General features: G+C 74.0%; 50 protein-coding genes and 1 tRNA gene (2 of these 51 running past the window's edge). 21 read left to right on the top strand and 30 right to left on the bottom strand.

The genetic code is table 11. The features are described 5' to 3' along the window. Both ACGFXC_RS11170 and ACGFXC_RS11165 read right to left on the bottom strand, forming a co-directional pair. Window positions 1–411, bottom strand: the 5' end (the start) of a protein-coding gene (locus tag ACGFXC_RS11170) for a hypothetical protein (RefSeq protein ID WP_393711704.1). 762 nt of this gene lie to the left of the window's left edge; the window shows 411 of its 1,173 coding nt (coding positions 1–411); it begins with the start codon at window positions 409–411; its stop codon lies off the left edge, out of view. Continuing rightward, window positions 350–1,291, bottom strand: coding sequence for a phosphatase PAP2 family protein (locus ACGFXC_RS11165; protein ID WP_393711703.1), 942 nt, complete (start codon window positions 1,289–1,291; stop codon window positions 350–352). Before ACGFXC_RS11165 ends, ACGFXC_RS11170 begins: the two co-directional genes overlap by 62 nt. Before the next feature lie 117 nt (window positions 1,292–1,408). On the opposite strand from ACGFXC_RS11165, the gene ACGFXC_RS11160 reads away from it, so the two are divergent. Continuing rightward, on the top strand, window positions 1,409–2,005 hold the full coding sequence (locus ACGFXC_RS11160; protein ID WP_393711701.1) for a histidine phosphatase family protein: 597 nt from the start codon (window positions 1,409–1,411) through the stop codon (window positions 2,003–2,005). Window positions 2,006–2,093: 88 nt separating this feature from the next. Here ACGFXC_RS11160 and ACGFXC_RS11155 read toward each other — a convergent pair whose 3' ends face one another. Further along, entirely contained in the window at window positions 2,094–3,422 is a 1,329-nt protein-coding gene (locus ACGFXC_RS11155) for a tetratricopeptide repeat protein (protein ID WP_393711699.1), read from the bottom strand. 218 nt (window positions 3,423–3,640) lie between these two features. Between ACGFXC_RS11155 and ACGFXC_RS11150 the strand changes: the two genes are divergently transcribed. Beyond that, window positions 3,641–4,138 carry a hypothetical protein gene (locus tag ACGFXC_RS11150; RefSeq protein WP_393711697.1) on the top strand — a complete coding sequence of 166 codons (498 nt, stop codon included), beginning with the start codon at window positions 3,641–3,643 and terminating at the stop codon, window positions 4,136–4,138. 25 nt (window positions 4,139–4,163) lie between these two features. Continuing rightward, window positions 4,164–5,084: a spermidine synthase gene (locus ACGFXC_RS11145; protein ID WP_393711696.1), complete on the top strand. Its 921-nt coding sequence runs from the start codon at window positions 4,164–4,166 to the stop codon at window positions 5,082–5,084. 21 nt (window positions 5,085–5,105) lie between these two features. Here the strand turns inward: ACGFXC_RS11145 and ACGFXC_RS11140 are convergent, their stop codons facing one another. Further along, window positions 5,106–5,672: a hypothetical protein gene (locus ACGFXC_RS11140; RefSeq protein ID WP_393711694.1), complete on the bottom strand. Its 567-nt coding sequence runs from the start codon at window positions 5,670–5,672 to the stop codon at window positions 5,106–5,108. Between the two features lie 78 nt (window positions 5,673–5,750). On the opposite strand from ACGFXC_RS11140, the gene ACGFXC_RS11135 reads away from it, so the two are divergent. The 3 genes from ACGFXC_RS11135 (at window position 5,751) to ACGFXC_RS11125 (ending at window position 9,025) form a co-directional block, all read left to right on the top strand. Next, window positions 5,751–6,437 carry a response regulator transcription factor gene (locus ACGFXC_RS11135; RefSeq protein WP_393711693.1) on the top strand — a complete coding sequence of 229 codons (687 nt, stop codon included), beginning with the start codon at window positions 5,751–5,753 and terminating at the stop codon, window positions 6,435–6,437. Further along, entirely contained in the window at window positions 6,434–7,813 is a 1,380-nt protein-coding gene (locus tag ACGFXC_RS11130) for a sensor histidine kinase (RefSeq protein WP_393711691.1), read from the top strand. The genes ACGFXC_RS11135 and ACGFXC_RS11130 overlap by 4 nt, the downstream gene beginning before the upstream one ends. A gap of 549 nt (window positions 7,814–8,362) precedes the next feature. Beyond that, a complete protein-coding gene (locus tag ACGFXC_RS11125) occupies window positions 8,363–9,025 on the top strand; it encodes an NADPH-dependent F420 reductase (protein ID WP_393711689.1) in 663 nt (220 codons plus the stop codon). Window positions 9,026–9,052: 27 nt separating this feature from the next. Here the strand turns inward: ACGFXC_RS11125 and ACGFXC_RS11120 are convergent, their stop codons facing one another. Next, window positions 9,053–10,309 carry an MFS transporter gene (locus tag ACGFXC_RS11120; protein WP_393711687.1) on the bottom strand — a complete coding sequence of 419 codons (1,257 nt, stop codon included), beginning with the start codon at window positions 10,307–10,309 and terminating at the stop codon, window positions 9,053–9,055. A 138-nt stretch (window positions 10,310–10,447) separates the two neighbouring features. Beyond that, the gene (locus tag ACGFXC_RS11115) at window positions 10,448–10,945 is read right to left on the bottom strand and encodes a MarR family winged helix-turn-helix transcriptional regulator (RefSeq protein WP_393711685.1); all 498 of its coding nucleotides are present in this window, start codon (window positions 10,943–10,945) and stop codon (window positions 10,448–10,450) included. 158 nt (window positions 10,946–11,103) lie between these two features. On the opposite strand from ACGFXC_RS11115, the gene ACGFXC_RS11110 reads away from it, so the two are divergent. Both ACGFXC_RS11110 and ACGFXC_RS11105 read left to right on the top strand, forming a co-directional pair. Beyond that, window positions 11,104–11,925, top strand: coding sequence for an NAD(P)H-binding protein (locus ACGFXC_RS11110; protein WP_393711683.1), 822 nt, complete (start codon window positions 11,104–11,106; stop codon window positions 11,923–11,925). A gap of 71 nt (window positions 11,926–11,996) precedes the next feature. Continuing rightward, a complete protein-coding gene (locus ACGFXC_RS11105; RefSeq protein ID WP_393711681.1) occupies window positions 11,997–13,052 on the top strand; it encodes a LacI family DNA-binding transcriptional regulator in 1,056 nt (351 codons plus the stop codon). Window positions 13,053–13,132: 80 nt separating this feature from the next. On the opposite strand, the gene ACGFXC_RS11100 is transcribed toward ACGFXC_RS11105, so the two are convergent. The 4 genes from ACGFXC_RS11100 to ACGFXC_RS11085 form a co-directional block, all read right to left on the bottom strand. Then, window positions 13,133–13,205: transfer RNA gene (locus ACGFXC_RS11100), tRNA-His, on the bottom strand. 95 nt (window positions 13,206–13,300) lie between these two features. Next, the gene (gene orn, locus ACGFXC_RS11095) at window positions 13,301–13,903 is read right to left on the bottom strand and encodes an oligoribonuclease (protein ID WP_393711679.1); all 603 of its coding nucleotides are present in this window, start codon (window positions 13,901–13,903) and stop codon (window positions 13,301–13,303) included. An 82-nt stretch (window positions 13,904–13,985) separates the two neighbouring features. Further along, window positions 13,986–15,161 carry a helix-turn-helix domain-containing protein gene (locus ACGFXC_RS11090; RefSeq protein ID WP_393711677.1) on the bottom strand — a complete coding sequence of 392 codons (1,176 nt, stop codon included), beginning with the start codon at window positions 15,159–15,161 and terminating at the stop codon, window positions 13,986–13,988. Window positions 15,162–15,537: 376 nt separating this feature from the next. Then, the gene (locus ACGFXC_RS11085; RefSeq protein WP_393711676.1) at window positions 15,538–15,858 is read right to left on the bottom strand and encodes a hypothetical protein; all 321 of its coding nucleotides are present in this window, start codon (window positions 15,856–15,858) and stop codon (window positions 15,538–15,540) included. 448 nt (window positions 15,859–16,306) lie between these two features. Between ACGFXC_RS11085 and ACGFXC_RS11080 the strand changes: the two genes are divergently transcribed. Both ACGFXC_RS11080 and ACGFXC_RS11075 read left to right on the top strand, forming a co-directional pair. Beyond that, window positions 16,307–16,837, top strand: a complete 531-nt coding sequence (locus ACGFXC_RS11080; protein ID WP_393711674.1) for a universal stress protein — start codon at window positions 16,307–16,309, stop codon at window positions 16,835–16,837. 99 nt (window positions 16,838–16,936) lie between these two features. Beyond that, a complete protein-coding gene (locus ACGFXC_RS11075; RefSeq protein ID WP_393711672.1) occupies window positions 16,937–17,506 on the top strand; it encodes an acetate uptake transporter in 570 nt (189 codons plus the stop codon). Between the two features lie 144 nt (window positions 17,507–17,650). On the opposite strand, the gene glmS is transcribed toward ACGFXC_RS11075, so the two are convergent. The 3 genes from glmS to ACGFXC_RS11060 form a co-directional block, all read right to left on the bottom strand. Then, entirely contained in the window at window positions 17,651–19,468 is a 1,818-nt protein-coding gene (glmS, locus tag ACGFXC_RS11070; protein ID WP_393711670.1) for a glutamine--fructose-6-phosphate transaminase (isomerizing), read from the bottom strand. A gap of 52 nt (window positions 19,469–19,520) precedes the next feature. Further along, a complete protein-coding gene (locus ACGFXC_RS11065; protein WP_030008735.1) occupies window positions 19,521–19,796 on the bottom strand; it encodes a hypothetical protein in 276 nt (91 codons plus the stop codon). 106 nt (window positions 19,797–19,902) lie between these two features. Next, window positions 19,903–20,811, bottom strand: a complete 909-nt coding sequence (locus ACGFXC_RS11060) for a DUF4429 domain-containing protein (protein ID WP_393711668.1) — start codon at window positions 20,809–20,811, stop codon at window positions 19,903–19,905. Window positions 20,812–20,863: 52 nt separating this feature from the next. Here ACGFXC_RS11060 and ACGFXC_RS11055 point away from each other — a divergent pair, with 52 nt between their 5' ends. After that, entirely contained in the window at window positions 20,864–22,444 is a 1,581-nt protein-coding gene (locus tag ACGFXC_RS11055) for a beta-N-acetylhexosaminidase (RefSeq protein WP_393711666.1), read from the top strand. A gap of 22 nt (window positions 22,445–22,466) precedes the next feature. Here the strand turns inward: ACGFXC_RS11055 and ACGFXC_RS11050 are convergent, their stop codons facing one another. The 5 genes from ACGFXC_RS11050 to ACGFXC_RS11030 form a co-directional block, all read right to left on the bottom strand. Then, window positions 22,467–23,519 carry an ABC transporter substrate-binding protein gene (locus ACGFXC_RS11050; protein WP_393711664.1) on the bottom strand — a complete coding sequence of 351 codons (1,053 nt, stop codon included), beginning with the start codon at window positions 23,517–23,519 and terminating at the stop codon, window positions 22,467–22,469. Window positions 23,520–23,672: 153 nt separating this feature from the next. Further along, entirely contained in the window at window positions 23,673–24,833 is a 1,161-nt protein-coding gene (locus ACGFXC_RS11045) for an acyl-CoA dehydrogenase family protein (protein ID WP_393711662.1), read from the bottom strand. A gap of 8 nt (window positions 24,834–24,841) precedes the next feature. Beyond that, the gene (locus ACGFXC_RS11040; protein WP_393712203.1) at window positions 24,842–25,759 is read right to left on the bottom strand and encodes a hydroxymethylglutaryl-CoA lyase; all 918 of its coding nucleotides are present in this window, start codon (window positions 25,757–25,759) and stop codon (window positions 24,842–24,844) included. An 11-nt stretch (window positions 25,760–25,770) separates the two neighbouring features. Continuing rightward, window positions 25,771–27,843 carry an acetyl/propionyl/methylcrotonyl-CoA carboxylase subunit alpha gene (locus ACGFXC_RS11035; protein WP_393711660.1) on the bottom strand — a complete coding sequence of 691 codons (2,073 nt, stop codon included), beginning with the start codon at window positions 27,841–27,843 and terminating at the stop codon, window positions 25,771–25,773. Between the two features lie 23 nt (window positions 27,844–27,866). Then, window positions 27,867–29,498: a carboxyl transferase domain-containing protein gene (locus tag ACGFXC_RS11030; protein ID WP_393711659.1), complete on the bottom strand. Its 1,632-nt coding sequence runs from the start codon at window positions 29,496–29,498 to the stop codon at window positions 27,867–27,869. A gap of 100 nt (window positions 29,499–29,598) precedes the next feature. Here ACGFXC_RS11030 and ACGFXC_RS11025 point away from each other — a divergent pair, with 100 nt between their 5' ends. Together ACGFXC_RS11025 and ACGFXC_RS11020 are read left to right on the top strand one after the other, a co-directional pair. Next, window positions 29,599–30,177, top strand: a complete 579-nt coding sequence (locus ACGFXC_RS11025) for a TetR/AcrR family transcriptional regulator (RefSeq protein ID WP_393711657.1) — start codon at window positions 29,599–29,601, stop codon at window positions 30,175–30,177. Between the two features lie 56 nt (window positions 30,178–30,233). Next, the gene (locus tag ACGFXC_RS11020) at window positions 30,234–31,037 is read left to right on the top strand and encodes a phosphatase (protein WP_393711655.1); all 804 of its coding nucleotides are present in this window, start codon (window positions 30,234–30,236) and stop codon (window positions 31,035–31,037) included. A gap of 23 nt (window positions 31,038–31,060) precedes the next feature. Here ACGFXC_RS11020 and ACGFXC_RS11015 read toward each other — a convergent pair whose 3' ends face one another. The 6 genes from ACGFXC_RS11015 to ACGFXC_RS10990 all read right to left on the bottom strand — a co-directional run bounded on the left by ACGFXC_RS11015 (window position 31,061) and on the right by ACGFXC_RS10990 (window position 38,446). Continuing rightward, a complete protein-coding gene (locus ACGFXC_RS11015) occupies window positions 31,061–31,987 on the bottom strand; it encodes a cation diffusion facilitator family transporter (RefSeq protein ID WP_393711653.1) in 927 nt (308 codons plus the stop codon). Window positions 31,988–32,060: 73 nt separating this feature from the next. Then, a complete protein-coding gene (locus ACGFXC_RS11010) occupies window positions 32,061–32,936 on the bottom strand; it encodes an acyl-CoA thioesterase (protein WP_393711651.1) in 876 nt (291 codons plus the stop codon). A gap of 29 nt (window positions 32,937–32,965) precedes the next feature. After that, window positions 32,966–34,123 carry an acyl-CoA dehydrogenase family protein gene (locus tag ACGFXC_RS11005; protein ID WP_351823494.1) on the bottom strand — a complete coding sequence of 386 codons (1,158 nt, stop codon included), beginning with the start codon at window positions 34,121–34,123 and terminating at the stop codon, window positions 32,966–32,968. A 165-nt stretch (window positions 34,124–34,288) separates the two neighbouring features. Beyond that, the gene (locus ACGFXC_RS11000) at window positions 34,289–35,797 is read right to left on the bottom strand and encodes a cytochrome ubiquinol oxidase subunit I (RefSeq protein WP_393711649.1); all 1,509 of its coding nucleotides are present in this window, start codon (window positions 35,795–35,797) and stop codon (window positions 34,289–34,291) included. A gap of 147 nt (window positions 35,798–35,944) precedes the next feature. Beyond that, window positions 35,945–36,988 (bottom strand): FUSC family protein, encoded by a 1,044-nt coding sequence (locus tag ACGFXC_RS10995; protein WP_393711647.1) that lies wholly within the window; start codon window positions 36,986–36,988, stop codon window positions 35,945–35,947. Window positions 36,989–37,027: 39 nt separating this feature from the next. After that, the gene (locus tag ACGFXC_RS10990; protein WP_393711645.1) at window positions 37,028–38,446 is read right to left on the bottom strand and encodes a helix-turn-helix domain-containing protein; all 1,419 of its coding nucleotides are present in this window, start codon (window positions 38,444–38,446) and stop codon (window positions 37,028–37,030) included. Window positions 38,447–38,562: 116 nt separating this feature from the next. On the opposite strand from ACGFXC_RS10990, the gene speB reads away from it, so the two are divergent. Then, window positions 38,563–39,531, top strand: coding sequence for an agmatinase (gene speB / locus ACGFXC_RS10985; protein WP_351823484.1), 969 nt, complete (start codon window positions 38,563–38,565; stop codon window positions 39,529–39,531). Window positions 39,532–39,536: 5 nt separating this feature from the next. After that, on the top strand, window positions 39,537–41,204 hold the full coding sequence (locus tag ACGFXC_RS10980; protein ID WP_393711643.1) for a thiamine pyrophosphate-binding protein: 1,668 nt from the start codon (window positions 39,537–39,539) through the stop codon (window positions 41,202–41,204). Here ACGFXC_RS10980 and ACGFXC_RS10975 read toward each other — a convergent pair. Beyond that, a complete protein-coding gene (locus ACGFXC_RS10975) occupies window positions 41,176–41,448 on the bottom strand; it encodes a helix-turn-helix domain-containing protein (protein WP_393711641.1) in 273 nt (90 codons plus the stop codon). The genes ACGFXC_RS10980 and ACGFXC_RS10975 overlap by 29 nt on opposite strands. Continuing rightward, window positions 41,442–41,870, bottom strand: coding sequence for an ATP-binding protein (locus ACGFXC_RS10970; protein WP_393711639.1), 429 nt, complete (start codon window positions 41,868–41,870; stop codon window positions 41,442–41,444). Before ACGFXC_RS10970 ends, ACGFXC_RS10975 begins: the two co-directional genes overlap by 7 nt. A gap of 154 nt (window positions 41,871–42,024) precedes the next feature. On the opposite strand from ACGFXC_RS10970, the gene ACGFXC_RS10965 reads away from it, so the two are divergent. Then, the gene (locus ACGFXC_RS10965) at window positions 42,025–42,792 is read left to right on the top strand and encodes a GntR family transcriptional regulator (protein ID WP_393711637.1); all 768 of its coding nucleotides are present in this window, start codon (window positions 42,025–42,027) and stop codon (window positions 42,790–42,792) included. A gap of 70 nt (window positions 42,793–42,862) precedes the next feature. Next, window positions 42,863–46,702, top strand: a complete 3,840-nt coding sequence (locus tag ACGFXC_RS10960) for an ABC transporter ATP-binding protein (RefSeq protein WP_393711635.1) — start codon at window positions 42,863–42,865, stop codon at window positions 46,700–46,702. A gap of 10 nt (window positions 46,703–46,712) precedes the next feature. On the opposite strand, the gene ACGFXC_RS10955 is transcribed toward ACGFXC_RS10960, so the two are convergent. Beyond that, window positions 46,713–47,267 (bottom strand): EF-hand domain-containing protein, encoded by a 555-nt coding sequence (locus ACGFXC_RS10955; protein WP_393711633.1) that lies wholly within the window; start codon window positions 47,265–47,267, stop codon window positions 46,713–46,715. 297 nt (window positions 47,268–47,564) lie between these two features. Here ACGFXC_RS10955 and ACGFXC_RS10950 point away from each other — a divergent pair, with 297 nt between their 5' ends. Together ACGFXC_RS10950 and ACGFXC_RS10945 are read left to right on the top strand one after the other, a co-directional pair. After that, window positions 47,565–47,918: a hypothetical protein gene (locus tag ACGFXC_RS10950; RefSeq protein WP_393711631.1), complete on the top strand. Its 354-nt coding sequence runs from the start codon at window positions 47,565–47,567 to the stop codon at window positions 47,916–47,918. A gap of 84 nt (window positions 47,919–48,002) precedes the next feature. Further along, window positions 48,003–49,439, top strand: a complete 1,437-nt coding sequence (locus ACGFXC_RS10945; protein ID WP_393711630.1) for an aminopeptidase — start codon at window positions 48,003–48,005, stop codon at window positions 49,437–49,439. A 43-nt stretch (window positions 49,440–49,482) separates the two neighbouring features. Here ACGFXC_RS10945 and ACGFXC_RS10940 read toward each other — a convergent pair whose 3' ends face one another. Continuing rightward, window positions 49,483–51,264 (bottom strand): glycoside hydrolase family 3 protein, encoded by a 1,782-nt coding sequence (locus ACGFXC_RS10940; protein ID WP_393712202.1) that lies wholly within the window; start codon window positions 51,262–51,264, stop codon window positions 49,483–49,485. A gap of 55 nt (window positions 51,265–51,319) precedes the next feature. Continuing rightward, the gene (locus ACGFXC_RS10935; protein WP_393711628.1) at window positions 51,320–52,276 is read right to left on the bottom strand and encodes a LysR substrate-binding domain-containing protein; all 957 of its coding nucleotides are present in this window, start codon (window positions 52,274–52,276) and stop codon (window positions 51,320–51,322) included. Window positions 52,277–52,383: 107 nt separating this feature from the next. On the opposite strand from ACGFXC_RS10935, the gene ACGFXC_RS10930 reads away from it, so the two are divergent. Beyond that, on the top strand, window positions 52,384–53,316 hold the full coding sequence (locus tag ACGFXC_RS10930; protein WP_393711626.1) for an EamA family transporter: 933 nt from the start codon (window positions 52,384–52,386) through the stop codon (window positions 53,314–53,316). Between the two features lie 9 nt (window positions 53,317–53,325). On the opposite strand, the gene ACGFXC_RS10925 is transcribed toward ACGFXC_RS10930, so the two are convergent. Next, window positions 53,326–53,871, bottom strand: a complete 546-nt coding sequence (locus ACGFXC_RS10925) for a DUF937 domain-containing protein (RefSeq protein WP_393711624.1) — start codon at window positions 53,869–53,871, stop codon at window positions 53,326–53,328. A 303-nt stretch (window positions 53,872–54,174) separates the two neighbouring features. Between ACGFXC_RS10925 and ACGFXC_RS10920 the strand changes: the two genes are divergently transcribed. Beyond that, window positions 54,175–55,133, top strand: partial view of an ATP-dependent RecD-like DNA helicase gene (locus ACGFXC_RS10920; protein WP_393711622.1) — the 5' portion only. The gene runs 1,288 nt beyond the window's last position; only the first 959 of its 2,247 coding nucleotides appear in the window; the start codon lies at window positions 54,175–54,177; its stop codon lies beyond the right edge, outside the window.

Raw genomic sequence — 55,133 nt, 5'->3', positions numbered from 1 at the left:
CAGGGCCATCGCGGTCCGGGCGGCGCGGCCCTCGGGTCCGGCGGCGGTCAGGTCGGGGACCCGGGCGTCGGGCCCGGGCGGCTCGGCCGCACCGCCCAGGCGGGCGTGCGCGAGCCGCAGCAGCTCGGCCCCGCCGTCGCCCTTGACCTTGGCCTCGAAGGAGTTGCCGCGGACGATGGCGAACTGCGACTGCCCGAAGGCGGCCGGGGATCCGAGGGCCGTCGCGAGCGCGCCCTTGTCCACCCCGGCGCCGTCGAGCAGCGCCCGTCTGCCGCAGCCGGGGTTGGCCGCGAGGGCGGCGAGGGACCGGGCGTCGAGCGGCCGGGGCGGCACGGTGGGGCCGCGCAGGTCAGCGAGGCGCTGCCGCAGGGTCGTCTTCCGCGGGGGAGCGGCGGGCGGGTAGGAGCTCACGGGCGGAAGTGTCCCATCCGCCACTGACAATCGGGGACGTACCGCGAAAACGGGCCGGTTGGGCTCCGGACGGACCGGCCGGCTCCGCCCCCGCGGAGGAGAGGGCTTCCCGCACGGAGCCGCCGCCGGACCGCCGTGCCGCCACGGAGCCGCCGCCCGGCCACCGTGCCGCGAGGCCGCGGGCGATCAGCAGCCCGGCGCCCATCACCGCGGCCCCGGCGACCGCGTCGAGGAAGTAGTGGTTCGCCGTGCCCATGACCACGACCGCGGTGAGCGCCGGGTAGGCCAGCCCCAGCGCCCGCACCAGCGGCCGCCGCGCGCAGCGCCAGACCAGCAGCCCGCACCACAGCGCCCAGCCGACGTGCAGGCTCGGCATGGCCGCGTACTGGTTGGTCAGCGCGCCGAGCCCGCGCGGGGCGCTCGCCTCGCCGCCCCACCAGCCGTAGGCGCTGTACCGCGCCATCGTGTCCGTGAACCCGTACGAGGCGTCCAACAGCCGGGGCGGACAGGTGGGCAGCAGCGCGAAGCCGGCCAGGGCGAGCAGGGTGGAGGCCACCAGCCAGGTGCGGGCGGAGCGGTAGTGCGCGGGGCGCCGGCGGTAGAGCCACACCAGCACGGCCGGGGTGATGAGGTAGTGCAGCGAGGCGTAGGCGAAGTCGGCGGGTATGCCGAGCACGCCGGTCCCGGAGAACAGCCGGTTGAGGGGTCTCTCGAAGTCGATGCGCAGCAGCTCCTCGACGCGCAGGATCGCCAGTCCGTGGTCCACGGCGAGATCCGCGTCCCCCCGGGCGAGGAGCCTGCCGCCCGAGTAGGCGCCGTAGAGGAGTCCCAGGAGCAGCAGTTCCGCCCACCAGCGCGTGGGCCCAGGCCGTTTGGTCATGCGGGGTATGACGCTCGGCGGAGGGGCCGAGTTGCCCTGTGTTCACGTCGTGGATGATGGACGGACGACGGAACCGCCTCATCGCGGACGAAACCCCACGTACCGGGAGAAGAAGATATGGCCCCCCGCATCCTGCTCGCCCGCCACGGACAGACGGCGTGGTCCCGGCTGGGCAAGCACACCGGGCGCACCGACGTGCCGCTGCTGGAGGAGGGCCGGCGGGGCGCGAAGCTGCTGGGCGAGCGCCTCGCCCGCGAGCCCTGGGCGGGTCTGCGCGGCCTGGAGGTGCGCACCAGCCCGCTGGTCCGGGCCAGCGAGAGCTGCGACCTGGCGGGCTTCGGAGTCCGGGCGGAGCCCTGGGACGCCCTCATGGAGTGGGACTACGGCGACTACGAGGGCATGACCCCGGCCGAGATCCAGGCGGTCCGGCCGGGCTGGCTGATCTGGCGCGACGGGGTCCCCGGCGGCGAGTCCGTCGCGGACGTCGCGGCGCGCGCGGACGAGGTCGTCGGGTGGGCCCGGTCGGCGGAGCGCGACGTCCTGGTCTTCGCCCACGGCCACGTCCTGCGCACCCTCGCCGCCCGCTGGCTCGGCTTCGAGGCCTCCTTCGGCGCCCGGATCCGGCTGGATCCCACCTCGCTGTCCGTCCTGGGCTGGGCGTACGGGTCCCCGGCCCTGGAGCGCTGGAACGACACGGGCCACCTCGACGCCTGACCGCCCCCGGCCGCCGTGCCCGGCCGCCGTGCCCGGCCGCCGCGCCCGGCCGCCGCGCCCGCCGGTGGCGGCGGCCGGGGACGGTCCGTCAGGCCTCGGCGTGACGGGTCAGGAAGGCGCCCACGCGCGGGGAGCGCTGGTGCGGGACCAGGGTGCGGGCCGTACCCGCGAGCATCGACCGGATCCGGGTGGAGCGCACCTCGGTGAGCAGGTCCAGCACCCGGCCCCCCGCCCACGAGGCCTCGTCGGGGGCGCCCGCGCGGGCCAGGTCCTGCGCCAGCTCGGCGGTGTAGAGGGCCACGTTGCGCGCGAAGTGCGGGTCCTGGAGGTCCGCCGCGCGCCGGGCGTGCCGGGCCGCGCGGGCGTGCTCCCCGAGCGCCGCCCAGCAGCGGGACTCCAGCGACTCCAGCTCGGCCTCGCCGAAGAACGACATCCACTCGGGGTCGGCCGCCGACGCGCCCCGCGCGAACTCGGTGTGCGCCCGCCCCAGGGCGTCCTCGCAGGCCCTGCGGTCGTCCAGCCCCGACCAGCCGCCCGCCTCCCGCAGCGCCAGCAGCGACAGCAGCCGGGGGGAGCCGAGCGAGCGGGCCGCGAGCCGGCCCGCCTGGGCGGCCCGTACCGATTCGCGCGGGCGCCCGCAGTCCCGCGCCAGGAAGGCCATGTTGCTGAAGGCGTGCGCCTCCAGGGCGGCGTCCCCCGACACCCGGGCCGTGGCCAGCGCCTCCGCGTAGTGCGAGCGGGCGTCCTCGAAGCGGCCCGAGTCGTGGGCCAGCCAGCCCACCGAGACGGCCAGTTCCCCGGCCCCGGCGTGCAGCCGGTCCTCGGTGGACTGGCGGGTGGCCCCCGCGTCGAGCAGGGCGTAGGCGGTGCGCAGCGGCTGGGCCGCGCGCCGGTAGAGGGCATCGGCCCCGTGCCGGTCGTCCAGCAGCCGGATCTGGCGCACCGCGTCCTCGACGGCGGCGGCCTCGGCCTCGCCGGCGCGGGAGGGGAGCCGGCGGGTGTCGCCGAGCAGGGTGAGGCTGAGCGTCGCGGCCGCCACGGTCGCGGAGCCGCCCGCCATGAACGCGCGACGCAGCACGTCGCTCTCCTTGGAACGGTGGGTGGGGTGGGGCAGGGGGGACAAGGCGGTTGCGGACAGGGCGCGTTGGGCGGACCGTCCGCGTACCGTCTCGCGCGGGGAGAAGCCCAGATCGGCCAGGGTGCGGCCGGGGAACATGTGGAGGAAGACCCGCTCGTACGCGTAGTTGGGACAGCGGATCTCCCCCGACTCGACCCGGCCGATGTAACGGGCGTCGCAGGAAACCGTTTCGCCGATCTCCCGTGCGGCCCGCCGCACCAGGGCCGCGAACTCGGCGGGGGAGTGCTGCGCGCGCAGCCGCCGGAAGGAGGAGTTGGGTGAGTGGGGGGACGCCGCCATGGACGTGGCCTCTCTGGACAATCTCAGGTGGTCCCGGTTGACCCCTGTCGATCTCGCCCCGGAGCGCGGCTCCGGCGCGCACGAACGTACCGCCGACGAAGGCCGGTTCACGCACTGTTTGGCTACAAAACGGATATCTCACCCGCGATCCGCCATGAACTGCCATCCTTTGCGGCGTCTTGCCGCCGCACCCGTTGACGCCCCCGTGCGTTGAACCCATGCGGATACGGATCGAGGAGGGGTTCCCCTTGGTGGAGACCGGCATGGACAGCAGTGGTACGAGCACCGCGCCCGGATCCGGCGCGTCCACCGCGCCGGCCGCGGTCGCGGTCGCGTTTCCGGCTCCGGTTCCGGTTCCGGCTCCGGACCTGGTGACGGTTCCCGCCCGGCAGGGGCTGGAGGCCGTGGACATCATCCGGCGCGGCGCCGGTCTCGCCGCCCCCGGTGTGGGCCCCGTGCTCCACGACGGCTCCGGCGGCACCCTCGGCTTCCTCGTCCCGCCCGGCACCGCCGATGCCTGGGACCTGCCCGGCAGCGCCTGTACGCAGACCAACGGGCGCGGCGTCCGGTTCGGCGACGCCACCTCCCCGACCGCGGGCGGTACCGGCTGGCTGCTGCCCCCCGAGACCGTGGGGCCGGTCACCGACCCGGAGGTGCTGCGTGCGGCGCTCGGCGAGGCGGCCCGGCTGATCGAGGCGGCCGACAACTGCCGGTGAGTCGCTGACCAGCCATAATGGGGGCGTGGCAGGCAAGGGCAAGAGCAGGGGCAAGCACCGGGACGCGGGCGGCCGGGACGACGGCCGGGGCGGCGGCCAGGGCGGCGGGAGCGCCGCCGGGCCGGCCGCCGGGCAGGTGGACGGCGGCCTGGCCGAGCTGGTCCCCGACCGGGAGCGGGCCCGGGCCTGGACCCTGCTGATCGACGGGGCCCCGCAGTCCCACGTCGACCTCGACGACCCCGGGCACCTGGACTTCTCGTACCAGCGCCGGATCGGCCACCTCATCGACCTGATCGCGCCCGCCCGCCAGCCCCTGAACGTGGTCCACCTGGGCGGCGGCGCCTTCACCCTGGCCCGCTACACCGCAGCCTCGCGCCCCCGCTCCACCCAGCAGATCGTGGAGATCGACGCCGCGCTGGTGGCCTTCGTACGGGAACACCTGCCGCTGGACCCGCAGGCGCGGGTCCGCGTCCGCGCGGTGGACGCGCGGGCCGGACTGGCCAAGGTGGCGGACGGCTGGGCCGACCTGGTCGTCGCGGACGTCTTCGGCGGGGCGCGCACCCCGGCCCACCTGACCAGCGCGGAGTTCCTGGACGACGTACGCCGGGTCCTGAAGCCCGGCGGCTGGTACGTGGCCAACCTCGCCGACGGGCCGCCGCTCGCCCACCTGCGCGGCCAGATCGCCACCGCCGCCTCCCGGTTCACGGAACTGGCCCTCGCGGCGGACCCGGTGGTGTGGCGGGGGAAACGCTTCGGCAACGCGGTGCTCGTCGCCGCCGACCGCCAGCTGCCCGTCGCGGAGTTCACCCGCAGGGTGGCGAGCGACCCGCATCCCGGCCGCGTCGAACACGGCCGCGCCCTCGCGGACTTCACCGGCGGGGCGGCCCCCGTCGCGGACGCCTCGGCGGTGGCCTCGCCGGAGCCGCCGCCGTCGGTCTTCCGGTAGCCACCGCTCCCGCCGGGCGGGTCAGGGGTCGACGATCTCCACCGCCGGGGGGTGGTCGTGCCAGGTGCAGAACACCGACACCTCGCGGCCGTCCCGGGTGAAGGTGACCCGGATCCAGAACTCCTGCTTCCACACCTGCATCCGCCAGCCCGCGTCCGGCGTCGCCGAGACCAGGGCGGCCGAGGCGGCCCCGAGGTCGAAGACGACCCGGCCGCCCGACACCGAGTAGCCCTTCACGGTCCCCGTCCCGCCGTCGGAACCGCCGTCGCTCCCCCCGTACGGGCCGCGGCCCGCCGGGGGCGCCGGCTTCGGCTTCGCGGGCGGGGAGGGGGCCGGGGGCGGGGACGGGGGCGCGGTGGCCGGACCGGGCGCGGAGGGCGACGGGGACGGCGACGGCGCGGGCGAACCGGACCCGTGCGTGGAGGAGGCCACCGGCGGCGCCGTCACGGGGCGCAACGCCAGCGGTACCGCGAGCGGCGGATCGTAGGCCGTACCGGACATGACCGTGCGCACGCCCCACCACGACAGGGCCACGGCGGCGCAGGTCGCCAGCAGCCAGGCCATGGCATGTACAAGTCCTCGTCGCATCAGGGGACATACTGCACCACCCGTCACAGAGGTGGCCCAGCGCCTCCCGGCGTCCCCCGAATGGACTACGGTGCCGCCATGGCAAGTGTGCTCGTGGTCGAGGACGACCAGTTCGTACGTTCCGCCCTGATCCGGCACCTGACCGAGGCCTCCCACACCGTGCGGAGCGTCGGCACCGCCCTGGAGGCCCTCCGCGAAGTCGCCCACCACCGCTTCGACGTGGTCATCCTCGACCTCGGCCTGCCCGACCTCGACGGCTCCGAGGCGCTGAAGATGCTGCGCGGCATCACCGACGTCCCCGTCATCATCGCCACCGCCCGCGACGACGAGGCCGAGATCGTCCGGCTCCTCAACGACGGCGCCGACGACTACCTGACGAAACCGTTCTCCGTCGAACACCTCTCCGCCCGCATGGCCGCCGTCCTGCGCCGCTCCCAGGCCGTCGCCGCCGAACCGCCCTCCCGCGTCCTGCGCGTCGGCGGACTCGCCATCGACCCGCTGCGCCGCCAGGCGGAGCTGGACGGCCGCGTGCTCGACCTCACCCGCCGCGAGTTCGACCTGCTCGCCTTCCTCGCCGGCCGGCCCGGCGTGGTCGTGGCCCGGCGGGAACTGCTCGCCGAGGTCTGGCAGCAGTCCTACGGGGACGACCAGACCATCGACGTCCACCTGTCCTGGCTGCGCCGCAAGCTCGGCGAGACCGCCGCCAGCCCCCGCTACCTGCACACGCTGCGGGGGGTCGGGGTCAAGCTGGAGCCGCCGCTGTGAGGTGGGCCCTGGTCAAGGTGTGCCTCGCCGTCACCACCATGGTCGTCCTGGCCTTCGCCGTACCCCTGGGACTGGTGGTCCGGGAGATGGCCAGCGACCGGGCCTTCTCCAACGCCGAACGGCAGGCCGCCACCATGGGCCCGACCCTGTCCATCACCACCGACCCCGTCCAGCTGCGCAAGGCCGTCGAGTCCACGCAGATGGGCGCCGCCCGCCGGATGGCCGTCCACGTCCCCGCCGTCGGCGGCGCCGCGCCCGTGGACATCGGCGACGGCTGGGCGGGCGCCCGCGCCGTCACCGAGACCCGCAGGCTCGGCCGGGCCACGACCGCCCGGGTCGCCGACGGGGGCTCGGCGCTGCTCCAGCCGACCGCCCTGGGCTCCGGGGACATCGCCGTCATCGAGATCCTGGTCCCGGAGAGCGAGGTCAGCAACGGCGTCACCACCGCCTGGCTGGTCCTCGCCGGTGTCGGCCTCGCACTCGTCATCGGCTCCGTCGCGGTCGCCGACCGGCTCGGCGCCCGCCTGGTGCGGCCCGCCGAACGGCTCGCGGACGCCGCCCACCAGCTCGGGGAGGGCCGGCTCGGGGCCCGCGTCCCCGAGGCCGGCCCGAAGGAACTCCGCTCGGCGGCCGCCGCGTTCAACGCCATGGCCGACCAGGTCGTGGAACTCCTCGCCAACGAACGCGAGCTCGCCGCCGACCTCTCGCACCGGCTGCGCACCCCGCTGACCGTGCTGCGGCTCAACGCCGCCTCGCTCGGCGACGGCCCGGCCGCCGAACACACCCGGGCGGCGGTGGAGCAGCTGGAACGGGAGGTCGACACGATCATCCGTACCGCCCGCGAACAGCGCCCCGCGACCCAGGGGTTCGCGGGCGCCGGCTGCGACGCCTCCGAGGTGATCCGCGACCGGATGGCCTTCTGGTCGGCGCTCGCCGAGGACGAGGGCCGCGAGGTCCGGCTCGCGGGAGTGGCCCGCCCCGTACGGGTCCCCGTACCGCGCCCCGAGCTCGCGGCCGCCCTCGACGCCATGCTCGGCAACGTCTTCCGGCACACCCCCGAGGCCACGCCCTTCGCGGTGGACGTGCACGACGCGGGCGACGCCGTCATCGTCCTCGTCTCCGACGCGGGCCCCGGCATCACCGACCCGGACGCCGCCCTGCGGCGCGGCAACGACGGCGGCCGGGACGGCTCCACGGGCCTCGGCCTCGACATCGTGCGCCGGGTCGCGGAATCCACCGGCGGCGACGTCCGGCTGGGGCGCTCCGTACTCGGCGGCACCGAGGTCCGGGTGTGGATCGCCCTCGACGACCGGGCCCGCGCCGCCGGCCGCGGCCCGTCCGTCCGCCACGGCCGCCGCAAACGCCGCTCCCCCTGACCGCGGCCCCCCTCCCCGACCGCCGTCCCGGCCGTCTGCCGTACCGGCCGTCTGCCGTACCGGCCGTCTGCCGTACCGGCCGTCTGCCGTACCGGCCGTCTGCCGTCCCGGCTGCCTGCCGTGCCGGCCGACCGCCGTACCGGCCGCCTGCCGTACTGGCCGTCTGCGGTGCCGGCCGAGCGCGGTACCGGCTGCCTGCCGTACCGGCCGACCCGTCAGCCCAGCAGGCCACCAGCCCGGCAGGTCGGCCGACTGGGCCGACCGCCGGGCTGCCGGGCCGGGCCGACCGCCGGGCTGCCGGGCCGGGCCGACCGCCGGGCTGCCGGGCCGGGCCGACCGCCGGGCTGCCGGACCGGGCCGACCGCCGGGCCGCCGGGCCGGGCCGACCGTCTGACCGGCGGGCCGCCGACGGGCTCACCGGCGGCGGCCCGACCGCGATCCCGCACCCCGGTGCCCGGCTCGGCGCGCGTGGAATACCGGGTGCCCCGGGCGAGTTGGGGCGGGGGCCCGTTTCCGCACGTGCCGAACCCATCTCCGATCGGACTCCGCATGCGTTACGCCATCCTCGGCACCGGCGTCGTCGGCCGCACCGTCGCCGCCCGTCTCGACTCCCTCGGCCACGACGTGGTCATCGGCACCCGCGACCCCGACGCCACCCTCGCCCGCGAGGACTACGCCGCCTGGCGGACCGCCCACCCGGCGGTCGGCCTCGCCGCCTTCCCCGACGCGGCCCGCGAGGGCGAGGTCCTCGTCAACGCCACCGGGGGACGCGTCAGCATCGCCGCGCTCACCGAGGCCGACGCCGCGCACCTGGACGGCAAGATCCTGATCGACATCGCGAACCCGCTGGACTTCTCCCGGGGCTTCCCGCCGAGCCTGGACCCCGTGGACACCGACAGCCTGGGCGAGCTGATCCAGCGGACGTTCCCGCAGCTGAGGGTGGTCAAGACGCTGAACACCATGCACTGTTCGATCATGGTCGATCCGGCCCGGGTGCCCGGGGAGCACCACGTCTTCCTCTCCGGCGAGGACGCCGACGCGAAGAAGGCCGTACACGGCCTCCTCGCCTCCTTCGGCTGGCCGGACCGCGCCATCCTCGACCTCGGCGGCATCGAGACGGCCCGCGGCACCGAGATGCTGCTGCCGGTCTGGCTGCGCCTGATGGGGTCCCTGGGCCACGCGGACTTCAACTTCCACATCCAGGGGGCCTGAGCAGCCCGCCCCCGCGCCCCGTCCGGTTCAGCGCCCGGGACCGGACGGACGCAGCCGGCCCGCACCGGCCAGGGCCACCACCGCCGAAGCGGTGGCCGCCGCGCACGCCACGGCGAACGCCGCCCGGTACCCGTGGGCGGCGGCCAGCGGCCCGGCCGCCGCGGCGGCGAGCGCCTGTCCGGCGATCAGCCCGCTGCCCGTCACGCTCATGGCCTCGCCCATCCGCCGCGCCGGGCCGGTCCGCTCCACCAGCGCGAACAGCGCGATCAGGTGCGGGGCCACGGCCAGCCCGATCGCGGCGACCGCGCACGCCGCACCCCACAGCCCCGAGACGGCCAGCAGCGGCAGGGTCAGCGCCGCCTGGATCGCGATCGTCCACCGCAGCCGCGCGTCCGGACGGGCCGTGCCGGGCCGGGCCACCGTCGCGAAGCCGGCGAGCGAGCTGGTCACGGCCATGGCGGCCCACACCGCCCCGGCCGCCCCCGGTTCGCCCAGCGACTCGGCCAGGGCGTTGACCCCGGTATTGGCCCCGCCCCACGCGGCCCCCTGGAGCACGGCCATCGCGAACAGCACGGCCGACCCCCGCGACCACAGCCGTACGTCGGCCCGCGGGCCCGTTGCTGGGAACGGCCCGGGCGCGCTGGGGTGCAGGGCGAACAGGGTCCCCGACACCAGGATCAGGAGTGCCGCCAGGACCAGCGCCGAGGCGGGGTGCACCGTCACCGCGAGCAGGCCGGCCAGCGCGGGCCCCACCATGAACCCGGCTTCGTCCAGGGCGGTGTCGAAGGACAGCGCGGCCCCCAGCAGGGCCTTGTCCCCCTCGGCCAGCCGCGCCCAGCGGGCCCGCGCCAGCGGCCCGATCTGGGGGACGGTCAGCCCGGCCGCGAGGGCGAGGCCCATCCGGGCGGCGGGCGGCAGCCCGCCGAGCACGGCCGCGACCAGGGCGGCCAGCGCGAGGGCGTTCGCGGCGCAGGCGAACAGCAGCACCGGCCGGTGGCCGAGCCGGTCGGCGAGCCGTCCGATCACCGGGCCGCCGAGGGCCTGGCCCAGCCAGAGCGCCGCCGCGACGAGACCGGCCTCGCCAATGCCGTCGCGCTCGGTGACGAGCAGGAGCGTGCCGATGGGGCAGAGCGCGGCGGGCAGCCGGGCGAGGAACGCGTGGACGGGCAGCGCGCGGCCGCCCAGGGCGAACACCGCACGGAAGCCGGGCGGGGGAGCGGCGGGCGCGGTGGTGGGTGCGGGCGGGGCGGACGACGCGGGCGGGTCGGTCGGTGTGGCGGACATGCGGGCAGCCTCCAGCCGCCCGCCGACCCTCCCGTGTCTCCGGCGCGCGTCGTTGCCCGTCGGCCAGGACGGTAGCCGCCGGACGGCGGCCGGGGAAGCCCTGCCCGGGGCCCGGCCCGGCCCTGCCCCGGGGGCGGGTCAGGGGCGGCCCTCGGCGTGCAGCCGCCGGGCCTGGGCCCGCCCGACCTCGGCGGCGCGGTGGAGGTAGTCGCCGATGACGGCCAGTTCGGCGTCGGAGTAGCCGTCGAGGACGGCGCCGAAGGCCCGGCCGGGCACGTCCCAGGCGGCGCCGATCCGCTCGCGGGCGGCGGGCGCGAGGACGACGAGCGAGCGGCGCCGGTCGTCCGGGTCGGCCCGGCGCTCGACGACGCCCGCCTTCACCAGCCGGTCGACGAGCCGGGTGGCGGAGCCGGAGGTGAGCCCGGTGAGACGGGCGATGTCCCCCGTCGACACGGGCCCGGGCTCCATGTCGAGGAGGGACACGCACTGCATGTCGGTGGGGTGCAGGCCCACGTGGTCGGCCATGGCCTGGGTGAACAGCGAGTAGTCGGCGTAGTGCCGCTGGCTCTCGGTGACGATGCGCGCGAGCAGCTCGGCACGGCTCCACTCACCCGGACGAGGGGAATCGGTTGACATCGGCTTCTCCATGCCTGAAATTTATCTGTGTAACGCAGAATCTTCGAGACGCAGAATCTGCACCACGTAACGCACTGAGCCTACCGGCCCGCCCGCGGACACCGAGCCGCGAAACAGAGCCGCGAATCAGAGCCGCGAATCAGAGCAGGAGCACCACGATGTCGATCCTCGTCACCGGCGCCCGCGGCGCCGTCGCCCGCACCCTCACCGGCCTCCTCACCGCCCGCGGCACCCCATTCCGCCTCGGATCCCGTGAGCGGGGCACTCCCGGGGCGGTCCACTGCGACCTCTCCGATCCCGCCACCTTCCGTACCGCGCTGGCCGGAGTCCGCTCCGTCTTCCTCTACGCCGAGGCCTCCGCCGCCGAAGCCTTCGTGCAGGAGGCCGTCACCGCGGGCGTGGAGCATGTGGTGCTGCTGTCCTCCTCGTCGGTGCTCGGCCCGGAGCCGGCCGGGAGCCCGCTCTCCGCCGGACACCTCGCGGTGGAGCAGGCCCTCCTGGCCTCCCCGCTGCGCACCACCCTGCTGAGGCCCGGCTCCTTCGCGAGCAACGCCCTGGGCTGGTCCTGGGCGCTGAAGTCCGGCCGCCCCGTCCACCTGCCCCACCCGGACTCCCACTGCGACCCGGTTCACGAGGCCGACATCGCCGAGGCCGCCCTCGCCGTGCTCACCGACCCGGCCCCCGCCGGGGGCGCGCACACCCTGACCGGCCCGCAGTCGCTGACCTTCGCGACACAGCTGGAGATAATCGGCCGCGTCCTCGGCCGGCCCGTGCCCTTCGCCGCCGTCACTGCCGAGGAGTGGAAGGCCGAGGTGGCGGACTACATACCCGGCCCGTACGCCGACGCCCTCCTCGACTTCTGGGCCGCCGGTGACGGCGTGCCCGTCCCGGTCACCGATGCCGTCGAGCGGCTCACCGGGCACCCCGCCCGCTCCTTCGAGACCTGGATCCGGGACCACGCCGGGGCCTTCGGGGGCTGACGGTAAAGGCTGCCTTCCGCGAGGCGCCCCGGCCCCTTGCGGGGAGTAGATTCGGCAGCCGGGAGGCAGCCATGAACGGTCACGGGCGCGGCGGGGGTCGGCCGACGTTGGAGGAGGTCGCCCTGAGGGCCGGAGTGGGCCGGGGCACCGCCTCCCGCGTGGTCAACGGCTCGCCCGGGGTGAGCGCGCGCACCCGGGCCGCCGTCGAGGCCGCCGTCGCCGAGCTGGGGTACGTGCCCAACCGGGCCGCCCGGGCGCTGGCCGCCAACCGCACCGACGCCGTCGCCCTGATCGTTCCCGACCCCGAGGCGCTCCTCTTTCCCGGGACTTCCTTCGCCGAGGTGGTGCGCGGGATCGGCGCGGCCCTGGCCGATGTCGACGTCCAGCTGGTGCTCGCCCTGGCCGGCAGTGAGCGGGAGCGCCGCCGCCTGGAGGGGTACCTGGCCGGACACCGGGTCGACGGGGTGCTGCTGCTGGCGGTGCGTGCCGGGGATCCGCTGCCGGAACTGCCGGTCAGGCTGGGCATCCCGGCGGTGATCGGCGGGCGCCGCTCGGCCACCGAGGAGCTGCCGAGCGTGGACTGCGACGACCGGGCGGGTGCGGCGGAGGCCGTACGCCACCTCCTGAAGCGGGGGCGCCGGGCGATAGCCGTCATCACGGGCCCCCTCGACCTGTACGGGGCCCAGTGCCGGCTGGAGGGGTACCGGGAGGCGCTCGCCGCCGCCGGGCGGCCCGTGGACGAGTCGCTGATCGCGGTCGGGGACCTCTCCGAGGAGGCGGGCCGGCGGGCCGTGGCCGGGCTGCTGGAGCGCCGCCCGGCGCTGGACGCTGTCTTCGCCGCCTCGGACGTGCTGGCGGCCGGGGCCCTGCGGGGGCTGCGCGCGGCCGGGCGCCGGATACCGCAGGACGTGGCGCTGGTCGGCTTCGGCGACTCGGCGCTGGCCCGCCACCTGGATCCGCCGCTGACCAGCGTGCGGCAGCCTGTCGAGGAGATGGGCCGGGCCATGGCGCGGCTGCTGCTCCGGCGGATCGCCGGAAAGCCGGCGCAGAGGGAGGGGGAGGGTGCGGGGGAGGGGAAGGGTTCGGTGGTCCTGCCGGCGCAGCTCGTGGTCCGCGCGTCCTCGTAGCGCCGCGGCAGGGGCAGGGGCAGGGGTGTGGGAATGCGAATGGCCCCGGTGCGCTTTCGCGTACCGGGGCCATTTCGCAGGGTGAGTGACGGGACTTGAACCCGCGGCCACCTGGACCACAACCAGGTGCTCTACCAACTGAGCTACACCCACCATGTCCGGTCGCAGAACGACCGGCCGAAGAAAAGCGTACAGGGTCCGGGAGGGTGTTCGCTCCACCCTTTTCCCGCGCCCGTCTCCGGAAGGTGCTAGTCGCCCGCCACGACGTGCTTGGCGGCGATCGTCCGGGCGGTGTCCGAGTCGGGCCCCGGCTGCGGTACGAAGACCGCCTCGCGGTAGTAGCGCAGCTCGGCGATGGACTCCTTGATGTCCGCCAGCGCCCGGTGGTTGCCGTTCTTCGGCGGGCTGTTGAAGTACGCCCGGGGGTACCAGCGGCGCGCCAGCTCCTTGACCGAGGACACGTCCACGATCCGGTAGTGCAGGTAGCCCTCCAGCGCGGCCATGTCCCGCAGCAGGAACCCGCGGTCGGTGCCGACCGAGTTGCCGCACAGCGGCGCCTTGCGGGGCTCCTTGACGTGTTCCCGCACGTACGCCAGGACCTGGGCCTCGGCGTCGGCCAGCGTCGTTCCGCCGGCCAGCTCGTCGAGCAGGCCGGAGGAGGTGTGCATCTCGCGCACCACGTCCGGCATGGTCTCCAGGGCCGCGTCCGGCGGGCGGATCACGATGTCCACGCCTTCGCCGAGCACGTTGAGCTCCGAGTCGGTGACCAGTGCGGCCACCTCGATAAGTGCGTCGTCCGTCAACGAGAGCCCGGTCATCTCGCAGTCGATCCACACCATGCGATCGTTCATGCGCCCCACCTTATGCCGAAGGTCCCCCGCCGTGGTGCTCGACCACTGCGGGGGACCTTCGACGAACGGCGCCCGGGGGCGGTTACGCGTGCTCGCGCAGCACCCGGCCCGGGGAGTACAGCTCCGTCACGCTGGAACCGGAGGCGGCCAGGGCCGCCGCCGCGCGCTGGGGCTGCGGCGTCCGCTGGTGTGGGAGCGGGCCTCCCGGCATCTCGTTCACCTGGGACACGTCGGTCTGCGGCCGGCGCGCCCGGTAGGCGGAGCGGTAGGCGGCCGGGGAGGACCCCAGCTGCCGCCGGAAGTGGCCGCGCAGGGCGACCGGCGAGCGGAACCCGCAGCGTCCGGCGACCTCGTCGACCGAGTAGTCGGAGGTCTCCAGCAGCCGCTGTGCCTGGAGCACCCGCTGGGTGATCAGCCACTGGAGCGGCGCGCTGCCGGTGAGCGAGCGGAACCGCCGGTCGAAGGTGCGCCGGCTCATGTAGGCGCGGGCGGCCAGCGTTTCCACGTCGAACTGCTCGTGGAGGTGTTCCAGTGCCCAGGCGACGACCTCGGCGAGCGGGTCGGCGCCGATCTCCTCGGGCAGCGACCGGTCGAGGTAGCGCTCCTGGCCCCCGGTGCGGCGCGGCGGCACGACGAGCCTGCGGGCCAGGGCCCCGGCCGCCTCGCTGCCGTGGTCCGTGCGCACGATGTGCAGGCACAGGTCGATTCCGGCCGCGGTGCCCGCGGACGTCAGCACGTCGCCGTCGTCGACGAACAGCTCGCGCGGGTCGACGTGGACGGACGGGTAGCGCTTGGCGAGCGTCGGCGCGTACATCCAGTGCGTCGTCGCGGGCCGGCCGTCCAGCAGCCCGGCGGCGGCGAGCACGAAGGCTCCCGTGCACAGGCCGACGATCCGGGCCCCCTCCTCGTGCGCCAGACGCAGTGCGTCCAGGGCCTCGGGCGGCGGCGGCGAAGTGATGGAGCGCCAGGCGGGAACGACGACCGTGCCTGCCCGGGCGATCGCCTCCAGCCCGTACGGCGCGGTCAGTTCGAGTCCGCCGGTGGTCCGCAGCGGACCGTCCTCCCCGGCGCACACGAGCAATCGGTAGCGTGGCACTCCCGCGTCCTGCCGGTCGATGCCGAACACGGAAAGTGGAATGGAACTCTCGAAGATCGGTCCGCCGCTGAACAGCAGCACCGCGACGATCTCCCTGCGGCGACGCCCCGCGAGCTTCCGGCCCGCGTCTGCGACGACAGCGGCGGTGGAATCCTGGCTCATGGCGCTAAGCCCCCCTTGGGTGTCGCGACTCCTTGGTCTGGTCGCACCTGCACGTTTCCCCTCGGCCTTGCACGTGGATCCCCCGCCGTAAATACATGATCGAATCTACTGCGTCCCGTGGTGTCGGCGTGACAAGTTCAGCACGCAGCGCTATGTCGACTTGGCAACTTGGCGAAAAGCATTCGATCAGGAAGCGTTCCACTCCGCTAGCCGGGTGGGAAGCTTCCTGTCCGGCCATGGCCAGTACCCGTAGGGTAGTAGGGCCCCCTGGCCCGTGTCGTCGCTGGTGGTAGGGGGGTTGGGGGGACATTCCGGCAAGGGGGGCACCGGGTCGGGAAGTTGGCTGAAAACAACCGGGTGTGTACGTGCGAACCGGTCAGTCGTGAGGGGACATGCCGCCGGAACCGTGGCAACCGCGGTGCGAACCGGCCCCGCTGCGCGAGTGCCGGCCACGGTGTCCGGACGGAAGCGGATCCTCCGCGAGCACGCGCGCGGCGGCCCGTTCCGTCCGCTCCGAGTGCCTCAGCAGCACCCGGCAGGCGGCGGTCACGGCGGCCAGCCCCAGGGTCGCGACGGCGGCCCCGCCGTAGGAGGTCCCGTAGACGACCAGGACCACCGGGACGAGCAGGCAGCTGAAGGCGGCCCAGCGGACCACGTCACCCGCCGGGTCGTCATGGGGCCGTCCGGCGGGTGGCACGGACGGGTGAAGTACGGAGGGCGCGTGCGACGCGTGAGAGGGGGCCGGCGCGGCGGGCCGCGTCGGCTGAGCGGGCTGGACGGGCTGGACGGGGTGAACCGGATGGCCGGGCACGGCGTACTCCCTGCGGGCTCTTCCTGGACGGTCGGACGCCTGTCCAACGCCCCGGTGCGCGGCTCGGTCACTGCGCGCACGGGTGGCACGCGGGCCGTTCGTCACTGGCTGTAGGGGACAGCGGCCATTGCCAAGGCGTCCGCGCTCCGGCATGCTCCCTGGGACGCTCTCCAAGGGCGGCATGCCCTGTGCAGGACAGGAGTGTCGCCGTACCCTGGGGGGTAAGGGCTTGGGAAGATGCTTCCCGGACAGAGCTCCGTCACACTGCGTCGTCAAACCTGCGTCGCCGAAATGCCCCTGTCGCCTCCTCCGAGGACCCTTCGCCGAGACACCCATGGCCGGTCACGAATTTTCCGAACCCGCGGACCGCAAGCGCAAACCCCTCGCCGATTCCGTATCGAGCGACCTGCGCGCGGTGGAACAGACACGTCTTCCCTGCGACCCGGCCTTCCGGCACGGTGTGGTGGTGGGCTTCGACGGCTCCACTTCCAGTGAGAGAGCCCTCGCGTACGCGATCGGCATGGCCCGGCGCTCGGGCTCCGGTCTGATCATCGTGCACGTGGCGAACCGGCTGCCCACGACGGTGTGGGCCGGGTGCGAACCCCCGGTCTTCGTGGACGTGCCGGACCACCGCACCGAAGTGCTGGGCCTGGAACTGGCCTGCGCCGACTACCTGGCCGAGGTGCCGTGGATCCTGGTCGAGCGGGGCGGGGACATCTGCCACGAGCTGGAGGAGGTCGGCCGGGAGTATTCGGCGGACGCCATCGTGGTCGGTTCCACGCAGGGGCTCGTGGGCCGGATCTTCGGTTCGGTGGCGGGCCGGCTGGCCAAGCGCGCCCAGCGACCCGTTGTTGTCATTCCGTAACCCGCTGTACGTCGGTCGTGCGGTTGTGAACCCCCTTGTAAAGGGTAGATAAATGCTGCTGGGACGCAGCAAACAACTGCAGATCGAAGGGAGCCCGCCGTGGACAATGGTGTCTCTGCGGGAAGCACGGCCTCGACTTCGACCCTGGGGAACATCGCCCTGGGTCTCACCCTTCTCGCATTCGGTATCGGCCACACGGGCATCGTCAGCGGTGTGACCGCGGCCGACTCCGTGTCGCTCGCGATGTTCGTCGGCGGTCTCGCCCTGTTCGTCCTCGGACTCCTGGAGTTCCGCGGCGGCAACGGCTTCAACGGCACGGCGTTCGCGGGCCTCGGCGCCTTCTGGTTCACCTGGGCCAACGGCGCCGACGGAAAGGTCTCGGCGCACGCCGCCGGGCTGTTCCTCGTCCTGTTCGCCCTGCTCGCGCTGACCCTCGCGGTGAGCGCGGCGAGCGGACTGTTCGGACAGGGCGTGTACGGCCTCCTCACCCTCTCCCTGGTGCTCCTCGCGATAGGCGTCTTCGCCGACAGCGGCGGGCTCACCAAGGCCGCCGGCTGGGTCGCCGCGGTCTGCGGGCTGCTGGCCTGGTACGGGGCCACCGCGGCGCTGGCGCACTGGCCGATGGCCATGGGCAAGGCCTCCGGCCGCGGCGCGGTCGCCGCGGGCTGAGGGCGCGGCCGCGGGACGTGCGCAGCGGCGTACGGGAGCGGACGCAGCGGCGTACGGGAAAACGGCGGCCCCCGGGGAGACTTCCCCGGGGGCCGCCGCGTGCGTGCCGTGACGGTGGTCCGGCCCGCGCCGTCGGCTGCTCGACTACTCGACGGTGACGGACTTCGCCAGGTTGCGCGGCTTGTCGATGTCCCGGCCCAGCGCCAGGGCGGTGTGGTACGCCAGCAGCTGGAGCGGGATGCCCATCAGGATCGGGTCCAGCTCGTCCTCGTTCTTGGGCACGAGGAGGGTGTGGTCGGCCTTCTCCTGCTCCCGGTGGGCGACCGCGAGGATCCGGCCGCTGCGTGCCTTGATCTCCTCCAGCGCCGCGCGGTTCTTCTCCAGCAGGTCGTCGTCGGGGACGATCGCGACCGTCGGCATCGCCGGCTCGATGAGCGCGAGCGGGCCGTGCTTGAGCTCGGAGGCCGGGTAGGCCTCGGCGTGGATGTAGGAGATCTCCTTGAGCTTCAGGGAGGCCTCCAGCGCCACCGGGTAGCCGCGCACCCGGCCGATGAACATCATCGACTTGGCCTCGGCGTACTCGGCCGCGAGCCGCTTGATCTCGTCCTCGCCGTCGAGGATCTCCTGGATCTGCGCGGGCAGCTTGCGCAGGCCCTCGATGATCCGCTTGCCGTCGGTGACCGACAGGTCCCGGATCCGGCCGAGGTGCACGGCGAGCAGCGCGAAGGCCACCACCGTGTTGGTGAAGCACTTGGTGGAGACGACGCAGACCTCCGGGCCGGCGTGCACGTACACGCCGCCGTCGGCCTCGCGGGCGATGGCGGAGCCGACCACGTTGACCACGCCGAGGACGCGGGCGCCCTTGCGCTTGAGCTCCTGGACGGCCGCGAGCACGTCGTAGGTCTCACCGGACTGGGAGACGGCGATGTAGAGCGTGTCGGGGTCCACGACCGGGTTGCGGTAGCGGAACTCGGAGGCCGGCTCGGCGTCGGCCGGGATCCGGGCCATGCCCTCGATCAGGCCCGCGCCGATGAGGCCCGCGTGGTACGAGGTGCCGCAGCCCAGGATCTTGACCCGGCGGATGCCGCGCGCCTCGCGCGGGTCCAGGTTCAGGCCGCCCAGGTGCACCGTGTTGAAGCGGTCGTCGATCCGGCCGCGCAGCACGCGGTCGACCGCGTCGGGCTGCTCGGAGATCTCCTTGTGCATGTACGTGTCGTGGCCGCCCATGTCGTAGGAGGCGGCCTCCCACTCCACGGTCTCGGGCGTGGCGGTGGTCGTCGTACCGCTGGTGGTGTAGGTGCGGAAGTCGTCGGCCTTCAGGGTGGCCATCTCGCCGTCGTTGAGGGTGACGACCTGGCGGGTGTGGGCGACGAGGGCGGCGACGTCCGAGGCGACGAGCATCTCCTTCTCGCCGATGCCGAGGATGACGGGGGAGCCGTTGCGGGCGACGACGATGCGGTCGGCGAAGTCGGCGTGCATGACGGCGATGCCGTAGGTGCCCTCGATGACCTTGAGCGCCTCGCGGACCTTCTCCTCCAGGGAGTCGGCCTGGGAGCGGGCGATCAGGTGGGTGATCACCTCGGTGTCGGTCTCGGAGACGAAGACGACGCCGTCCGCCGTCAGTTTGGCGCGCAGCTCGTCGGCGTTGTCGACGATCCCGTTGTGGACGACGGCGACCCTGTTCTCGGGGTCGAGGTGCGGGTGCGAGTTGATGTCGCTCGGGGCGCCGTGGGTGGCCCAGCGGGTGTGCGCGATGCCCGTGGTGCCGGCGAAGCGCTTGGGGACGCGGGACTCCAGCTCGCGGACCCGGCCCTTGGCCTTGACGACCTTCAGGGCCGCGGACTTCGGGCTGTTGACGACGATGCCCGCCGAGTCGTAGCCCCGGTACTCCAGCCGCTGGAGACCCTCCAGCAGTAGCGGTGCCACGTCGCGCTTGCCGATGTAACCCACGATTCCGCACATACGGTTTTGCCCCTCCTGAAGTTCGGTGTCGTGCCCGGCCGCTCCGGCCGTCTCAGCCGTAGACGATGCGGCGCAGCTGCCGGAGCGAGAGCTCCGGGGGCGCCACGGCGCGGTGCGGCAGTTCGGCGGCGATCCGTTCGAAGATCTCCGCGTTCACCGCGCCGCCGGACTGCAGCTCGCGGTGGCGGCGGCGGACGAACTCCTCGGTCGTCTCGTCGAAGTACGCGAGCACGTCGAGCACCACCCGGGCGGCCTCCCCGCGCTGCAGCGCGGTGCTGCGCACCAGGTGGTCGACGAGGTCGTCATGCGACGGGCGGCGGTCGAGCACCTGTAGATATTGACGTCCCATGAGCCGGAACGCAAAGATCCTGCCCGAAATCGGGCAGGATCCCGCTGGTCTGGACCAGGGAATGGGGAATTCCGGCCTGGGTCGGTCAGAAACGACCCAAAATGGCGGCCTTCGCCGCACTGAACTCCTCGGCGGTCAGGACGCCCGTCTGGTGGAGTTCGCCCAGCTCGCGCAGCCGGCGCAGCAGGGTGTCCTGGTCGGCGGGCTCCCCCGCCAGGGCCGCGCCCGCGTCCGCCAGTGCCAGTGCGGCGGGCGCGGCCGCTTGGGCCGGCGCGGGCTCGTGGGCGCGGGAGGCCGCCGGATGCGGCATCCGGACCGCCACGGCCGCCGCGACCAGCGCCATCAGGGGGTCCTTCTTGAAGCCGAACAGCTCCACCGTGTGCGGGTCGTACTTGGGCGCGGCGGCCGCGGTGGCACCCGTGAGGGTGAACCGGAGCCAGCCGTTCTCCAGCCCCCTCGACGGCGCCCACTCCACCGTCCGCACGTCCCCGACGCGGAACTCCCGCGCTCCGCCGGAACGCTTCGCCTCCTCCGTCGTCCAGTTCCAGTCCAGCAGGACCCGGTCGCCGTCGAAGGCCGCCGAGCCGTCGCCCGCCCCGACCGAGATCGGCACGGCCGGGCCCGGCAGCAGGTACGCGTCCGAGGGGCCGGGATCGACCTGGTCCAGCAGCAGCGCGCGCCGGACCTCGTCCACGAAGTACTCCGCGACCCCGGTGCGGTCCGCCTCCACGCTCAGCCGGTAGGGGTCCGAGGACTCCGGCAGCCGGCCGCCCGTGACCTGGAGCAGCGGGTCCGCCCCGTCGCGCAGCCGCAGGCGCAGCCGGCCCGCCTTGCGTCCCGGCTCGTGGCTGATGCCCGCGAGGGCGCGCAGCGGCACCGCCACCTCGCCGAGGTGCTGCCGCAGCAGCCCCACCCCCTTGTCGCGGCCCGGTACGACGCGCACCGTGTCCCCGTCGAAGGTCCAGGTGCCGTCCTTCTGGATGATTTCCGCCATGCGGTGATTCTCCCATCGGCAATACGGGGCCGGCTGGCCTATACCTGGGCGCATGAGAGTCCTGCGACGCACGCTCGGCACCCTCCTCGCCCTCGGGGCGGCCGTCTCCTGTACCGCGGCCCAGGGTGTCGACGCCAAAGCCCACGCCGGGCGTTCCGCCGCCCCCGCCCCCTACGAACGGCTCCTGCCCCGGCCGGCCTCCGCCCGGGCCGAAGGCGCCCCGTACGTCTTCGGGGCCGGCACGGTGATCCGTACGGACGGGTCCGCGCCGGAAGGGGTCCGGCGGGTCGGCGAGCTCCTCGCGGAGCAGCTGCGGGGGTCCAGCGGGCTGCCGCTGCCGGTGGTCGAGGGGGCGGAGGGGGGCGGGATCCGGCTGCGGCTGGAGCGCGGGGCCGGGGAACTGGGCGCGGAGGGCTACCGGCTGACCACCACTCCGGCCGGGGTGACGCTGACCGCGCGGACCCCGGCCGGGCTCTTCCACGCCGGGCAGACGCTGCGTCAGCTGCTGCCGGTGCGCGGGCCGGGCAGCGTGCCCGGCGGCACGGTCACGGACGTCCCGCGCTTCGCCTACCGGGGGGCGATGGTCGACGTCGCCCGGCACTTCTTCCCGGTGGAGGAGGTGAAGCGGTACGTCGACCAGCTGGCCCAGTACAAGATCAACACCCTGCACGTGCACCTGACCGACGACCAGGGCTGGCGGCTCGCGGTCGACTCCTGGCCCCGGCTCGCCGAGTACGGCGGCGGCAGTGAGGTGGGCGGCGGCCCCGGCGGCCACTGGACCAAGGAGGAGTACCGGGACCTGGTGTCCTACGCCGCCGAGCGGTACGTGGACGTGGTCCCGGAGATCGACATGCCCGGGCACGTCAACGCCGCCCTCGCCTCCTACGGGGAACTGGCCTGCGACGGCAGGGCGCCGGAGCGCTACACCGGGATCAAGGTCGGCTTCAGCTCGCTCTGCGTCGGCAAGGAGCGCACGTACGAGTTCATCGACCAGGTCCTCGGCGAGCTCGCGGAGCTCACGCCGGGCCGCTACCTCCACATCGGCGGCGACGAGGCCCACTCCACCCCGGCGGCGGACTACGCGGCCTTCATGGACCGGGCCCAGCAGGTGGTGGCCCGGCACGGCAAGACGGTGGTGGCCTGGCACCAGCTCGCGTCGGCCCGGCCGGCGCCGGGCGCGGTCCTCCAGTACTGGGGCCACGACCGGACGGCCGCCGCCGAGAAGGCCGCGGTCGTGGCGGCGGGCAAGGCCGGGCACCCGGTGATCCTCTCCCCGGCCGACCGCGCCTACCTGGACATGAAGTACGACCCGGCGACGAAGCCGGGCCTGGCCTGGGCCGGCTACGTCCCGGTCCAGCGCTCCTACTCCTGGGACCCGGGCTCCTACCTCCCCGGCCTCCCGGAGTCCGCCGTCCTCGGGGTCGAGGCCCCGCTGTGGACGGAGACCGTCGCGACCCGCGCCGACTGGGAGCTCCTGGCCTTCCCCCGCGTCCTCGGCCTCGCGGAACTCGGCTGGTCCCCGGCGGCCTCCCTCGACTGGCCGGCGTACCGCACCCGCCTGGCCGCCCAGGCCCCGCGCCTCACCGCCCAGCACATCCCCTTCTACCGCGCCCCGGACGTCCCCTGGGAGTGAGGGGCGGATCCCCGGCCGGGGGTCAGGCGGTCTTCTTGGCGTTCTGGATGGTCTTCGCGAGGTCTTCCAGGATCGGCGCGCACTTCTCGTACGAGTAGATCGGCTCCGTCACGCGCGGCGCGATCTGGCCGGCCTTGACGGCGGGGAGCGCGGCCCAGGTGGGCTTCTCCTTGGTCAGCTGCTCGTTCTGCAGGGTGCCGGTGCGGTTGTCGAGGAGGATGACGTCCGCCCGGTACTTGCCGGCGTTCTCCCAGCTCAGGCTCTCGAAGAAGACGCTGCCCTTGTCGAGGTTGTCCGGGGTGACGAACTCCACGCCCAGGGACTCGAAGTACTTCAGGTCGGCCGAGGTCTTCGGGGTGGAGACGTAGAAGTGGTCCGGGTCGCCGGAGCCGACGAGCACCTTGATGCCCGGGTTGGCCTTGGTGGCCTCGCGGACCTTGGCGGCGGCGGCCTCGAAGCGGGCCTTCGCGTCGGCGGCCTTCTGGCTGTTCAGGTCGGCGCCGAGGGACTTGGCCAGGTCGGCCGTGCGGCCGAGGGAGCGGTCCATGGAGGCGTCGCTGCCGACGCCGATGGCGGCGGCCGGGGCCAGCTTGAGGATCTTGTCCTTGGAGGACTCGGGGACGTACCAGTACGAGCCGTCCCAGGTGTTGGTGACCAGCAGATCGGGCCGCAGGGACGCGTACTTCTCGACGTTGAACTCGTCGTAGACGTTGCCGAGGATCTCCACCTTGGAGATGTCCATCGTGCCGGCCTGCGGGTCGGGCTTGCCGTCGGCGAGCTTGGTCGGGCCGAAGACGCCCTTGACCTGGATGCCGTAGTCGGACAGGGCGGCGGCCGTGCCGGTGAAGGCGACGATGTTCTTCGGGGTGGACTTGGTGGTGACGTCCTTGCCGAGGTCGTCCTTGAAGCTCCACGGACCCGAGGCGGCCGTGCCGGCGCCCGCGCCGCCGGTGCCGTCCTTCGCCGCGTCCTTGTCACCACCGCCGCAGGCGCTGAGCGCCGCGACGAGGCCGAGGGCGCCGCCCGCCGCGATGATGCCGCGGCGCGAGAGGAAGGGGGTTCGGGGCTTGGCCATGGGTATGTCCGCTTTCGTACGTGCTGGGGCGGCCGCCGGGGGAGGGGACGGCCTACCAGGGAAGGTTAGCCTAACCTTGGCTGAAAGCGGCAAGGGGCCCCGATGGCCCGGGCCCCCTCCGCTTCCGCCCCCGCGCCCCGCGGGGGGCCCGGCCTAGCCGCCGAAGCCCAGCTCGCGCGCGATGAGCATGCGCTGCACCTCGCTCGTGCCCTCGCCGATCTCCAGGATCTTGGAGTCCCGCCACATGCGGGCCACCGGGTACTCGTTCATGAAGCCGTAGCCGCCGTGGATCTGCGTGGCGTCACGGGCGTTGTCCACGGCGACGGTCGACGAGTAGAGCTTCGCGATGGCCGCCTCCTTCTTGAACGGCTCCCCGGCCACCAGCCGCGAGGCCGCGTCCCGCCAGCCGATCCGGGCCATGTGCGCGCGCGTCTCCATGTCGGCGAGCTTGAACTGGATGGCCTGGTTGTCGCCGATCGCCCGCCCGAAGGCGTGCCGCTCCTTGGCGTACTTCACCGACTCGTCGACGCAGCCCTGTGCGAGGCCCGTGGCCAGCGCCGAGATCGCGATCCGGCCCTCGTCCAGGATCCGTAGGAACTGCGCGTACCCGCGGCCCTCGGCGCCGACCAGGTTGGCCAGCGGGACGCGTACGTCCGAGAAGGACAGCTCGCGGGTGTCGGAGGAGTTCCAGCCGACCTTGGAGTAGGGGGCGGCCACCGTGAAGCCGGGGGTGCCCGACGGGACGATGATCGAGGAGATCTCGGGACGCCCGTCGGCCTTGCGCCCGGTGACGGCGGTGACGGTGACCAGGCCGGTGATGTCCGTGCCGGAGTTGGTGATGAAGCACTTGGAGCCGTTGATGACCCACTCGTCGCCGTCCTTGACGGCCGTGGTCCGGGTGCCGCCGGCGTCGCTGCCCGCGCCGGGCTCGGTCAGGCCGAAGGCGCCGAGGATCTCCCCGGAGCACATCTTCGGCAGCCACTCCCGCTTCTGCTCCTCGGAGCCGAACAGGTGGATCGGCATGGCGCCCAGCGAGACGCCCGCCTCCAGGGTGATGGCGACGGAGGAGTCGACGCGGGCCAGCTCCTCCAGGGCGATGCCGAGGGCGAGGTAGTCCCCGCCCATGCCGCCGTACTCCTCGGGGAAGGGCAGCCCGAACAGGCCCATGCGGCCCATCTCGCGGACGATCTCGTACGGGAACTCGTGCCGCTCGTACAGGTCGCCGATCTTGGGGGCCACCACGTCGTGGGCGAACGCCTCGACGGTGCGGCGGAGTTCCTCGTGCTCGGGGGTGAGCCGGTGGTCGAGGGCCATGGTCTTCGTTACTCCTTGTGGGAGAGGGCGCGGACGGTACGGGAGGGGCTCGGGCGCCCCAGCCGCTCGGCCATCCACACGCTCGTGGCGGTGAGGGCGGCCAGATCGACCCCGGTCTCGATGCCGAGGCCGTCGAGCATCCACACGAGGTCCTCGGTGGCGAGGTTCCCGGTGGCGCTCTTCGCGTACGGGCAGCCGCCGAGGCCGCCCGCGGAGGCGTCGACGGTGCCCACGCCGTGCTGGAGCGCGGCGAGGGTGTTGGACAGGGCCTGCCCGTAGGTGTCGTGGAAGTGCACGCCGATCCGGCCGGTGGCCACGCCCCGCGCGTTCAGCGCGGACAGCAGGGCCCGGACGTGGCCCGGGGTGGCCACGCCGATGGTGTCGCCGAGGCTCAGCTCGTCACAGCCGAGGTCGAGCAGGGCCTTGGCGACGCGGACCACCTGGGGGACCGGGACGGCCCCTTCCCAGGGGTCGCCGAAGCACATGGAGAGGTAGCCGCGGACGTGCGCGCCGCCCTCCTTGGCGCGGGCCACGACGGGCTCGAACATGGCGAGGGACTCGTCGACGGTCCGGTTGAGGTTGCGGGCGGCGAAGGTCTCGGTGGCCGATCCGAACACCGCGATGCGGGTGGCCCCGAGGGCGAGCGCCCGGTCGAGGCCCCGCTCGTTGGGCACGAGCACGGGCAGCTCCGCGGCGACGTCGGCGAGCAGCGGGAACAGCTCCTCGGCGTCCGCCAGCTGCGGCACCCACGTGGGGTGCACGAAGCTCGTGGCCTCGATGGTCGTCAGCCCGGCGGCGGCGAGCCGGTGCACGAACTCGGCCTTCACCGCGGTGGGCACGGCCGTCTTCTCGTTCTGGAGCCCGTCCCGGGCGCCGACCTCGTGGATCCGCACCCGGGCCGGCAGCCCGGGCTCCGGGACGGTCATGGGCAGGGCGCTCACGCGGCCTCCTCCCCGGCCTCGGCGGTGACCACGGCCAGGACCTGGTCCATGGCGACGGTGCTGCCCGGGGTGACGTCGAGTTCGGTGACGGTCCCGGCGTGCGGGGCGGAGATGACGTGCTCCATCTTCATCGCCTCGACGACCAGCAGGCTCTGCCCCGCGACGACCCTGTCCCCGACGGCCACCTTGACGACGGTGACGGTGCCGGGCATCGGGGCGGCGAGCGTGTCGGCGCCCGTGCCCGCCGAGCCCCCGGCGGCCACCGGGTCGTGGTCCTGCACGTGCCAGCTGTCGCCGTCGCGGCCGAGCCAGACCCCCTCCGGGGAGGCGGCGTGGCTGAACCGGTGGGTGACGCCGTCGAGTTCCACGGTGACGACGTCCCCGCTCCGGTCGACGATCCGCGCCCGGACCGGGTGCCGTCCGGCGCCGTCGCCCCCGTCCCCTGCGTCCCCGGCGCCCTCGGCGGGCGCGAGGAGCAGTTCCGTACCGGAGCCGTGGGGGCGGGCGCGGACCGTGACGGGGTCCTGGCCGGGGAGGCGGAAGTGGCGGACCGTCCAGGCGGGAGTGCCGCCCAGCCGCCAGCCGTCGGCGGCCCCGAACGGGTCGGTCCAGGCGGCCGCGCCGCCGGGGGCGCGCACGGGGGCCGCGCTCTCGGCCGCGCTCGCGGCGGCCAGCAGCGCGGCCGCCGCGTACACCTCGCCCGGCACGCCCTCCGGGAGCAGGGCCGGCAGGTCGCGCTCGACCAGGCCCGTGTCCAGGTTCCCGGACACCACGTCCGGGTGGGCCAGCAGCCGCCGCAGGAAGCCGGCGTTGGTCTGGACGCCCAGGATCACGGTGTCGGCCAGCGCGCCCCGCAGCAGCCGCAGCGCGCTCGCCCGGTCCGGTCCGTACGCGATGACCTTGGACAGCATCGGGTCGTACGCGGAGCCCACCGGGACGCCCGCCGTCAGCCCGGAGTCGGTGCGCACCGCCCCGCCCGAGGGCTCGGACAGGGCCAGCACCGTGCCGCCGGACGGCAGGAAGCCGCGCGCCGGGTCCTCGGCGCAGACGCGGGCCTCGACGGCGTGCCCGGTCAGCCGGACGTCGTCCTGCCCGAATCCGAGCGGGGCCCCGGCCGCGACCCGCAGCTGCTGCTCCACCAGGTCCAGGCCGGTGATCAGTTCGGTCACCGGGTGCTCGACCTGGAGGCGGGTGTTCATCTCCATGAAGTAGTACGAGGACGGGTCCCCGCCCGGGACGATGAACTCCACGGTGCCCGCGCCGACGTACCCGCACGAACGGGCCGCCTCCACGGCCGCGGCGCCCATCGCGGCCCGGGTCTTCTCGTCGAGCAGGACCGAGGGGGCCTCCTCGATCACCTTCTGGTGGCGCCGCTGGAGGGAGCACTCGCGCTCGCCCAGGTGCACCACGTTGCCGTGGGCGTCCGCCAGCACCTGGATCTCGATGTGCCGGGGCCGGTCCACCCACCGCTCCACGAGCAGGGTGTCGTCGCCGAAGGAGGACTTCGCCTCGCGCCGGGCCGCCGCGATCTCCTCGGCGAGCACGGCCGCGTCCCGGACCAGGCGCATGCCCTTGCCGCCGCCGCCCGCCGAGGGCTTGAGCAGCACCGGCGTACCGATCTGCGCGGCGGCCGCCGCCAGTTCGGCGTCGGTCAGGCCGCTGCCGGAGGAGCCGGGGACCACGGGTACGCCCGCCGCCTTGACCGTCTCCTTGGCCCGGATCTTGTCGCCCATCAGGGAGATGGCCGCGGCGGGGGGCCCGATGAAGGCCAGTCCGGCGTCCGCGCAGGCCTGCGCGAAGACGGCGTTCTCCGCGAGGAAGCCGTAGCCCGGGTGGACGGCCTCGGCGCCGGTGCGGCGGGCGGCGTCCAGGAGCCGCTCCACCGACAGGTAGCTCTCGGCCGCCGCCTCGGGGCCGATCCGGACGGCCGTGTCGGCCTCGCGCACGTGCCGGGCGTCGGCGTCGGCGTCGCTGAAGACGGCCACCGAGCGGATGCCGAGCTCGCGCAGGGTCCGGATGACGCGGACCGCGATCTCGCCCCGGTTGGCGACCAGAACAGTGCTGAACATCGAAGAGGTCCTCACGTCACACGTCACATACGGAAGATGCCGAAGCCCGGCTGTGCTCGATCCTTCTGGTCCAGGGGGGCGTTCGCGCACGCCGTCAGGGCCAGGCCCAGCACCTGCCGGGTCTCCATCGGGTCGATGACCCCGTCGTCCCACAGCCGGGCGGTGGCGTAGTACGCGTTGCCCTGCTCCTCGTACTGGGCGCGGACCGGGGCCTTGAAGGCCTCCTCGTCCTCGGCGGGCCAGTCCTGGCCCGCGCCCTCGATCTGGTCGCGCTTGACGGTGGCCAGTACCGAGGCGGCCTGTTCGCCGCCCATGACGGAGATCTTGGCGTTGGGCCACATCCACAGGAAGCGCGGCGAGTACGCCCGCCCGCACATGGAGTAGTTGCCCGCCCCGTAGCTGCCGCCGACGACCACCGTGAGCTTGGGGACCCGGGTGCAGGCCACGGCGGTGACCATCTTGGCGCCGTGCTTGGCGATGCCGCCCGCCTCGTAGTCCCGGCCGACCATGAAGCCGGAGATGTTCTGGAGGAAGAGGAGCGGGATGCCGCGCTGGTCGCACAGCTCGATGAAGTGGGCGCCCTTCTGCGCGGATTCGGAGAAGAGGATGCCGTTGTTGGCGATGATGCCGACCGGGTGGCCGTGGATCCGGGCGAAGCCGGTGACCAGGGTCTGGCCGAACTCGGCCTTGAACTCCTGGAAGCGGGAGCCGTCCACGATCCGGGCGATGACCTCGCGGGCGTCGTAGGGGGTCCGGGAGTCGACCGGGACCGCGCCGTACAGCCCGTCCGGGTCCACCTTGGGCTCCTCGGGCGCCTCGACGGACCAGGGCAGGGGCCCGCGCTCCGGCAGGGTCGCCACGATGTTCCGTACGATCCGCAGCGCGTGCGCGTCGTCCTCCGCGAGGTGGTCGGTGACCCCGGAGGTACGGGAGTGGACCTCGCCGCCGCCCAGTTCCTCGGCCGTGACCACCTCGCCGGTGGCGGCCTTCACCAGCGGCGGGCCGCCCAGGAAGATGGTGCCCTGGCCGCGCACGATGACGGCCTCGTCGCTCATGGCCGGGACGTACGCGCCGCCCGCCGTGCAGGAGCCGAGGACGGCGGCGATCTGCGGGATGCCGGCGCCGGACATGCGGGCCTGGTTGTAGAAGATGCGGCCGAAGTGCTCCCGGTCGGGGAAGACCTCGTCCTGCATGGGGAGGAAGGCGCCGCCCGAGTCGACCAGGTAGAGGCAGGGGAGGCGGTTCTCCAGTGCCACCTCCTGGGCCCGCAGGTGCTTCTTGACGGTCATCGGGTAGTACGTGCCGCCCTTGACGGTGGCGTCGTTCGCGACGATCACGCACTCGCGGCCGCTGACCCGCCCGATGCCCGCGATCACCCCGGCGGCCGGCGCCGCGCCCCCGTACATGCCCTCGGCGGCCAGCGGGGCCAGCTCCAGGAAGGGGGATCCCGGGTCGAGGAGGGTGTCCACGCGGTCGCGGGGAAGCAGCTTCCCGCGCGCGGTGTGGCGGGCGCGGGCCTTCTCGCCGCCGCCGAGGCGGGCCGCGCCCAGCCGGGCGCGCAGGCCCTCGGCGAGCTCGCGGTGGGCGGCCTCATTGGTCCGCCAGGCCTCGGACGCCGGGTCCGCGGCGCTCGTCAGCACTGGTGCCTGCTGCATCGGTCGAGCTCCCTTGCTCGGTGCACGCTTTGTTAATGACCGTTAACGCGTATGCGCTCAGGTTAACGAGCGCTAACGGCCCTGTCTAGAATGGATTCCCATGAGCACCAGAGCCGCCGCCCCCACCCGTCGCGAGCAGATCCTCAGCCAGGCCGCTCGGCTCTTCGCGGAGCGCGGCTTCCACGGGGTGGGCGTGGACGAGATAGGGGCCGCGGTCGGCATCAGCGGCCCCGGCCTGTACCGGCATTTCGCCGGCAAGGACGCCATGCTCGCCGAGCTGCTGGTCGGGATCAGCGAGCGGCTGCTGACGGGCGGCCGCAGGCGGGTCGAGGAGGGCGGCGGCGACCCGCACGAGGTGCTGGCCTCGCTGGTCGAGGGCCACATCGACTTCGCGCTCGACGACCGGGCGCTGATCACCCTCCACGACCGCGAACTGGACCGGCTGCGCGAGGCCGACCGCAAGCTCGTGCGCCAGCTCCAGCGGCAGTACGTGGAGCTGTGGGTGGCCGTCGTACGGGAACTGCACCCCGCGGTCGGCGAGACCGAGGTACGGGTCTGCGTGCACGCGGTCTTCGGCCTGCTGAACTCCACCCCCCACCTGGCCGTACTCGGCCGGGACGCGACCGAGGCCCTGCTGCGGCGGCTCGCCAACGGCGCCTTCGGGGCGCTGTCGGGGTGAGGCCGCGCCTGTGGGGCCGGGGACGGAACGCACGGCTCCGGCCGGGCGGCGGCAGAATGGGCCGCATGCCGATAGAGACGCCCGTACCCAGCCGCGCCGAACTCGTCGAACACCTGGTCCGTACGCGGATCGCGGGGGAGGTGGCCACCCCGCGCGAGAACAACCTGAGCCACTACCGCCGCCTCGCCAACGGCGACCGCCACTACTGGCTGGGCCTGGAGCTCGGCGAGCGCTGGACGGACGAGCAGGACGTGCTCGCCGTCATGGCGGAGCGCTGCGGGGTCGTGGACGACCCCGGGCACCGCCAGGGCCAGGACACCATCGACCCCGAGCTGACCGTCGCCGCCCTGGACCGGCTGGCGGCCAGGCTGCGCAAGGCCGCCGCGGACCGGCAGAGCGTGCTGCTGGCCACCGGGCACCCGGGCGGCCTCCTGGACGTCCACCGCGCCACGGCCGACGCCCTGCGCGCGGCGGGCTGCGAGATCGTCCGGATCCCCGCCGGGCTCACCGCCGACGAGGGCTCGGTGTGGCAGTTCGCCGACATCGCGGTCCAGGAGCGCGGGGCGACCCTGTGGCACACCCACTCCCCGGCCCCGATGGCCGCGATCCTGGACGGCCTCGCGGCGCAGGGCCGGCCGCAGCCGGACCTGGTCGTCGCCGACCACGGCTGGGCGGGCTGCGCGGCCCAGCGCGGACTCGACGCCGTCGGGTACGCGGACTGCAACGACCCGGCGCTCTTCCTCGCCGAGGCGGAGGGCACCCTCCAGGTGGCGGTTCCCCTGGACGACCACGTCCGCGACCCCCGCTTCTACGACCCGATGGTCGCCTACCTGCTCGACACGGCCGGCCTGGCCGGCTGACCGCCGGGGCCCGGCCCGGCCCCTCAGGGGGCGGGCGGGCCCGGGGTGGGGTCCAGGTAGACGCGGCGGATCGCCGGGAAGCGCTCGCGCAGCTGGGCCTCCGCGTCCTCGCAGGCGCCTTCCACCTGGCGGGCCGACGCCAGGTCGTGGAAGTCGATCTTGGCCGCGATCAGCACCTCGTCCGGGCCCTGGACGAGGGTGGTCAGCTCCAGCACCCCCTCGATGTGCGGCACCGACAGCAGCTCCTCCCGGACCTGCGCCCGCACCCGGGCGGGCAGGGGCCGGCCGATCAGGTACTGGGCGTTCGAGCGCCCGAGCTCCCACGCCACCGCCACCAGCAGCAGCCCGATCAGCAGCGACGCCACCCCGTCGTAGACCCCCGAGCCGGTCAGCTGCGCCCCCAGCAGACCGCCCGCGGCCAGCGCGAGGCCGATCAGCGCGGCGACGTTCTCCAGCAGGACGGCCTTCACCGCCGTGTCCGGGGTGTGCTTCACGTACAGCCCCAGCGGCGCCCGCATCCGCAGCGCCTCGGCCCGCACCTGCCGCCAGGCCACGAGCAGCGAGTAGCCCTCCAGCAGGAACGCCACGCCGAGGATGACGTACGAGAGCGCCGGGTCGCCCGGGTCCTCCCCGTGCACCAGGGTGTGGATGCCGTCGTACACGGCGAAGACCGCGCCCCCGACGAACGTCGCGACGGAGGCGAGCAGCGCCCAGATGTACCGCTCGGGCCCGTACCCCAGGGGATGCGCCTCGTCGGCCGGCCGGGCGCTGCGCTTGAGCGCGGCCAGCAGCAGCACCTCGGTCACCGTGTCGGCCACCGAGTGGGCGGCCTCCGACAGCATCGCGCTGGACCCGCTGACCACGCCGCCGACCGCCTTGGCCGCCGCGATCCCCAGATTGGTGACGGTGGCGACGACGACGGTGGCGACGCTCTCGGATTCTCCGGACATGCCGCGACGGTACGTCCCGGTACGGGGCCCGGTCAGGCAGCGACACCCGCCGTCCCGGGCCGGAAGAGACGCCCTAGCGCGGGACGCGGACGACGCCCTCCTGGATGACCGTGACCGCGAGGCGGCCGTCCTGGGTCCAGATGCGGGCCTGGCCCAGGCCCCGGCCGGCGGCGGCCGAGGGGGACTCCTGGTCGTACAGGAGCCATTCGTCGGCGCGGAAGGGCCGGTGGAACCACATGGCGTGGTCCAGCGAGGCGCCGACCACGTCGCCGACGGCCCAGCCGCCCCGGCCGTGCGCGAGCAGCACCGAGTCCAGCAGGGTCATGTCCGAGACGTAGGTGGCCAGGCAGGTGTGCAGCAGCGGGTCGTCGCCCTCCAGCTTGCCCGCGGTGCGGAACCACACCTGGGAGCGCGGCTCGACCGGTTCGCCGACGCTGCCCCACGGCGGGGTCGTGGCGTAGCGCAGGTCCACGGCGGCCCGCGCGTCGATCAGCCGTTCCACCGTGCCGGGGTCCCGGAAGGTCTCCCGGTACGCGGGCAGGGACTCGGCGGCCGTCGGCAGGGTCTCGGGGTCCGGCGCGTCGGGCATGGCGCTCTGGTGGTCCAGGCCCTCCTCGTACGTCTGGAACGACGCCGAGAGGTGGAAGATCGGCTGTCCGTGCTGGACGGCGACGACCCGGCGGGTGGTGAAGGAGCGTCCGTCGCGGATCCGGTCCACGGAGTAGACGATGGGCGCGCCGGGGTCCCCGGCGCGCAGGAAGTACGAGTGCAGCGAGTGCGCCGTACGGTCCCCGGGCACGGTCCGGCCGGCCGCGACCAGCGCCTGGGCCGCGACCTGGCCGCCGAAGACCCGCGGTACCAGCGCCGAACGGCTGGTACCGCGGAAGATGTCCTCCTCGATCTGCTCCAGGTCGAGCAGGTCGAGGAGCGTCGTCAGTGCCTCGTTCATGGAGGTGTCGGTAAGTGCCCCGCAGGGACTTACAGGCCCATGGACTTCGCGATGATGGACTTCATGACCTCGCTGGTGCCGCCGTAGATGCGGTTCACGCGGTTGTCGGCGTACAGCCGGGCGATCGGGTACTCGTTCATGTAGCCGTAGCCGCCGTGCAGCTGGAGGCACTTGTCGATGACGCGGTGCGCGACCTCGGTGCAGAAGAGCTTCGCGGAGGCGGCCTCGGCGGCGGTCAGCTCGCCCGCGTCCAGGGCCTCCAGGGCGCGGTCGGCGACGGCCTCGGCGGCGTCCACCTCGGCCTGGCAGGAGGCCAGCTCGAACTTGGTGTTCTGGAAGTGCGCGACCGGCTTGCCGAAGACCGTGCGGTCGGTCACGTACTGCTGGGCGAACCGGACGGCGGCCTTGGCCTGCGCGTACGCGCCGAAGGCGATGCCCCAGCGCTCGGAGGGCAGGTTCGCGCCGAGGTAGTAGAAGCCCTTGTTCTCCTCGCCCATCAGGTCCTCGACCGGCACCTTCACGTCGACGAACGCCAGCTCGGCGGTGTCGGAGGTGCGCAGGCCCAGCTTGTCGAGCTTGCGGCCGATCGAGTAGCCCTCGGACTTGGTGTCCACGGCGAACAGGGAGATGCCGAAGCGGCGGTCCTGCTCGCCCGGGGCCGAGGTGCGGGCGCAGACGATCACGCGGTCGGCGTGGACGCCACCGGTGATGAAGGTCTTGGAGCCGTTGAGGACGTAGTGCGTGCCGTCCTCGGAGAGCTTGGCGGTGGTCTTCATGCCCGCGACGTCGGAGCCGGTGCCCGGCTCGGTCATCGCGAGGGCCCACATCTCCTCGCCGGAGACGAACTTCGGCAGGTAGCGCTTCTTCTGCTCGTCGGTGGCGAGCATCTTGATGTACGGCAGGGCGAGCAGTACGTGGACGCCGGAGCCGCCGAAGTTCACGCCGGCGCGGGAGGTCTCCTCGTAGAGGACGGCCTCGAACTTGTGGGTGTCCAGGCCCGCGCCGCCGAACTCCTCGGGGACGTTGATCCCGAAGACGCCCAGCTCGCCGAGCTTGTAGTAGAAGTCGCGCGGAGCCTGGCCCGCCGCGAACCACTCGTCGTAGACGGGGACGACCTCGGCCTCGATGAAGGCGCGGATGGTCTCGCGGAACGCCTCGTGGTCCTCGTCGAAAACGGTACGGCGCACGGCCGGCCTCCCTCTGCGCGGCCGGGCCGCCGCCGCTGTCGCGGAAGTGGCTGCGCGCCGTCGTGGTTTCTCGGTGTCGTCGCGAACGCCTAAGCGCTTGCTCAGATTAAGTTACCGGCGGGTTGTTCCCCGTGTCCAGAGTGAGGCGCGGCACGCTCGCCGCCGTCAGTACGCGAAGGCCATCGGCCGGCCGGAGTCCCCGTCGTCCCCGCCGACCTTCGTGGGCGGGTTGCGGTCGGCGTCGGTGGGTTCCGGCGGGCCGGCCTTGACGTACTTCACGAGGAGCTTGACCTCGATCACCGCGAGGAGGGCGTAGAGCAGGGTGAAGCCGATCATCGAGGTGAGCACCTCGCCCTGGGAGACGCCGGGGGACACTCCGTCCGCGGTGCGCAGGACCCCGTACACCAGCCAGGGCTGGCGCCCGGTCTCGGTGAAGATCCAGCCCCAGGAATTGCCGATCAGCGGGAAGGCGAGCGTCCAGACGGCGGCCCGCCAGTACCAGGTCGTCAGCCGGGAGCCCAGGGTCGTGCGGCGGGTCAGCGCCAGGTGCGGGACCTCGTCCTCGCCCGTCCGCAGATCCGGGTGGAGCCAGAACCTCCGGCGGGTCAGCCAGAGCCCGGCCGCGCCGATGGCCAGGGAGGTCATGCCGAAGCCCATCATGAAGCGGAAGCCCCAGAAGGCGACGGGGATGTCGGGCCGGTAGTCGCCGGGACCGTACTTCGCCGCCTCGGCCGTCTGCGTGTCGTTGATGCCCGCCACGTACGCGGTGAAGTTGCCCTCCGCCAGGAAGGACAGCAGTCCGGGGATCGACCACTCCACCTTGTTGTGGCCCTCGGAGACGTCGCCGATGGCGAAGACGGAGAACGGCGCGGAGGTCTGGCCGTCCCACAGGGCCTCGGCGGCGGCCATCTTCATCGGCTGCTGCTGGACCATCACCTTGCCGAGGCTGTCCCCGCTGAAGGCGACGAGCACCCCGGCCACCAGCATCGTCACCATGCCCAGGCGCATCGAGGCGCGCATCACCGGCACGTGCCGTCCGCGCCGCAGGTGCACGGCGGCGATGCCGGCCATGAAGGCGCCGCCGGTCAGGAAGGCGGCCGTGAGCGTGTGGTAGACGACGACCAGCGTCGTGTTCTGGGTCAGGACGTGCCAGTAGTCGGTCAGTTCCGCCCGACCGCGCTGCTCGTTCAGGCGGTAGCCGACGGGGTGCTGCATCCAGGAGTTCGCCGCGAGGATGAAGTACGCGGACAGCGCGGTGCCCGCCGCGACCATCCACATGCAGGCCAGGTGGACCTTCCGGGGGAGCCGGTCCCAGCCGAAGATCCACAGGCCGATGAAGGTGGATTCGAAGAAGAAGGCGATCAGGGCCTCGAAGGCGAGCGGGGCCCCGAAGACGTCGCCGACGAAGCGCGAGTAGTCGGACCAGTTCATGCCGAACTGGAACTCCTGGACGATGCCCGTGACCACGCCCATCGCGACGTTGATCAGGAAGAGGTTGCCCCAGAACTTCGTCGCCCTGAGGTACTTCTCCTTCTCCGTGCGCACCCAGGCGGTCTGCAGGATCGCGACGAGCGTCGCGAGGGAGATCGTCAGGGGCACGAACAGGAAGTGGTAGACGGTGGTGATGCCGAACTGCCACCGGGCCATCGTGTCGAAGGCAACAGCCAGCTCCATCCGGGTCCTTCCTCACCACTGCGCGGACCCTCACTCTCGCGCCCGTCCGCGCCCCCGGCCCGGCAACGACGGCCGGACGGCCCCGGGGTTACGCCGGACGGCCGACGCGCGGGCGCCCGGGGAGTCGGGGCGGGGGTGCGAGGGGAGTCAGGCCGGGGGTGCGAGGTGGTCGGTCAGGGACTCGTGGGTGAGGTCCAGGCCCGCCCGCAGGACGTCGTCGCGGCGGCCGGGGCGGGCGGCCCGGTGCTCGGCGGCGAGGTCCCGGGCCACGCGCAGGTCCGCCGCGCAGTCCTCCCCGCCCAGCGCCGCGTCCAGGGCCCGGGCGGTCGCCTCCACCACCGGGGCAAGGGCGAGCACCGCCGCGTCCGGCAGGGGCGGGGGAGGGCCGGCGGGGCTCCGCGGCGCCGACTCCCGTACCTCCAGCTCCCGCGCGAGCAGCAGCAGGGCCGGGGCGGTGCGCGCGGCCAGCCGCAGGCGGGGCCCGAGGGTGTCGGCGGCCGGGGGCCGCCGCGGCGGCAGCAGCACCGTACGGCCCGTGCGGCGCTCCAGGGTGACGAGCAGTTCGTGCGGCCGGTGCCACAGCGCGAACGGATCCGGCTGCGCCGGAGCCGGCCGCCCGCGCGCCGCCCCCGCCGCGATCCCCGCCAGCCGCGCCCGCAGCCCGGCGCGGTACGCCTCCAGGCCGACCGCCGCCTCGCGGTACGGGTTCGGGGGCCACAGCAACGGACCGAGGAGCGTCACGACGGCGATGCCGACGGCGCTCTCCACCAGGCGGGCCAGCGGGTACCCGGGCGTGGGCGTCGAGTAGATCATCACGGCGGTGATCAGTACCTGCTGGTTGGGGGTGCCCCCGTGGTGCAGGAGGTACATCCCGGCACAGCCGCAGACCAGGACGACGAGGAACGACGCCGGGGCCGCCGGCATCCCGTGCAGGACGGTCACGCCCAGCACCACCCCGGCGATCACGCCCAGCAGGCGCTGGAGGGCGAGCCGCGGCGCCGCGAACACGTCGTCGCGCAGGATCAGGACGGCCGGCAGGGCGGCGGCCACGGGAGCCGTGCTCGTACCGAACCACCACAGGCACAGGTACCAGGGGACGGCGGCGCACACCACCAGCCGGGCGGCCGGCGCGAGCCGCCCGCCCGAGCGGTGGCGGAACGCCCGTGCGGTCCTGCCGGACATGTCGAGCATGCCGGACATCGTAGGGTCCGCCGGGGCGGCGGACCGGCGTCAGCCGTGCCCGCCCGGGCCGGGCTCCCGGCGCAGCGCGAACCACAGCTCCATCCGGGTGTCGGGGTCGTCCAGGTCCGCGTCCAGCAGGGCGGCGGCGCGGGCGAGGCGCTGGCGGACCGTGTTGCGGTGCACGCCGAGGGCGGCGGCGGTGCGGTCCCAACTGCCGTGGTGCGCGAGCCAGCCCCGCAGCGTGTCCCGCAGGGCGGGGGAGAGCGGGCCGAGCAGGGCCTCGGCGTGCGCCCGCGCCTCCGCCTCGCCGACCAGACCCGCGAGCCCGGATTCGCTGTGCCGCACCAGCGGCGTCCGGGCCGCCTCCGCGCGCTCCAGGGCCCGGCGCGCCTGCGCCCCGGCGGTGCCCAGCCCGGCGGGCGCGGCCGGGGCGCTCACCCCGAGCCGCCAGCCGGGCTGCGGGGCGGGCTCCCGGTCGGTCAGCAGGCGTACGCCGTCCCCGCGCGGGTCCAGCAGGACGGTGCCCAGCGCGTCGGCCAGCGCCCGCGGATCCCCGCCGCCCCGGGCGTGCACGGCGTACCAGGGCCCGGGGGCCAGCGCCCCGGCCGGATCGCCGTCGAGCAGCAGCCGGGTCAGGGCGCCGGCCCCGTCCCCCGCCGGACGGCTCCCCGTGAGCAGGGTCAGCAGCACGGCGGCGACGGAGGCGATGGTGTGGTCCCCGGGGGCCCGGGCCGGGGTGGCGAGGAGGAGCGCCCGGCCGCCGCCCACGGCGTACGCCGCCAGGTGGGTGCCGTCCAGCAGGTCGGTGGCCGTCGCCGCGCCGCCGGGGGCCACCCGCCCGGCCAGCGCCCCGAGCGCCGCCGCGGCCTCCTGCGAAGGCTCCGCCCCGGCCTCCGCCCCGGCCTCCGCCCCGGCCTCCGCCTCGGCCGCCGCCGACTCCGCCCGGCCCGGGGGCAGCAGGCCCGCCCAGCCGCCCAGGGCCGCGGCCAGGCGGGCCAGGACCGCCGGGACCGGGTTGGGCCGGGCGGCCGCCGCCGCCAGGGACTGCTGCGCCTCGGTCACCCGGCGCAGCTCCCGGGTCCGGGCCTCGGCCATCAGCCGCCAGACCGCCCGGCCGACCGCCGTGAACGGGGTCTCCGGCGGAACCTCCACCAGCGCCAGCCCGTAGCGCCCGCAGGCCGTCACGAGAGCGGGCGGCACCGTCTCGTGCACCGGGGTGACGCCGAAGCCGACCGCGCCCGCGCCCGCCCGGACCAGCCGCTCCACGTACTCCGCCGGATCCGCGAGCCCCGCCCCGGCCGTCAGCAGCAGCTCCCCGCCCAGCAGGTACGGCGACGGGTCGGCCATCTCCGAGGCGTGCACCCCGTACACGTCGGCCCCTCCCGCCCCCGCGAGCAGCCGGAGCCCCAGCTCCCGGTCGGCGGTCAGTGCGGCCAGCGGGACCGGCGGGGTGAGCGGGGCTTCCATGGATACTCCGTACACATCAGGGCCGGACAGTGGATGAAACGTACACTTCGCGCCCCGGCCGTGCCCGCTTACGCTCGAAGCACCGCACCCGCAGGACCACCAGAAGGGCACCCCCCATGAGCACGCAGCCGCGCGGCCCCGTCGACTCCTCCCGCATCCCGCGCTACGCGGGCCCGGCGACCTTCGCCCGGCTGCCCCGCCTCGACGAGGTCGGCTCCGCCGACGTCGCCGTCGTCGGCGTGCCCTTCGACTCCGGCGTCTCCTACCGCCCCGGTGCCCGCTTCGGCGGCAACGCCATCCGCGAAGCCTCCCGCCTGCTGCGCCCGTACAACCCGGCCCAGGACGCCTCGCCCTTCGCCCTCGCGCAGGTCGCCGACGCCGGTGACATCGCCGCGAACCCCTTCAACATCAACGAGGCCGTCGAGACGATCGAGGCCGCCGCCGACGAGCTGATCGGCAACGGCTCCCGCCTGATGACCCTCGGCGGCGACCACACCATCGCCCTGCCCCTGCTCCGCTCGGTCGCCAAGAAGCACGGCCCGGTCGCCCTGCTCCACTTCGACGCCCACCTGGACACCTGGGACACCTACTTCGGCGCCGAGTACACCCACGGCACGCCGTTCCGCCGCGCCGTCGAGGAGGGCATCCTCGACACCGAGGCGCTGTCCCACGTCGGCACCCGCGGCCCGCTGTACGGCAAGCAGGACCTGGACGACGACGCCAAGATGGGCTTCGGCATCGTCACCTCGGCCGACGTCTACCGCCGCGGCGCCGACGAGGTCGCCGACCAGCTCCGCCAGCGCATCGGCGACCGCCCGCTCTACATCTCCATCGACATCGACGTGCTCGACCCGGCCCACGCACCCGGCACCGGCACCCCCGAGGCCGGCGGCATGACCTCCCGCGAACTGCTGGAGATCATCCGCGGCCTGTCCTCCTGCAACCTCGTTTCCGCCGACGTCGTCGAGGTCGCCCCGGCGTACGATCACGCGGAGATCACCTCGGTCGCGGCCTCGCACACCGCGTACGAGCTCACCACGATCATGAGCCGTCAGATCTCTGCGGCGAGGGCGAAGGGCAACTAAGCACCGTGACGCACGACCACGACCTGGTACTCCGTCCCACCGAGGCCCAGACGGCGGCCGCACTCGCGCCGCCACCGGGCCGCACGGGCGGGGACCTGGTCGTGGAAACGCTGCGCGGGCTCGGCGCCACCACCGTCTTCGGGCTCCCCGGCCAGCACGCACTGGCCCTCTTCGATGCCGTCGGCCGCTCCGACCTGCGCCTCGTGGGCCTGCGTACGGAGAACAACGCGGGCTTCGCCGCCGACGGCTACGGCCGGCTCACCGGCGAGGCCGTCCCGCTGCTGCTGTCCACCGGCCCGGGCGCGCTGATGTCCCTGCCCGCCCTCGCGGAGGCGGCCGCCGCATCCGCGCCGGTACTGGCGATCTCCTCCCAGGTCCCGTCCCCGGGCCTGGGCGGGGGCCGCCGCGGCCACCTGCACGAGCTGCGCGACCAGGCCGCCTCCTTCCGGGACGTGGTCAAGTCCGTCCACCAGGCCCGCACCCCCTCCCAGATCCCCTCGGTCATCGCCGAGGCCTGGGAATCGGCCCTCACGGTCCCCTTCGGCCCGGTCTGGGTCGAGATCCCCGAGGACGTGCTCCGCGCGGAAACCCTGATCCCGCAGGTCACCGGCATGGACGCGACCCCGCACGAACTGGCGCCGCGCCCCGAGCTGACGGCCCTCGCGGCGCACTGGCTCTCCCACGCCTCCCGCCCGGTGATCATCGCGGGCGGCGGCGTGATCCGCGCGGACGCCGCCGGCAAGCTCAAGCAGCTCGCGGAGCGCCTGAACGCGCCCGTCGTCACCACCTTCGGCGGCAAGGGGGCCTTCCCCTGGAACCACCCGCTCTCCTTGCGGTCCTGGCTGGAGGACCGGCACACGACCGACTTCCTGGAGGACGCGGACGTCGTCCTGGTCGTCGGCTCCGGCCTCGGCGAGCTGTCCTCGAACTACCACACGTTCTTCCCCACGGGCCGGGTCGTCCAGATCGAGGCGGACCTCGGCAAGCTGGAGTCCAACCACCCCGCCCTGGGCATCCACGCCGATGCCCGCCTCGCCCTCCAGGCCCTGCTGGAGACGGTCGCCGAACGCCCCGACCCGGACGCCCCGCAGCGGGTCGCGTCCCTCCTCGCCGCCGTCGGGGCCCGCCTCGCCACCCAGGACGTCACCCTGGAGCAGAACCTCCTGACCGCGATCCGCGCGGCCCTGCCGCCGCGCTCCCCGTCCTTCTGGGACATGACGGTCCTGGGCTACTGGGCCTGGTCGGCGTTCGACCCGAAGCACCCGAACACGATGCACTCCGCCCAGGGCGCGGGCGGCCTCGGCTACGCCTTCCCGGCGGCCCTCGGCGCGGCCGTCGCGGAGCCGGACACCCCCGTCCTCGCGGTCTCGGGCGACGGCGGCGCCATGTACTCGATCGCCGACCTGGCCACGGCCCGCCAGCACGACCTGGACGTGACCTGGCTGATCGTCGACGACGGCGGCTACGGCATCCTGCGCGAGTACGGCTGCGCCACCGGCACCGACCTCACCCGCCCCGACTTCGCCGCCCTGGCCGCCTCCTTCGGCGTCCCGGCGACGCTCACCACCCCCGAGACCCTCCGCGCGGACCTCACCCAGGCCCTCAAGACCCCGGGCCCCTCCCTGGTCGTCCTCCCGGCCACCCTCAAGATGTTCGCCCCGACCCACCTCTGAGGACGACGGCGCAGCCCCCGGGGACGATGCTCAGGTCCACTCCGGCCTCCAGGGCCCTGGCCAGCCGGGCCAGCAGCGGCAGGCCCGGCAGGCCGGCGCCCAGCTCCAGCCGGGACACCTCCCACCCCGTCAGCCCGGCCCGCCGCGCCAGCTCCTCCTGTGAGATCCCGAGCTCGACGCGCCGGTCGTAGAGGGCCTGCCCGACCGCGAAGGCGAGCCGCACCTCTTCGAGCGCCCTCAGCACGGAGCCCCGTCCGAGCCCGACCGGATCTCGGCCCAGACGGCCTTGCCGATGCCGTGCCGGCGGGGGCACTGCCCCCAGCGGTCCGCGAGGGCGGCGACGATGGCGAGCCCCCGGCCCCGCTCGTCCCAAGCGGAGGCGTTCTGCGGGGCCAGGTCCACGAGGGCGCCCGCGTCGGCCACCTCCACCCGGAGCACGCCGTCGTACCGGGCGACCCGCACGCCGATGTCCCGCCCCGGCGGCGCCCCGGAATGCCGGACGGCGTTCGTGACCAGCTCGGAGAGCAGCAGCTCGGCCGTGTCCGCCGTCTCCTCGGCGGTTTTCCATTCAGCGAGCCGCGTGCGCAGCAGTGCGCGGGCCCGTCCGGGGGCGCGGGGGCCCTGGGGCACGAGCCAGGACGTCTCGTTGGCAGAAGGCACTGTCATGGACCTCACCTATCTAGATACCTGAGGGAAAGTGAAGCGGCTCCCAGGGGTGCCCGTCAAGACATGTCTAGATACGTTCGCGGGACACGGGCCAGCCGCCGTCTGCCACCGCCCGGCGCGCCTACGCTGTCGGCAGATGATCGGGAGGACCTGAATGGCCAAGCACGACGCCACGGGGCGGCAGCCCAAGTACCTGCGCATCGCTGCCGCCCTGAAGGACGCCATCGCGTCCGGTGAGTACGGGCCCGGTGACCGGTTGCCCGGCGAGAGCGACCTGATGGCGGCGTACGGCGTCGCGCGGATGACGGCGCGGCAGGCCTTCGGCGTGCTGCAGGCCGAAGGCCTGGCCGAGGCGCGCAAGGGAGCGGGGGTGTTCGTGCGCGAGTTCCGGGTCGGCATCCGGCGGCGCGGGATCCAGCGGCTGGCCGTCGAGGTCTGGGGCGCGGGAGGGTCGATCTGGGCGGCGGACGGCAAGGGCCGCGATCCACAGGTCGAGGTGCTCGGCGTCACCCGGGAGCCCGCTCCGGCCGCGGTCGCCGCCGCACTGGGTCTGGCCGCCGGCGCCCCGGCGTGCGTACGCCGCCGCAGGTTCCTGTTCGAGGGCAGGGCGGTCATGCTGGCCACCTCCTACCTGGACGCCGCCCTCGTGGCCGGCACCCCGATCACCGAGCCGGACACCGGCCCCGGCGGGATCTACGCCCGGCTCGCCGAGATCGGCCACGAGCCCACCCGCTTCCGCGAGGAGATCCGCTCGCGGATGCCCGGCGCCGAGGAGGCCGTGGCCCTCGGCCTGGCGGCCGGGACCCCGGTGGTGCTCATCTGCCGGACCGCCCTCACGGCGGACGGCCGCGCCGTCGAGGTGAACGAGATGGTGCTGGACTCCTCCGCCTACGTGCTGGAGTACGAGTTCGACGCCCCGTAGCCCCCCGCGTCCTCCGGGCGGGTGCGGTGGGCGGGCCGGGGGCGTACGGGCGTGCGATTGTTGCGGCGGGATGAAATCCGCCGGTCGGAGCGTTGGGGGTGGCGGCAGGACAGGACCAACGGGGAGGTACGACGTGACGGCGGCCGGCGGACAACAGGGCTGGGCCAGGCGGCTGACCGCCTACACCTGGCGGTACAAGGTCAACGTGCTGCTCGCGCTCGGATCCTCGCTGGGCGGCATGGCCGTCATGGCCCTCGTACCGCTCGTTACCCGGGTGATCATCGACGACGTCGTCGGGAACAAGACCAAGGACATGGCCCCCTGGGCGGGCCTGTTCATAGGCGCCGCGGCCGTCGTGTACGTCCTCACCTACGTACGCCGCTACTACGGCGGCCGCCTCGCCCTCGACGTCCAGCACGACCTGCGCACCGACATGTACGACACCATCGCCCGCCTCGACGGGCGGCGGCAGGACGAACTGTCCACCGGACAGGTCGTCGGCCGGGCCACCAGCGACCTCCAGCTGATCCAGGGCCTGCTGTTCATGCTCCCCATGACCATCGGGAACTTCCTCCTCTTCGGGATATCCCTCGGCGTCATGCTGTGGCTGTCCCCGCTGCTGACCCTGGTCGCGCTGCTGATGGCCCCCGCGCTCTGGTTCATCGCCAAGCGCAGCCGCAAGAAGCTCTTCCCCGCCACCTGGTACGCCCAGGCGCAGGCGGCCGCCGTCGCCACCGTCGTCGACGGGGCCGTGACGGGCGTCCGCGTCGTCAAGGGGTTCGGGCAGGAGGAGCAGGAGACCGGCAAGCTCCGCGAGGCCGGCCGCAAGCTGTTCGGCGGGCGCATGCGCGCCATCCGGCTGAACTCCCGCTACACCCCGGCCCTCCAGGCCGTCCCCGCCCTCGGGCAGGTCGCGATGCTGGCCCTCGGCGGCTGGATGGCCACCCGCGGCCAGGTCACCCTCGGCACCTTCGTCGCCTTCTCCACCTACCTCGCCCAGCTCGTCGGGCCCGTCCGCATGCTCGCGATGGTCCTCACCGTCGCCCAGCAGGCCCGGGCCGGCGCCGAGCGCGTCTTCGAGCTCATCGACACCGAGCCGGTGATCACCGAGGGCACCCGCGAGCTGCCGGCCGACGCCCCCGCTACCGTCGAGTTCGACGACGTCCGCTTCGGCTACGACCCCGAACGGCCCGTCCTCGACGGGTTCTCCCTCACCGTCGCCGAGGGCGAGACCGTCGCCGTCGTCGGCGCCTCCGGCAGCGGCAAGTCCACCGTGGCCCTGCTCCTGCCCCGCTTCTACGACGCCGACCGGGGCACCGTCCGCGTCGGCGGCCACGACGTCCGCGAGCTGACCTACGACTCCCTGCGCGCCGCCATCGGCCTGGTCCCGGAGGACTCCTTCCTCTTCTCCGACACCATCCGCGCCAACATCGCCTACGGCCGCCCCGACGCCGCCGACGAGGAGATACGGGCCGCCGCCCGCGCCGCCCAGGCCGAAGGCTTCGTCGAGGCCCTCCCCGCCGGGTACGACACGAAGGTCGGCGAACAGGGACTGACCCTCTCCGGCGGCCAGCGCCAGCGCATCGCGCTCGCCCGGGCCATCCTCACCGACCCCCGGCTGCTGCTGCTGGACGACGCCACCTCGGCCGTCGACGCCCGCGTCGAGCACGAGATCCACGAGGCGCTGCGGGCCGTCATGGCGGGCCGCACCACCCTCCTGATCGCCCACCGCCGCTCCACCCTCGCGCTGGCCGACCGGATCGCCGTACTCGACCAGGGGCGGCTCGCCGACATCGGCACCCACGAGGAGCTGGAACACCGCTCGGCCCTCTACCGCAGGCTGCTGACCGACCCCGACGCCCTCGGCGCCGGCTCCCCGCGCATCCCCGGCGCACCGGCCATGGCCGAGTTCGAGCGGGACATCGAGCGGGACCTGGAGCTGGAGGCGGAGATCGACTCCGAGCCGGTGAACGCCAAGCGCCGGGTCGCGGACGGGATCACCCCGGAGCTGTGGCGCCGCGAGGAGAGCGGCCGCTCCGCCGCCCCCGTCGCGCCCGGCATGCCCGCCACCCCCGAACTGCTCGCGCAGGTGGCGGCCCTGCCCCCGGCCGATGACGATCCCGCCGTGGACGAGGCCCGGGCCGCCTCCGCCGAGGAGAGCTACGGCCTGCGCCGCCTGCTCGCCGGGTTCTGGGCGCCGCTCGCCGTCAGCCTGGCCCTGGTCACCCTCGACGCGGGCTCCGGCCTGCTGCTGCCGGTCCTGATCCGGCACGGCATCGACCAGGGCGTCCAGCAGGCCGCCCTCGGCGCCGTCTGGGCGGCCTCCGCGCTGGCCCTGCTGCTGGTGATCGGCCAGTGGGCCGCGCAGTTCGCCGAGACCCGGATGACCGGCCGCACCGGCGAACGCGTCCTGTACTCCCTGCGCGTCAAGATCTTCGCCCAGCTCCAGCGCCTCGGCCTGGACTACTACGAGCGCGAGCTCACCGGCAAGATCATGACCCGGATGACCACCGACGTGGACTCCCTGTCGAGCTTCCTGCAGACCGGCCTCGTCACCGCCGTCGTCTCCGTGCTCACCTTCTTCGGCATCCTCATCGCCCTGCTCGTCCTCGACGTCGAACTCGCGCTGATCGTCTTCGCCACCCTGCCGGTACTGGTGCTCGGCACGATCGTCTTCCGCCGCAAGTCGGTCGCCGCGTACGAACTCGCCCGCGACCGGGTCAGCCTCGTCAACGCCGACCTCCAGGAGTCCGTCGCCGGGCTGCGCCTGGTGCAGGCCTTCCGCCGCGAGAGCCTCGGCGCCACCCGCTTCGCGGAGCGCAGCGACTCCTACCGGCAGGCCCGGGTGCGCGGGCAGTGGCTGATATCCGTCTACTTCCCCTTCGTGCAGCTGCTGTCCTCCGGCGCGGCCGCCGCCGTGCTGATCGTCGGCGCGGGCCGGGTGGAGGCGGCCACCCTCACCACCGGCGCGCTGGTCGCGTACCTGCTGTACATCGACCTCTTCTTCGCCCCGGTCCAGCAGCTCTCCCAGGTGTTCGACGGCTACCAGCAGGCCACCGTCTCCCTCGGCCGGATCCAGGACCTGCTGCGCGAACCGACCACGACCCCGCGCCCCGCCGATCCCGCCGAGGTGGCGGGGCTGCGCGGGGAGATCGCCTTCGAGGACGTGCGCTTCCAGTACGGCACGGCCGCGGAACGCGGCGAGAAGGCCGAGGCGCTGGCGGGGATCAGCCTGCGCATACCCGCCGGGCAGACCGTCGCCTTCGTGGGCGAGACGGGCGCCGGCAAGTCCACACTGGTCAAGATGGTCGCCCGGTTCTACGACCCGACCTCGGGCCGGGTCACCGCCGACGGCGCCGACCTGCGGGAGCTCGACCTGACGGCGTACCGCCACCGGCTCGGCGTCGTCCCGCAGGAGCCCTACCTCTTCCCGGGGACGGTCCGTGACGCCATCGCCTACGGGCGGACCGGCGCGAGCGATGCCGAGGTGGAGGCCGCCGCCCGGGCCGTCGGCGCCCACGACATGATCGCCACCCTCGACGGCGGCTACCTGCACGCCGTCGCCGAGCGCGGACGCAACCTCTCGGCCGGGCAGCGCCAGCTGATCGCGCTGGCCCGCGCCGAGCTCGTCGACCCGGACGTCCTGCTCCTCGACGAGGCCACCGCGGCCCTGGACCTGGCCACCGAGGCCCAGGTCAACCGGGCCACCGACCGGATCGCGGGCAAGCGCACCACCCTGGTCGTCGCCCACCGGCTGACCACCGCCGCCCGGGCCGACCGGGTGGTGGTCATGGACCGGGGCCGGGTCGTGGAGGACGGCAGCCACCTCGAACTGCTGGCCCGCGGCGGCCGCTACGCCGAGCTGTGGCGGACCTTCGCCGGGGAGGACGAGCCCGCCGCGGCCGCGTGAGGGCCCGTGCTCAGAGCTCGCCGAAGAGCAGGTTGCCGGGGGCGTCCTCGTCGTCCCCGGTGTAGTACTCGCGTACGGCGTCGAGGAGTTCGTCCACCGACAGGTAGCCGTCGTGGTTCTTGTCGATCTTCGTGAAGAGGGTGTCCGCGTCTGCGGGCGCCAGCTTCGTGTCGAACGCCAGCTGGGCCTTGTGGAACTCCTCGGGGCTGATGTGCCCGTCCCCGTTGGTGTCGACGACCGTCAGGATGGCCTTCATCATCGGCCGGAAGGACTTGTCGTAGGCGGGGCCGCCGTCCTTGTAGAGCCGGGTCATGCCGTCCCGGTACTGCTCGGGCGTGAGCTTCTGGTCCGCGCCGACGCCCAGCTCGGAGAAGAGGTCCACCCAGAAGTCGGTGAGGCCGCGGAAGACGTCGGCGGCCTTGGGGGAGGCGGCGGGCTCGGCGAGCGCGCTCAGCAGGCGCGACCCGAGCGCGATCATGTCCTGCTCGTCGATCACGCCGTTGGAGTCCGCGTCCAGGTGCGCGAACGCGCGCTCCAGCTTGCGGTCGAGCAGGTCGTTCGTCATGTCGTGTGTCCTTCACGGCTCGCGCGGCGACGGTGAGCGTTCGCTCGGCCACCTAGCGTAATGTCCTCGTTCATCGCGGGTTCCCGCTCTCCCGCCGGGACGTCGTGGATGCACTCGTACGGGGGATGCCCGGGAGTGGTTGGTACGTGCAACCTTCCGGAGCGCCCGGGCGTCGTACGTCCATGCGTGGTACGTACGACTGATCGGGGGGCGGGGATGGTGTCGCAGGGGCGCGGGGAGCGTGCGCGGCGGGGGCGAGGCCGGGGTCGCGGCCGGGGGCGGACGGTCTCCCTCGGGGTGTTCGGGGCGGCGCTCTGGCTCGTCGTGGGCGGGGTCTTCGCGGCCCCTCCCGCGCACGCCGCGCCGGGCGGGTGCCCGGGGAAGCTGGTCAAGGCGCTGCCCTTCATCACCGGTGAGGTGCGGGTCTACAAGAGCCGGGACCGTGCCTGCGCGGTCACCGTCGCGCTGCGGGCGGGCGAGCGCCGGCACATGTCGGTGAGCATTCAGCCGCGTGGCGGCGTCCCGGTGGGCGATGCGGGGCAATTCACCCGGTACGCGGGCCCCGTCTCCGTGGGAGCGATCAACCGATGTGTGTATGTAAAGGGCGCGGTGGCGTCCGGATCCGTCGAATCCGGCTGGATCCTGTGTTGAGTGCGCGACCCAACTAGGTCTGTTCAGGGGCGTGTTGACCCGGCTAGGTTCACGGCGACCACAGTGAACTCAAGGGGAGGGTGAATGCGCAAGACGCTCGGATGGCTGCTGTCGCTCGTGGTGCTGATCGGCACCATGGGCGCGGCCGGCGCCACGGCACAAGCGGCCACCGCCGCGGGGCCCGTCGCCGCCACGGACATCAAGGACCAGATCCTCGGCATTCCGGGGATGAGCCTGATCGAGGAGACGCCGTACCCCGGGTACCGCTTCTTCGTCCTGAACTACGAGCAGCCGGTCGACCACCGGCAGCCGTGGAAGGGCACCTTCAAGCAGCGTCTGACCCTGCTGCACAAGGACGTCTCCCGGCCCACGGTGTTCTTCACCTCGGGCTACAACGTCAACACCAGCCCCCGCCGCAGCGAGCCGACGACCATCGTCGACGGCAACCAGATCTCGCTGGAGTATCGATTCTTCACCCCGTCCCGGCCCGACCCGGCCAACTGGGGGAAGCTGGACATCTGGCAGGCCGCCAGCGACCAGCACCGCCTCTTCACCGCGCTGAAGAAGGTCTACCCCAAGAACTGGCTGGCCACGGGCGGCAGCAAGGGCGGCATGACGGCGACGTACTACGAGCGCTACTACCCGCGTGACATGGACGGGGTCGTCGCCTACGTCGCGCCCAACGACGTCGTCAACAACGAGGACTCGGCCTACGACCGGTTCTTCACCAAGGTCGGCACCAAGGAGTGCCGCGACAAGCTGAACAACGTGCAGCGCGAGGCGCTGATCCGCCGGGCCCCGCTGGAGGCCAAGTACGCGGCGGCCGCCGCCGAGAACGGCTGGACCTTCACCACCGTGGGCAGCCTCGACAAGGCCTTCGAGGCCGTCGTCCTGGACTACTCCTGGGCCTTCTGGCAGTACAGCCTGCTCTCCGACTGCGCCGGCATCCCGACCGCGGCCACCGCGAGCGACCAGGAGATCTGGGACACGGTCGACACCATCTCCGGCTTCTCGGCCTACGCCGACCAGGGACTGGAGACGTACACGCCGTACTACTACCAGGCCGGCACCCAGCTCGGCTCGCCCGACATCAAGCAGCCGCACCTCAAGGGCCTGACCCGCTACGGCTACCAGCCGCCGCGCAACTTCGTGCCCCGCGAGATCCCGATGACCTTCCAGCCGGGGGTCATGGCGGACGTGGACAACTGGGTCCGCACCCGGGCGAACCAGATGCTCTTCGTGTACGGGCAGAACGACCCGTGGGGCGCCGAGCCCTTCCACCTCGGATACGGCACGCACGACAGCTACGTGATGATCGCGCCGGGCGCCAACCACGGGGCGAACGTCGCCAAGCTCCAGGACGGCGAGCGGGCCCTCGCGACCGCGAAGATCCTCCAGTGGGCCGGGGTCGCCCCCGCCCAGACCGTGTCCGGCAGGGCCCAGGCCGCCGCGCCGCTGGCCGCGCCGGACCCGGTACTCGACCAGGTCGACCTGAGGCGCGAGCCGCAGCTGCGGCCGTAGCCCGCGGCCGTCCCGGGCGCGGTGCCCGCGCGCGGGACGGCCGTTACCGGGCCACGGGCGGGTAGGACAGCCCGTGGCCCAGCGGGTAGCGGCCCGGGACGGGGACCGGGAGACGGCCGGCGGGCCGCACGGCACCCGTCAGCACCCGGGCCGCCGCCCGCATCTCCACGTCCGTCCAGCAGTACGTCGCCACCTCGGCCGCACACTCCGGCAGTCGCGCCGGGTCGTACGGGTTGCGGATCGCCACCAGCACCACGGGCACGCCCGTCGCGATCAGGGCGGCCACCAGCGCGCGCTGCGGACTCTCCCCCTCCGGGACGTTGTAGGTGCACACCAGCACCGCCGCGTGGCCCGGAGCCGCCGCCACGGCCCGGTCGGGCGCCACCGCGGCCGCCCGGCAGCCCAGCGCCGTCAGCTCCCGCGCCAGGACCGTCGTCGGGGGCCCCGTGGTACCCGTGGGGGAGACCGGGTCCGTCCCGGTGACCAGCAGGCGGGGCCCGGCCGCCGCGTCCAGCGGCAGCAGCCCCCGCGGATTGGCCAGCAGCGTCGTCGTGGCCGCCGCGATCTCGTCGGCCGCCGCCAGGTGCGCCGGCCTGCCGACCACCCCGTCACCGCGCGCCGCCGCGGCGGAGGGGTCCCCCAACAGGCCCCGGCGGGCCTTGAGTTCCAGGATCCGCAGCACCGACTCCTCGATCCGCCGCCGCGTCAGCTCGCCCGACTCCACCGCCGCCAGCACCCCGCGCTGCGCGAGGGCGAGGTCGGGGGCGTTCAGCAGCTGGTCGCAGCCCGCCTTGAGGGCCAGGACCGGGACCCGCTCGTCCCCGTACTTCTGCCGTACCCCCGCCATGTCGAGGGCGTCGGTGACCACCACGCCCCCGAAGCCGAGGCGTTCGCGCAGGATGCCGGTGACGATCGGCCGCGAGAGGGTGGCCGGGTCCCCCGAGGGGTCGAGCGCGGGGAAGACGATGTGCGCCGTCATCACGGCGTCCACGCCCGCCTCCACCACCGCCCGGAACGGCGGCTCGTCCAGCTCCTCCCACTGCGCCCGGGTGTGCCGCATCACCGGCAGCCCGACGTGGCTGTCCGTCTCGGTGTCCCCGTGGCCGGGGAAGTGCTTCGCCGTCGCCGCCACCCCCGCCCCCTGGTAGCCGCGCACCTGGGCCGCCGCCAGGGCCGCCACCGCGCGCGGATCCGAGCCGAAGGACCGTACGCCGATCACCGGATTGGCCGGGTTCACGTTCACGTCCGCCACCGGGGCGTAGTCCTGCCGGATGCCCAGCGCCGCCAGCTCGGTGCCCGCCACCCGGGCCGCCCGGCGGGCGTCGGCGGTGGAGCCCCCCGCGCCCAGCGCCATCGCCCCCGGCAGCAGGGTCGCGGGCCTGCCGATCCGGGCGACGGCCCCGTGCTCCTGGTCGACGGAGAGCAGCAGCGGGATCCCGGCGCCGGTACCGGCCGCCGCCCGCTGCAGCCCGGCCGACAGCCCGGCGATCTGCTGCGGGTCACGGGTGTTGTGGGCCCAGCCGAAGTACACGACCCCGCCCAGGTGGTAGCGGGCGACCACCTCGGCGGCGGTGCGCACCCCGAACTGGGCCAGGTTCAGCTCGGCGTCGACCGGGTCGGGGTCCGTCGCGGAGTGCCCGTGGACCCGGGACACGAACAGCTGCCCCACCTGTTCGGCCGGGCTCATCCGGGCCACCACCGCGCGCAGCCGCGCCCGGTCCGGGTAGCGGCCCAGCGGCTCCCCGGGCGGGCGCGCGTCGTCCGGCGCGGAGCCGTGGGAGCCCACGGCGGCGGAGGCGGCCCCGGCGGCCGTGACGGCGGCCATGGCTGCGGCGGCGAGCAGGGCCCTGCGGGAGGCGTGGTACGGCACCCGCCGGACCCTACTGGCGGCCCGCTCCCGGCGCCCCGGGGACACTCGGGAGGTCCCCCGGAAGGGGGGCCGCGGCGGCCCAGTGCTCCTGGAGGGTGCGCACGGCCTCGGTGATCGCCGGGCGGCGGGCCGCCCCCGTCCGCCACAGGGCGTACAACCTGCGTACGGGGCCCGGCTCCAGGGCCACCGCCACCGTCCCCGGGGGCAGCGCGCCGGTCCCCAGCCGGGGCACGACGGCGATCCCGAGCCCGGCCGCGACCAGGGCCACGATGGTGTGGTTCTCCTCGGCCACGTGCGCGATCTCCGGCTCGAAGCCGGCCGTCCGCATCGTCCGCACCAGCCAGTCGTGGCAGACCCGGCCGGGCGGCTGGCACACCCACCGCTGGCCCCCGAGGTCCGCCCGCCGCACCACCCGCCGGGCGGTGAAGGGATGCCCGGCCGGGACCACGAGATCGCAGTGGTCGTCCCCGATCACGGCCTGCTCCACGCCCTCGGGGGCCGGCAGCGGGGCGATGTCCCAGTCGTGCGCCACCGCCAGATCGGTGACGCCGCGGGCCACCAGGTCCACCGAGAGGTGGGGGTCCACCTCAGTGAGGCGTACGTCGAGCGCGGGGTGCCGGCGGGCCAGATCGGCCAGCACCCCCGGCAGCAGGCCGCGCGCCGCCGAGGCGAACGCGGCCACCGTCAGCAGCCCGCTCGGCCGCCCCCGCCGCTCCTCCAGGGTGGTCTCGGCGCGCTCCACGATCGCCAGCAGCTCCCGGGCGGTGCCGGCCAGGTGCCGGGCCTCCTCGGTGAGGGCGACCCCGCGGCCGCGCCGCTCCAGCAGCGTGGTGCGGGTCTCCCGTTCCAGCTTGGCGATCTGCTGCGAGACCGCGGAGGGGGTGTAGCCGAGGGCGGCCGCCGCGGCCGCGACCGAGCCGTGGACGGAGACGGCGTGCAGGGCGCGCAGCCGGGACAGGTCGAGCATGACCCCATCGTAGGCCCGCCGAGCCGCTCGACCCGTAAGCAGTGCTTCATCCATCCCGGAAGTGATCCGCGCTGGTGCTACACGGTCGGGGCGCCGATGCTCGGAGCATGCGTCCCGTACACACCGCACTCGCCGTCCTCGTCGCCGCCGTCTGGGGCTTCAACTTCGTCGTCATCGAGATCGGCCTCGGCCACTTCCCGCCGCTGCTGCTGTCCGCCCTGCGCTTCCTCGTGGCCGCGCTGCCCGCCGTGTTCTTCGTCGGCCGCCCCAAGGTCGCCTGGAAGTGGATCCTGGGGGTCGGAGCGGCCCTCGGCATCGCCAAGTTCGGGCTGCTGTTCACGGGCATGGCCGCCGGGATGCCGGCCGGTCTGTCCTCCCTGGTGCTCCAGGTGCAGGCCGTCTTCACCGCCCTGCTCGCCGCCGTCGTCCTGCGGGAGCGGCCCGGCCGGGTCCGGCTGCTGGGCATGGGGGTGGCCCTGGCGGGGATCGGGGTCGCCGCCGTGGACCGGGGTCTGTCGGGGCCCGTCACGGGCTTCGTCCTGGTCGTCGCGGCCGCCGCCGGCTGGGGGGTGTCCAACGTGCTGACCCGCAGGGCCGCCCCGGCGGACGCCCTCAACTTCATGGTGTGGGTCTGCACCGTGCCCGTCCTGCCGCTCTTCGCGCTGTCGCTGCTGCTGGAGGGGCCGGACCGCGACCTCGCCGCGCTGCGCGCCCTCGACTGGTCCGGGGTCGCGGTCATCGTCTACATCGCCTGGGTGTCGACCGTCTTCGGCTTCGGCGCCTGGAGCTATCTGCTGCGCCGCTACCCGGCCTCCTCGGTGGCGCCGTTCTCGCTGCTCGTACCGGTCTTCGGGATGTCCTCGGCTGCCCTGGTGCTCGGCGAGGGCGTCCCGGCCCTGCGCTGGCTGGCGGCGCTGCTGCTCGTCGGCGGGGTGGGGCTGACCTCCATGGCTCCCGCGCGGCCGGCCGGCCGGGGGGCCGTGCCGCTCGGCGGGGCGGAGGGTTCCCGCGCGGTGGTCGCGGTCAGCCCCGCCCCGTGAGGGGATCCGCTACTTCTTGCCGCCGCCCAGGATCTGGCCCAGCAGGTCGCCGAGCCCCCCGCCGCCGGGGGCCGCCCCGGGAGCGGGCGCACCGCCCGGTGCCGGGCCCCCGGCGGTCGCGCCCGGGCCCGCCTTGCCCTCCGCGGCGCGCTTGGCGAAGACCGCCAGCACCACCGGGATCAGCACCTCGATGACCCGGCTGACGGTCGCCGCGGGGATCCCGGTCTTCTTCGCGACGGCGTTGGCCACGGGCCTGCTCACCTTGGCCAGCACCCCGGCCATCATCCCGCCGCCGAGCAGCCCGCCGAGGCCGCCGCCGAGGGTGGCCACGCCCTGGAGCGGGGGCTGGGCCACCTCCGCGAAGGCCTGGCCCACCTCGCCGTCCTCGCCCTCGGCGGCCGCCTTCTCCTGGAGGCCGCCCGCCATGGCCCCCACGGTCGTCGCGACCGTCTCGCGCGCGCCGTTCGCGTCCGTGCCGAGCAGCCCGGCGATCTCGGTCAGCTTGTCGTCGCCGAGCTCGCCCAGCACGTCGTCCTGGAATGAAGATTCGCTCATGCCCAAAACGCTACTTCCGTCCCGATTCACCGGCACCTTGAGTAGGCATCCGGTAACGGAAACGTAAAGCTCCGGTTCCGCGTGCAACCCTGCGGGCCGATGGCGGGTCGTATGGAGCGTCGGCACTTCCGGGAGGGGATCTGGGGGGATCGGGAAGTCCGGCGAGGGAGGGGTAACCGTGAGGGGGTCCGGCCGGCAGGCCGGACCCCCTTCGGGTTCCCGCGCACCGCGCCGCGGGCGGCGGCGGGCGGCGTTGTCCACAGGCCCGGGCGGGCTGTCGGCGCCGAACGGTAGCGTCGTGCCATGACAACCAACGCGGCCGTGCAACTGGCGGTGGTCGAGGGGGTGCTGGAGCGCATCACCTACGCCAACGAGGAGAGCGGGTACACCGTCGCCCGGGTCGACACCGGCCGCGGCGCGGGGGACCTGCTGACCGTCGTCGGTTCGCTGCTCGGCGCACAGCCCGGCGAATCGCTGCGCATGGAGGGCCGCTGGGGCTCGCACCCCCAGTACGGCAAGCAGTTCAGCGTCGAGAACTACTCCACGCTCCTGCCCGCCACCATCCAGGGCATCCGCCGCTACCTCGGCTCCGGCCTGATCAAGGGCATCGGCCCCAAGATCGCCGACCGGATCGTGGAGCACTTCGGCACCGACACCCTCGACGTCATCGAGAGCGAGCCGAAGCGCCTGATCGAGGTCCCCGGCCTCGGCCCCAAGCGGACGAAGATGATCGGCGCCGCCTGGGAGGAACAGAAGGCGATCAAGGAGGTCATGGTCTTCCTCCAGGGCGTCGGCGTCTCCACCTCCATCGCCGTGCGCATCTACAAGAAGTACGGGGACGCCTCCATCTCGGTGGTGAAGAACCAGCCCTACCGGCTCGCCGCCGACGTGTGGGGCATCGGCTTCCTCACCGCCGACCGGATCGCCCAGGCCGTCGGGATTCCGCACGACAGCCCCGAGCGGGTCAAGGCCGGGCTCCAGTACGCCCTGTCCCAGTCCACCGACCAGGGCCACTGCTTCCTCCCCGAGGAACGGCTGATCGCCGACGGGGTCAAGCTGCTCCAGGTCGACACCGGCCTCGTCATCGAGTGCCTGGCGGAGCTCGCCGCCGATCCCGAGGGAGTCGTACGGGAATCCGTGCCCGATCCGCAGGGCGGCCCCGACCCCCTCACCGCCGTGTACCTGGTCCCCTTCCACCGGGCGGAACTGTCGCTGGCCGGGCAGGTCCGCCGGCTCCTGCACGCCGAGGAGGACCGGATGCC

Source organism: Streptomyces sp. NPDC048507, assembly GCF_043199995.1.
Taxonomy (GTDB): domain Bacteria; phylum Actinomycetota; class Actinomycetes; order Streptomycetales; family Streptomycetaceae; genus Streptomyces.
Note: the sequence above shows the minus strand (reverse complement) of the source record. Positions and strands in the feature narration are given on the sequence as shown.

Excerpts from the sequence above, each read along its gene's own strand:
- ACGFXC_RS11105 (WP_393711681.1), top strand. The coding sequence starts at position 11,997 with ATGAACGGTCACGGGCGCGGCGGGGGTCGGCCGACGTTGGAGGAGGTC.
- ACGFXC_RS11115 (WP_393711685.1), bottom strand. The coding sequence starts at position 10,945 with ATGTCAACCGATTCCCCTCGTCCGGGTGAGTGGAGCCGTGCCGAGCTG.
- ACGFXC_RS11045 (WP_393711662.1), bottom strand. The coding sequence starts at position 24,833 with ATGGCCCTCGACCACCGGCTCACCCCCGAGCACGAGGAACTCCGCCGC.
- ACGFXC_RS11120 (WP_393711687.1), bottom strand. The coding sequence starts at position 10,309 with ATGTCCGCCACACCGACCGACCCGCCCGCGTCGTCCGCCCCGCCCGCA.
- ACGFXC_RS11010 (WP_393711651.1), bottom strand. The coding sequence starts at position 32,936 with ATGAACGAGGCACTGACGACGCTCCTCGACCTGCTCGACCTGGAGCAG.
- ACGFXC_RS11025 (WP_393711657.1), top strand. The coding sequence starts at position 29,599 with ATGAGCACCAGAGCCGCCGCCCCCACCCGTCGCGAGCAGATCCTCAGC.
- ACGFXC_RS10925 (WP_393711624.1), bottom strand. The coding sequence starts at position 53,871 with ATGAGCGAATCTTCATTCCAGGACGACGTGCTGGGCGAGCTCGGCGAC.
- glmS (WP_393711670.1), bottom strand. The coding sequence starts at position 19,468 with ATGTGCGGAATCGTGGGTTACATCGGCAAGCGCGACGTGGCACCGCTA.
- ACGFXC_RS11000 (WP_393711649.1), bottom strand. The coding sequence starts at position 35,797 with ATGGAGCTGGCTGTTGCCTTCGACACGATGGCCCGGTGGCAGTTCGGC.
- speB (WP_351823484.1), top strand. The coding sequence starts at position 38,563 with ATGAGCACGCAGCCGCGCGGCCCCGTCGACTCCTCCCGCATCCCGCGC.
- ACGFXC_RS10965 (WP_393711637.1), top strand. The coding sequence starts at position 42,025 with ATGGCCAAGCACGACGCCACGGGGCGGCAGCCCAAGTACCTGCGCATC.
- ACGFXC_RS10995 (WP_393711647.1), bottom strand. The coding sequence starts at position 36,988 with ATGCTCGACATGTCCGGCAGGACCGCACGGGCGTTCCGCCACCGCTCG.
- ACGFXC_RS10945 (WP_393711630.1), top strand. The coding sequence starts at position 48,003 with ATGCGCAAGACGCTCGGATGGCTGCTGTCGCTCGTGGTGCTGATCGGC.
- ACGFXC_RS11040 (WP_393712203.1), bottom strand. The coding sequence starts at position 25,759 with ATGACCGTCCCGGAGCCCGGGCTGCCGGCCCGGGTGCGGATCCACGAG.
- ACGFXC_RS11055 (WP_393711666.1), top strand. The coding sequence starts at position 20,864 with ATGAGAGTCCTGCGACGCACGCTCGGCACCCTCCTCGCCCTCGGGGCG.
- ACGFXC_RS11155 (WP_393711699.1), bottom strand. The coding sequence starts at position 3,422 with ATGGCGGCGTCCCCCCACTCACCCAACTCCTCCTTCCGGCGGCTGCGC.
- ACGFXC_RS11030 (WP_393711659.1), bottom strand. The coding sequence starts at position 29,498 with ATGCAGCAGGCACCAGTGCTGACGAGCGCCGCGGACCCGGCGTCCGAG.
- ACGFXC_RS11140 (WP_393711694.1), bottom strand. The coding sequence starts at position 5,672 with ATGCGACGAGGACTTGTACATGCCATGGCCTGGCTGCTGGCGACCTGC.
- ACGFXC_RS10930 (WP_393711626.1), top strand. The coding sequence starts at position 52,384 with ATGCGTCCCGTACACACCGCACTCGCCGTCCTCGTCGCCGCCGTCTGG.
- ACGFXC_RS11015 (WP_393711653.1), bottom strand. The coding sequence starts at position 31,987 with ATGTCCGGAGAATCCGAGAGCGTCGCCACCGTCGTCGTCGCCACCGTC.
- ACGFXC_RS11125 (WP_393711689.1), top strand. The coding sequence starts at position 8,363 with ATGCGTTACGCCATCCTCGGCACCGGCGTCGTCGGCCGCACCGTCGCC.
- ACGFXC_RS11090 (WP_393711677.1), bottom strand. The coding sequence starts at position 15,161 with ATGAGCCAGGATTCCACCGCCGCTGTCGTCGCAGACGCGGGCCGGAAG.
- ACGFXC_RS11135 (WP_393711693.1), top strand. The coding sequence starts at position 5,751 with ATGGCAAGTGTGCTCGTGGTCGAGGACGACCAGTTCGTACGTTCCGCC.
- ACGFXC_RS11080 (WP_393711674.1), top strand. The coding sequence starts at position 16,307 with ATGGCCGGTCACGAATTTTCCGAACCCGCGGACCGCAAGCGCAAACCC.
- ACGFXC_RS11050 (WP_393711664.1), bottom strand. The coding sequence starts at position 23,519 with ATGGCCAAGCCCCGAACCCCCTTCCTCTCGCGCCGCGGCATCATCGCG.
- ACGFXC_RS11150 (WP_393711697.1), top strand. The coding sequence starts at position 3,641 with ATGCGGATACGGATCGAGGAGGGGTTCCCCTTGGTGGAGACCGGCATG.
- ACGFXC_RS10940 (WP_393712202.1), bottom strand. The coding sequence starts at position 51,264 with ATGGCCGCCGTCACGGCCGCCGGGGCCGCCTCCGCCGCCGTGGGCTCC.
- ACGFXC_RS11110 (WP_393711683.1), top strand. The coding sequence starts at position 11,104 with ATGTCGATCCTCGTCACCGGCGCCCGCGGCGCCGTCGCCCGCACCCTC.
- ACGFXC_RS10960 (WP_393711635.1), top strand. The coding sequence starts at position 42,863 with ATGAAATCCGCCGGTCGGAGCGTTGGGGGTGGCGGCAGGACAGGACCA.
- ACGFXC_RS10970 (WP_393711639.1), bottom strand. The coding sequence starts at position 41,870 with ATGACAGTGCCTTCTGCCAACGAGACGTCCTGGCTCGTGCCCCAGGGC.
- ACGFXC_RS11035 (WP_393711660.1), bottom strand. The coding sequence starts at position 27,843 with ATGTTCAGCACTGTTCTGGTCGCCAACCGGGGCGAGATCGCGGTCCGC.
- orn (WP_393711679.1), bottom strand. The coding sequence starts at position 13,903 with ATGAACGATCGCATGGTGTGGATCGACTGCGAGATGACCGGGCTCTCG.
- ACGFXC_RS10935 (WP_393711628.1), bottom strand. The coding sequence starts at position 52,276 with ATGCTCGACCTGTCCCGGCTGCGCGCCCTGCACGCCGTCTCCGTCCAC.
- ACGFXC_RS10955 (WP_393711633.1), bottom strand. The coding sequence starts at position 47,267 with ATGACGAACGACCTGCTCGACCGCAAGCTGGAGCGCGCGTTCGCGCAC.
- ACGFXC_RS11020 (WP_393711655.1), top strand. The coding sequence starts at position 30,234 with ATGGGCCGCATGCCGATAGAGACGCCCGTACCCAGCCGCGCCGAACTC.
- ACGFXC_RS11060 (WP_393711668.1), bottom strand. The coding sequence starts at position 20,811 with ATGGCGGAAATCATCCAGAAGGACGGCACCTGGACCTTCGACGGGGAC.
- ACGFXC_RS11160 (WP_393711701.1), top strand. The coding sequence starts at position 1,409 with ATGGCCCCCCGCATCCTGCTCGCCCGCCACGGACAGACGGCGTGGTCC.
- ACGFXC_RS11165 (WP_393711703.1), bottom strand. The coding sequence starts at position 1,291 with ATGACCAAACGGCCTGGGCCCACGCGCTGGTGGGCGGAACTGCTGCTC.
- ACGFXC_RS10990 (WP_393711645.1), bottom strand. The coding sequence starts at position 38,446 with ATGGAAGCCCCGCTCACCCCGCCGGTCCCGCTGGCCGCACTGACCGCC.